Below are 57,671 nucleotides of genomic sequence, written 5' to 3'. Positions count from 1 at the left end.
TCTGGAGCGGATAACCCGCTTTATCAGTGAGCCCGATAAAGGCATAGCCGATGGCTTTAACAAAGGTATTGCTATGGCTACCGGCGACTGGATAGGGATGATCAATGCTGATGACTGGTATGCTTTAGATGCGGTAGAGATAATGATGAACAATGGTTCAGCCATAGATGATGTGCGCTGCGGCAACATTATGCTGATAGGGAAAAACGGGTTTGAGCGTGAAAAAAAGAGTAAAGTTGGTTGGTTAAACTTTGGCATGTACATTATGCATCCCACTTGCTTTATCCGCAAAGAGGTTTACCAAAAAACGGGTAAATACGATATCAGCCTTAAAATAGCGATGGATTTTGATATGTTCCTGCGGATAAAATATAACGGTTTTGAAATCGCTTACATCGACGCAACAGTGGCTTATATGCGTATGGATGGTGTAAGCAATGATACTGTGAAAATGCACCATGAAGAACTCGCCGTAATGCGCAGGCACTTAAAGGGTCTCAATTATTTTAACTCCTGGCTGTTTAATTATTTAAACCGCCTGCGCTGGAAATATTTTTATAAAGATCCGCTTAGAACGCAGTTAAATTGAGATAAGCTAAAAACCTAATACCCCTGTCATGAAAAAAAAGATACTCATATCGGCTTATGCAATATCCCCTTTTAGGGGGTCTGAGTATGGTGCTGCCTGGAATACGGTAACTCACCTGGCCAGTCAGCATGAGGTATGGGTACTTTATGGCATGTCTGATAATTTCATGGGCGATACCCAAACCATGAGAAAATATGTACAGGATAATCCTTTAGCCCCTGTTCATTTTATTGAAGTACAGCCCGGGCGGTTGGCAAAAGCGATCACGTTATTAGATAAAGCGGGCCTGGGTTGGTTTTTCTATTTTGCCTATTATTTATGGCAAAAAAAGGCCTTGAGAGTTGCCCGTGAAGTTTTAAGAACCGTTGATATTGATGTAGTGCACCAGTTAGGGCCTATCGGTTACCGGGAGCCGGGCTTTTTGTGGAAATTGAATAAACCTACCGTTTGGGGCCCAATAGGTGGTATGAATATCATCAACCCGGAGTTATTGAAAGGGAAGCCTTTTTCAACTAAGCTGAAATTCAGAGTGAAAAATGCGATCAACCATATCCAGCTAAATTATTCAAAACGTATCAGGGAAGCGTTTTTGCAGGCCGATGTGCTGGTGGCGGCTACATCTGCAGGGCAGCAAACCATTCGCGAAAAGTTTGGTGTGGATAGTTATTATCTGTCTGAACAAGGCATTGTTAGTCAAGCTTTTTTGGACGAATCAAAATTTGATCACATCAACCAACAAGTTCAGCTGGTATGGTCGGGTTCACTTATTGAGCGTAAAAACTTCAGTATGTGCCTTGATGTGCTGGCAAAGGTTAAACAAAATAACTGGAAGCTGCATGTATTGGGTAATGGTCCGCTGAAAGAAAAATTACAGCAAAAAGCTGCTGAGTTAAACCTAACCGATCACCTGGTATGGCATGGGCATATACCCCGACCAGATGCTATCCGTGTAATGTCAGGCGCGCATCTGCACATCATCACCAGTATAGCTGAGGATAATCCGGCGGTGATATTTGAAGCCTTAACTTATGGTGTACCTACTTTAACCATAGATCATTGTGGTATGGGTAATGTGATCAGTAACCAATGCGGCATCAAAATAAAACTAGGCACCTATGCCAGCATTGTATATGATATGAGCGCTGTGCTGCAAGATGTACTCACCAATCCACATAAATTGGTTGATCTGGCCCAAACTACCATAGTCTGTGCTGCTGATCATGGCTGGGATAAGCGACTTGTTCAGTTAAACAATGTGTATGACGAGGCTATCCAATTGCGCGAAAGACGTTATAATTCATCACCCAAATTAACCACATTAACTGCCTGATATGCTTGCTGACGGTCAACATAAAACAATCAAATTAGGTATTGATGCCAAGTGGTTTTTCAAAGGACCGCCGAGTGGCAACATGGTAGTAAAAAACCTGGTAAACGAGATGGTGAATAATCCCAACGATCAGTTTCAGCTTTACCTGCTCATCACCCGCGATTGTAAGAAACAAGCACTAGCGTACTTTCCATCATCGGTAAAACTTATCTTTTTACCGGTTATTCCCAATATGTTATCCAATATGCTGTTGGTGCCCCTAATAGCCCGGATATATGGTTTGCAGGCGGTGCTTTTTCAAAACTTTAGCAGTTTGTGGCCCAATAAATTGCGCAAGATAGTTTATATACATGATGTCTTGTTTTTGGATTATCCACAATATTACACAGCATCTGAACTGGCATATTTTACTAAAATGAAGCGTTTGGCAACTAAGGCGGATATGATCATTACTATATCCCATTCAGAGAAAGATCGATTGATCAAAAATAATGTGGCTAGTGAAGATAGAATAGCGGTAGTTTATCATGGGATCAATAACGCGTTCAAGACCTTGGCAAATTATACCGACGATAATGTAAGCGGTTTTATGCAAAGGTATAACCTGCCTGCCAGGTATCTGCTGTACGTAGGGCGTGTTAATATCCGCAAAAATATATTTCATTTGGTTAGCTCATTAAACCAGTTGGATGACAAAGCCATTAAATTGGTTGTTGCTGGTGAGTTAGGCAGTGACATTAATTTACTGAAAGATCATATCCGGGCCGAAGGTGTTTCGCACCGGGTGATATTTACCGGGCATGTACCCGAGGAAGATCTGTACCTGATTTATGCCAATGCTACAGTTTTTTGCTTCCCGTCATACGCTGAAGGTTTTGGCTTGCCACCATTGGAGGCCATGCAGTGCGGAGTGCCGGTTGTCGTATCGCAGCGCACAGCAATGCCCGAGGTTTGCGGCGACGCGGCGATGTATATTAATCCTGACCATCCTGAAGATATTGCCGAAAAGATCAATTTTTTACTGAATGATACCGTATTGTATCAGAAAAAGGTGTCGGAAGGGATTGATCATGCCCGGAAATTTTCATGGCAGGTATCGGCAAATGGAATATTAAAATTAATAGGTGATGCATACATTAATTGAAAGGGTAATACGCAGGCTTAAAAATAACCCCGACTATAAATTTGAGAACGATTATAGTTTGCGGGAGTTGTCGGTTATTTTGTGGGGCAGGTGCCGGCAATTATCCCGTGGTGTATGGAAACGGATGTTTTTTAAAAGGTCAGAAGGTTTGGTGTTTATAGGCTCGCACGTCAATATCAAGCATTCTTACCTGTTTTCGGCGGGTAAAAACCTTATTATTGAAGATCATGTTTACATCAATGCTTTATCATCTGATGGTATCCGGATTAAAAATAATGTTTCCATTGCCCGTAATTGCACCCTGATCTGTACAGGTGTTATCGCGCAAAAAGGTAAAGGGATCATTGTGGGTAATTGCAGTGGTATTAACGCGGGTACTTATCTGGGGGGGCAGGGTGGTATTGAAATTGGCGATAATGTGATCATTGGCCCAGGGGTTAAAATATTCTCAGAGAACCACAACTTTGCCGACTTTAACATCAATATTAAAGATCAGGGCGTAACCCGTAACGGCGTATTTATTCATGATAACTGCTGGATAGGTGCCGGGGTAACCATATTGGCTGGCGTAACTATAGGCGAGGGGTGTGTAATTGCCGCCGGCAGCATTGTTACTAAAACTGTTGCACCGCATTCGGTAGTAGCCGGAGTACCCGCTAAAATTTTAAAGAAACGGGGCGAATTGCTTAGTCAGGAAGTACCGGTATAAGATCAATAAATTCTAAATCAAAATTATGCCCGCAAATAATATGGCAAAACTCAAAGGTTCGGTACTTTACATGATATGTAGTATCATAGGCTGGCTGCCATTTCATACTTTACGTATTTTTTTACTGCGGATGTTAAAAGCAAAAATAAACTGGCGTGTGGGGTTGTACAGGGGATTTGAAGTAAGGAGTCCGTGGAAATTAAGTATTGGCCACGGTACCATTGTTGGGCACAACGCCCTGCTGGATGCACGCATGGGATTAAGTATTGGTAATAATGTGAACATCAGTAACGAGGTCATGATCTGGACTTTGCATCATGATTATAACAGTCCCGATTTTGCGCAGACAGGCCAGCCAGTAATTATTGAAGATTACGTTTGGTTATGCTCCCGTACCGTTATTTTGCCAGGCGTAACCATTGGGAAAGGAGCGGTTGTTGCTGCCGGCGCGGTAGTTACCCGCAATGTGCAGCCCTACACCGTAGTTGGTGGAGTACCCGCCAAACCTATAGCCAAGCGCAATGAAAACCTTAATTATGATTTGAGCGATGCGGTTTTACCCATTATTTAATACCACCATTTAATTCCTGTTTTTAATACCCGCATAGGATTACCTCCAAAAATAGAGTTTTCACCATCCAGCTTTTTAGTTACCATGGAGTTGGCAGCTACCACACTACCAGATGGTATAATGGCCCCTTTGAGTATGGTGCATTTGCAGCCTACCCAAACATTATCGCCAATGATGATCTCTTTCGGATGGTTAAAAACTTCGCCGGTAGTTTGGTCGGCTATATGATGAAAATCGGTATCCATTACTAATGATTCCCATGATATGCCGCTGTGATCACCAATTACTATCTTTTTAGCAGCAACAATGGCGCATTCGGTGCTCATATTGAAATCATCGCCAAAAATAAGTTCGGCGTTTTTAAAAACGTTGATCTTGCAGCCGTGCATAATAAATGCCCTGCCGTTAAACACAACATCCCCATCCACTTCCCACACAGCCCTTGATCTTTTAAAATCGGTAATTCCAATAGCACCATAACCAATTTGTATTAAGGCTGTTCTGATAGGCGCATTGATAATTACCCTGCCTTTTGTTTTGTGCAGAAACACATTACTTGATATTAGAACCGGGAACTTAATAGCTGTTTTAAAAGGGAAATATCTGAAATTAAAAATGATGCTCTTTAAATTGATCCTGCTCAGGAATTTGAAAACTTTGATCATTGTTAAATTATTATTTTGGGGACGTAATACATATAAGTATAATAATTTTCAATGGAAAAATACAATGTTTTTCCATAATCACCTTTACTTTCTTGTTTATTTTGTTCACTCATGATTTTTACGGTCTGTTTGTTCACATAGTCTTTAAACGAAGCTTTTACCTGTGTTTCTACGTATAATTATACATGGTTCGATCAGAGGATATAACTGATGACCAGAGCCCTAAAATATTGATCAATTATTGATTAAAATATTAAATATATATTATTATGCGTATAGCTATCATTGGAACCAGGGGTATTCCGAACCATTACGGAGGTTTTGAACAGTGCGCTGAGTACCTGGCCGCAGGCTTAGTCAAAAAAGGTTATGAGGTAGTTGTTTATAACTCTCATAACCACCCATACCAGGAAAAAACCTGGAACTCTGTTGAGATATGCCATTGCTATGACCCTGAGTTCAAACTGGGAACGGCAGGACAATTCTTATACGACTATAATTGCATAAAAGATTTAAAGAAAAAGAAATTCGATATCATTCTTCAACTGGGATATACCAGCAGTTCTGTTTGGGGTTGGCTTTTACCCAGGAATACCATAGTAACTACCAATATGGACGGATTGGAATGGAAAAGATCTAAATATTCCAAACCTGTTCAGTCATTTTTGAAATTTGCCGAAAAGCTGGCTGTACGCTATAGTGATCATTTAATAGCCGACTCGGTAGAGATACAAAGGTATCTGGAGCACAAGTACAACAAGAAATCAACCTATATAGCTTACGGCGCCGATATTTTTGACCAGCCCGATCCGGCGTTGCTTAGTGAATTTAAGCTGGAGCCATATCAGTATGATATGCTGATTGCCCGCATGGAGCCGGAAAATAGTGTCGAAACTATTTTAGATGGTGTGGTTAAAGCAGATACTAACCGCGAGTTTTTAGTAGTAGGTAGTACAGATAACGATTTTGGTACTTATTTAAGTGCAAAATTTGCTTATTATCCTAATATTAAGTTCTGTGGTGGCATATATAATATGAATAAACTCAATAATTTGAGATATTACTCCAATTTATACTTTCATGGCCATACCGTAGGTGGTACCAATCCTTCATTGTTGGAAGCCATGGCATCCAACAGCCTTATTTGCTCAAATGATAATAAATTTAACAGGGCTATCCTGGAAAACGACGCTTTGTATTTTAGTGATGCTGATGATGTTGTTTTTCACCTGCTTACGGGTAATAAAAACGAGAGCCGATATACCCAACTAATGGAGAATAACAAACAAAAAATAATGGAGCTTTACACTTGCGACAGGATCATAGATCAATATGCCGAACATTTTGAATCTATTCTGGCCGAACGCGGAAAAGCTTATCAACCCAAAACAGTTAATCCTGAAGTATCATTCCTTTTAGAAAATTTATAGATCAATGCGAATTAATAGATTAATAAGTTATTTACCGTTACTTTTTACGGTAAGCGCCCTTGCTATGCTTTTAGGTTCATGTTCATATAAGCAAAACCAGGCCTATTTTGAACAAAACTCCAAGTCTCAGGCCGCTCCGGTGAAAATGGACGATTATAAGATATCGGACTATAAGATTAAGGCCGGTGATATTTTACGGATAAGGAATTTGCAAAGCATTAAGTTGATCACGGATGAGGCCAGCACAACCAATACTACCGATCAGGCATCAGCAGGTGGCGGTTCACAGGCATTGGATTACCAGGTTGAAAGTGACGGCACTATTGCTTTACCCGTAATTGGAAGGGTAGAGGTAGTTGGTTTATCGAGATTGGAAACTTCAAAAAAACTGGATGACCTGTACAAGAAAAATGTACTTAAAAACCCCATTATGGAGGTGAAAGTGATCAATTTAAAGGCTACATTGGTAGGAGAGGTAAAAAGGCCGGGTAATTATCCATTACTTAAAGACGAAACCACGCTCATGGAAATATTGGGCGAAGCCGGTGGACTGACCGAAAAAGGCAATGAAAAAAAGGTAAGAATAGTGAGGGGCGGAGGACTGCAAACCAAGCAGATTATTGACGTTGATCTGGATGATGTAGCATCTTTAACAAATCCCGAAACGATTATTCAGAACCAGGATATCATTTATGTGGAACAAAACAGACGCGCAATACGTAATGAGAAGTTACAAAACATTACAACCATTGCCCAACCGGCTTTGCTGTTGTTGAATACGGCTCTGATCATCCTTACATTAAGGAAATAGTTTAGCCCTACATCTTAAACCTGATTACTGTTTGCAGTACTTACAAAACATGATCCCCGGGTATATACCCGGGGATCTGTTGTTTTAAAATCTACTTAAATTAATTTTAAGCTTTAAGCGCAACTTTTTTCTTTCTCGTTTCCAGGTTAGGTAAAAATGCCGTAAGTATACCGATTAGTGGCAGATAAGCGCATACATGGAAAACATAGCTTATGCTAGTACTATCGGCCAGTTTACCCAATATGGCTGACCCCAACCCTCCCATACCAAATGCGAAGCCAAAAAATAAACCGGCTATCATCCCCACTTTACCTGGCATCAGTTCCTGGGCATAAACCAAAATGGCCGAGAATGCTGATGATATGATCACACCGATAATTACGGATAGGATGCTTGTCCAGAATAAATTGGCGTAAGGTAGCATCAGGGTAAACGGTGCTACTCCCAGTATCGAGATCCAGATGATGTATTTACGGCCGAAACGATCACCCAGTGGGCCACCTAAAAGGGTACCTGCTGCCACCGCTGCCAGGAATATAAACAAATAAAGCTGAGAGCTTTGCACGCCCAGATGGAATTTATCGATCAGGAAGAATGTATAATAGCTGGTGATGCTGGCCAGATAAAAGTATTTGGAAAAAATAAGTACAATAAGAATAGCCAGCGAAAAGCCAATACGCCTGGATGATAGCTTATGGTGTGCCACAGCTGTATGAGCTGATTTAGTTTTGGGTAAGGCAAATGCTTTATACCAGTTACCAATGTAAATTAAAATGATAATGGCTAATAAAGCGACCAGCGAAAACCACATTACGCTGCTTTGGCCAAACGGTACCACAATTAAGGCTGCCAGTAATGGCCCAAGCGCGCTGCCTGCATTACCGCCTAATTGAAAAATAGATTGTGCCAGCCCGCGTTTACCACCCGATGCCATGTGTGCAACCCTTGATGATTCCGGGTGAAATATGGAGGAGCCAACACCTATTAGTGCCACTGCCAGCAGTATAAAATAAAAACCCGGTGCAAATGCAAGGCATGCCAAACCGGTTAAAGTGAACGCCATACCCACAGGTAGCGAATAAGGTTTGGGTCTTTTATCGGTATACATCCCCACAAAAGGCTGGAGTAGCGAGGCCGATAGCTGGTAAGTTAGCGTCACCAGACCAATGTCACTAAAACTCAGATGATAGCTGGTTTTGACGAGTGGGTAAATAGATGGAATAACCGACTGCAGCATATCGTTGAGCAAATGCGACAGGCTTATGGTAAAAAGAATGGAGTAAACCGTTTTTTCGGCTATGGTTTTGGTTTGGTCCAAAGGTTCTGCTAAAGATTCATTCGTCATATCATCTGATGTTATATAGTAAAAAAATTATCTCATGATTATTTGGGTGATACAATTCCACGCTTTTTTCTCATCGCGGTTTTTGATGCTTTCATAAAGTTCTTCGTGAAGCGTATCCTGGAATATGGTAGTATCGGGATATAGTTTCAAAAACCAGCCTTTGAGCTGGATGCAAAATGATTGGTACAGATCGGCCAGGATGGGGTTACGCGCCGCTTCCGCAATACTCATGTGGAACTCGATATCGGCATTGATACATTCCTCCATGGTTCCGCCGTAAGCCATAGCCGTACGTTTATCCAATTTTGCCTTGATGTTTTCCAAGTCTTTTTCGGTGCGGTTGGCGGCGGCTTTTTCGGCTATCTTCATTTCAAGCAACTGCCGCACCTCGTCAAGGTCATGTGCATCGGCACGTTTTAAACGCTGATGAAAGGGCTCGTTGATGCCGGCCGGAGCTTCTATAAAAGTGCCCACGCCCTGCTGTACCCGCAGTAAACCTGAATTGGCCAGAATACGGATAGCCTCGCGTACGGATGACCGCCCGACGCCAAACTGCTTCATCAGTTCGGGTTCGATAGGCAGCTGTTCACCTGTTTTGTACTTTCCTTCGGCAATAGCTTTTCGCAATTGATCAGCAACTTCCTCGGCAAGTGATCTTTTATGTATAACGGTCATCATCATATCATCTGATGATAAAGGTAGAGTATATATTTTAAATAAGGAAATTTTGTTAAAAAAAAGAGTGAGCTGCGTCAGAATAAATGGATTAGAGATAGGTATAAATCACCTTATTTGGGTATAGTTTAGCTTTAAGTTTATGCGGCTTTTATACTAACTTTACGGCCGGCATTTTTACCCTATTGATAATTTAACGTTTTACCCGATATTTAAACACTTAAAACACTATATCAACCCACACCAACAAAAATGAAAAAAGTAATACTTGTAACCGGAGCATCATCTGGTTTAGGCTTAGCTACGGCCAACGCACTATCAGCTCAGGGACATACAGTATATGGCACCAGCCGCGATATAAACCGTATTAAAGATGTACCGTTTACTCCGCTGCAGCTTGATGTTACCGATGATGCATCTGTTAGCGCAGGGATTGAAAAAATTATCAAAGCCGAAGGGCGTATTGATGTGGTAGTGAATAACGCTGGTAATGGAATAGCTGCACCCCTATATACCGTGCGGGTTGAAGATGCCAAAAAGCAATTTGAGGTAAACTTTTTTGGGGTGGTGCGGGTAAACAGCGCTGTGCTGCCCGGTATGATCGAAAAGAAACAAGGTTTGGTTATCAACATCAGCTCATTGGCTGGCTTGTTTGGATTGCCTTACCAGGGACTGTACGCTGCTTCAAAATTTGCTATTGAAGGATACTCGCAAAGCTTGCGTATGGAACTGCAAAATACAGGCGTTAAAGTTGCAGTAGTAAATCCAGGCGATTTTAAAACCGATTTTACCGGCAGTCGTGAAAAGGTGCCTTTTACATTAGCTAACGAGCAACTGAAAAAAGAGTTTGAAGCAGCGGTAGCCAGTATGGAAAAAGACGAAAGCATTGGCGGCGAAGCCAGCAAAGTGGCTGACCAGGTTTGTAAAATTGTAGCCAAATCAAAACCGGCGCATAACTACCTGGTAGGGGCATTGGGGCAAACCATTGTACCTACGCTTAAAGCCATATTGCCGGGCTCGTTATTTGTAAAATTGATGAATGATCATTACGGAATAAAGTAAAGTTGATTGGTTGATTGAGTTGATTAAGTGAATGGTTAGTTACCGGCATCCAATTAACTCAATCAACCAATCACATAATCAACCAATCAACTTCATTGTGGAAGCAGTAAAAAACAATAAAAAAACCATCTGGGCCTGGGCCATGTTTGATTGGGCCAACCAGGCTTATAACATGGTGATCCTGTCAACTATATTCCCGGCATATTACGTGGCTATTACGCAGGATAACAATCCGGGTGGCATGGTTACCTTTTTTGGCCACAGGTATATTAATACGGTGCTATCAACTTATGTGCTGGGTTTGTCATATCTCATTATCGTATTCCTGTTGCCGATACTTACCTCCATTGCCGATTATAAGGGGCATAAAAAGCTATACATGCAGTTGTTTACCTGGATGGGGAGCCTGGCCTGTGCGGGTATGTTCTTTTTTACCATGCATACTTTTACGTTTAGCATGGTTTGTTATGGTTTGGCATCTATAGGTTATTGTGGTGGATTTGTGTTTTATAATTCGTACCTGCCGCAAATAGCCACGCTCGATCAGCAGGACGCCGTGAGTGCAAAAGGTTTTATTTATGGCTTCGCCGGTAGCATTGTAGTACAGGTGCTTTGCTTCGTGTTTGTATTATCGCCCAAAACGTTTGGCATTACCGATGATGTGGCGGCACGTTTGTCGTTCCTGATTGTAGGTATCTGGTGGATAGGTTTTTCGTTCATTGCCTTTTATATGCTGCCTAAAGGACAGCCGAATTCAGGTTCGCATGAATATAATGTATTAACCGGCGGCTTTAAAGAGCTGGGCAAAGTTTGGCGAAAAGTAAAACAGCTGCCTTTATTAAAACGGTTTCTGCCTGCCTTTTTCTTTTATTCGGTAGGAGTGCAAACCATTTTACTGGTGGCGGCCAATTTCGGGGCCAAAGAACTCAAGATGCCTGAAGAAGACCTGATCGTTATTATTTTGTTGATACAAATAGTAGCGATCATCGGCGCTGCTATAACCGCGAAATTATCTGCTAAATACGGCAACACCAAGGTGCTGGCAGGCATAGTAGGTATCTGGTGCCTGATATGTGGTAGTGTTTATTTTGTGGCCAACGCGCACCAGTTTTATGCTGCCGCGGTAGTGGTGGGACTGGTTATGGGGGGCGTACAATCATTATCACGATCAACTTTTTCTAAATATATTCCAGCAAACATCCCTGATACGGCGTCTTATTTTAGCTTTTATGATGTTACCGAAAAGCTGTCTATCGTAGTAGGCCTGTTCGCATTCGGTTTTGTAGAATCTGTGACCCATGAAATGCGCGACTCGGCACTGATGCTCGACGGCTTTTTTGCCATGGGGTTGATCCTGCTGGTATCGCTGATCGTACTGGAGGGGAGGGTAAGATCGACGGAGTCTGTAGCGGTGTAGATGTTCTGAATCAGAATTTACAGAATTAAAGAATTTCCAGAATTAAATTTCCTTTAATTCTGTTAATTAAAAAATTCTGTAAATTCTGATTCAGACAAAATTACACATTCAAAAGACACATCATCGCCCAAAACTAAGTACATTTGCGGCTTGTTAATTGACTACCATGGCTAAAGTTTCTATCAACCTGGCAACGGGTTCCATACAAAAAGAAGATATTATTGTGGGTATCGATCTGGGTACCACCAATTCCTTAGTGGCGTTCATCAACCCCGATAAAAATCCGTTGGTTATCAATGATACTGGTAAAGGTGTGTTGGTGCCATCTGTAGTGCATTTTGGGCCAAGCGGCGATGTTTTGGTGGGTAATGAAGCCAAAGAGTTTCTGATCACCGATCCGCAGAATACCGTTTTCTCGGTAAAACGCCTGCTCGGCCGCAGTTATCATGATATTGAAAATTATAAGGATTTTTTCTCGTACAAGGTTATCGATGACGATACCGAAAGCCTGGTAAAAATTAAGGTTGGCGATAAATTTTATACACCGATAGAATTATCGGCCCTGATATTAAAAGAATTAAAAGCCCGCGCCGAACATGCGCTAAAGACACCGGTAAACCGTGCGGTGATCACCGTGCCGGCCTATTTTAACGATTCGCAGCGCCAGGCTACCCGTGATGCCGGTAAACTGGCCGGATTGGATGTATTGCGCATCGTGAACGAGCCAACAGCCGCGAGTCTGGCCTATGGTATCGGCTTAAATCCGGAGGAAACCAAAACCATTGCTGTATATGATTTAGGTGGTGGTACTTTTGATGTATCCATACTGCAAATACAGAATGGCATTTTTGAAGTGCTGGCTACCAATGGCGATACTTTTTTAGGAGGTGACGATTTTGACCGCCTGATTGTTGATTACTGGATAGAAAAGAACCAGCTGAACAAAGCCGATGTTGTTGCCAATAACGAGCTGGCGCAGCAGTTACGTTTAAAAGCCGAGGAAGCTAAAAAATCCTTTGCGCACCAAAGCCTGTTTAATGATAAAATAGGGGAGATTTGGTGCACGCTTGATCGTACTATGTTTGAGGAACTGATTGCGCCTAAAGTGCAGCAAACTATTACCGCCTGCCAGAATGCATTGAAAGATGCTAAACTAACCATCAAAGAGATAGATGAAGTGGTGATGGTTGGTGGATCTACCCGTACCGCGCTGGTTAAAAAAATGGTGGCCGAATTTTTTGGCCGCGAGGTGCATGCCGAATTGAATCCGGACGAAGTAGTAGCGCTTGGCGCCGCTATACAGGCCGATATTTTGGCCGGTAACCGTAAAGATATTTTATTGCTGGATGTTACCCCGCTGTCTTTAGGTATCGAAACCATGGGCGGCCTGATGGATGTGATCATCCCCCGTAACTCTAAAGTACCAACTAAAGGTGGTCGTCAATATACTACATCCATCGACGGGCAGGTGAATATGAAGATAGCCGTTTACCAGGGAGAGCGAGACCTGATCAAAGAGAACCGGAAACTGGCTGAGTTTAATCTCAAAGGTATCCCATCTATGCCAGCAGGCTTCCCGAAGGTAGATATCAACTTTTTACTGAATGCCGATGGCATACTCACCATACAGGCTATTGAACTGCGTTCGGGCGTAAAACAGGAGATCGAAGTAAAACCTACTTACGGCATTACCGATGAGCAGGTGGAGCAAATGTTGATGGACAGTATAACCCACGCTAAAGACGATGTGAGCCAGCGTATGTTGATAGAAGCCCGTACCGAGGGCGAGCAGATGCTATACACTGTGGAACGCTTTTTGCAAAAGAACGGCGATTACGTTACGGTTACAGAATCTGCCGAAACACACAAACACCTGGTGGCCCTGAGAGAATCGCTGACGTCTGGTGATAAGGACCTGATCCTGAAACGTATTGACGAGATCAATGAATTTACCCGGCCATTTGCCGAGCGCCTGATGGATCAGGCCATCAGCACCGCCATGAAGGGTAAGAGTATTGAATAATAGACATTTTATTAGAAGCAGGAATCAAGAAAGAAGCACGAAAAGTTGTTGCTTAATATCATGTCAGCATGTTTTCATGGGTTTCTTAATTCTTGGCTCTACATATACATCATAAATAAATTATATCAGTTTGAAGATAATTACCAGGGTATTCGTATTGTTAGCCATCGCGGCTGTTTGTTTAGCAGGCTCATTTGATAAAGCTCACGCGATAAATTCGTTGCGTTTATATAAAGACACCACGTTAAAAAGCGCCACCACGCTGGATACCCTGCAATATGATTCGCTGATGAAGCGGCTGGCCAACGGCGACCAAACCGGCAGATGGCCTGTGAAAAAAGCACCATATCCATTGCCTGGTGCTATTTTGCCTTTCAGCCGCATTGTGGCATACTATGGTAACATGTACTCCAAAAATATGGGTGTATTGGGCGAATACGCGCCAAAAGACATGCTGGCCAAGCTTAAAGGCGAGGTGAAAGTATGGGAAAAAGCCGATACCCTTACACCAGTGGTACCTGCGCTGCACTACATTTGTGTTACTGCTCAGGCCGATGCCGGCAGAAATGGTTTGCATAATTTACGGATGCCTTTCAGAGAGATTGATAAAGTGCTGGATATGGCCAAACAGATCAACGCTATCGTGTTCCTGGATATTCAGGTAGGCTTCAGTACGGTACAAACCGAATTGCCTTTGTTGGAGAAATATATGAAAATGCCAAACGTTCACCTGGGCATCGATCCGGAATTTTCCATGAAAGAGGGGAGTGTACCGGGCAAACGCATAGGTACTTTTGATGCTGATGATATTAACTATGTAACAGGCTATTTAAGTGGATTGGTGAAAAAGAACAATCTGCCACCCAAAATATTTGTGATACACCGCTTTACCAAACGCATGGTAACCAATTATAAGGATATAAAACTACGCAACGAAGTGCAGGTAGTTATGGACATGGATGGTTGGGGCGGACCTGATCTCAAGAAAGGTACCTACAAATATTTCATTTCACAGGAGCCCGTGCAGTTTACAGGTTTTAAGTTATTCTATAAAAACGATATCAAGAACGCACCTCACCGCATGCTTACCCCCAAAGAGGTTTTGAGTTTGAAACCTGCGCCTATTTATATACAATACCAGTAGGGAATTATACCGAAAATGTCATCTCGAACGATAGTGAGAGATCTTTTGCGCGCGATGAAGTCGCTTGTAAAGATCTCTCCTCGTACCCCGTTCGAGATGACATTTTGTATGTCCTGATTCTTGACTCTTACTTCTTGTTTCTTCTCTTCTAAAACAGCATTTCCTGTGGTGGCGTTACGCCTTTTAAGCGCAGGTAAACAGTGGCTTGCCCGCGGTGATGGGTCTGATGTTCAAAGCCTTTATTTAGAACAATAAATTTGGAAAATTCCTTTCCACTCACCTTCATCGTTTCCTGTAGTTGTGCCGGTGTCATACCCTGTATAGTACCGATTGCGAAATCATAACTATCCATTACTGCTTTAATAGTTGCCGCTTTGGTGGGGCCAACTGTTTTTTCGAGGGATGTTTTTCCGAGTGGATTGGTTTTGCCGCTTACCCAGCAAGTGAAAAAATAGTTGTCATCAGCCAGGTGCAGCATTTGCCCGGCAAACGACCGCATTTCGGGGGTTGGTTTTAAGCCGTAACCATCATCGGGCATCGCATCCAGATAGGCTTTAGTGTAGTTTTTGGCGCGCTGCCATTCGGCAACTATTTGGTCGTTTGTAGCCTGCGCGTATACCGTTGTGCAGGCGAAAACCATTACCATAAAGGTAAACAGAAAGGTTAGCTTTTTCATCATTGAATAGTTTTAAGATTGGTTTATAATTGGTTTTACTAAGTTATTAAATTCCATTGTTATGTAGAATGTAGGGGGTATCTATTTTGTAATAGATACTGCTTGTCGGAGACCTGTGGGCAGAGTCCTCCTATACACTACGGTTCGACGATGATTATCCATAACACTCGTTGTTAAACCATACGAGATCAACCCGTGGCAGCAATAACAGTTATTATTTAGCGGTTGATATCAGATTTCAGCTTAACAAGCTCACCAAGTAACTTTGTACGTTCAACCAAATGCGCTTTGCCAAACTTTTCAGCAATTTTTACGATCGCGAAATTCAATGTTTCTATTTCTGTTGGTCGTTTGCGGTTAATATCCTGCAGGGTAGATATCAGCTGACCGTCCGAAGCTTTGCTAATAGCCAGTAAGTTGGTCATCACTTCATTGGGTTCCAGCAGTACACCGGTCTCTCGGGCTATCTGTACACATTCCATAACTACCTCACGGGCTATCGCCTGCGCCTGCTCATTCCGGTGATATATGCCATTATCAATATTTAACAATGGGCATACCGAATTGTAAACACTGTTGATGATTGCTTTTTTCCAGATCAGCTGTTGAATATTTTCTTCGGCACGAAACAAGAACTGTGGGGTGCTTAGTTCAGCAACAATATCATGAAGAGGAGTAGTATCGCCACTGATGCCACCGATAGGACACTCGAATGCAGGTTTAAAGCTCACCCGGCCATCCGTACCCACCTGACTGGTTACAAAAAGCACACACCGATAAACCCCGGGAAACTCGTGATCGGTAAATACCTGCTCCACGCCCAATCCGTTTTGCAGGATAACCAAAGGTGATGTGTTGATTTTAGATTTCAGTGCCGGGGCCAGATCGCCATTACCAAAAGATTTATTGGTTAAAACCACGATGCCATCCAGTTTATCATAATGGCTTAAAGTGGTTATTTCGATATCCGCTTCCAATGTACTTTGATCGGCAAGCACTACAGCTATTTTTTCAATAACGCTGCTGCCATCATCCACGCTTCCGCGGAGTATCACCACGTTTTTGCCTTGCAGTTTCAGAAAAACAGCTAAAGCTTTTCCGATAGCTCCGTTACCAACAATAAATATCGACTGATTCATAAGATAGAAATTTTCGCCAAAGTTAATCGGCTGACTTTATCTTTTGTCATAGATGGGTAAAAGAGGCCGATCGGAGCTGTATGCAACAAAATTTGCTTATATACGATTAAAAATGCAGCTTTAGGCCTTCTAAACTTTATCACATGAAACCACTGTATACTCGTTTTGCCCTTGTCATACTAATCCTGTTCGCCCAGAAGGCATCCGCACAAAATATGAATGCGAGAATGAATGCCGTTAATAATATGTGGAACAAGCAGTTTACTCAATCACAAATGCAGATGCAAATGCAAAACAGGATGAACATGGGTTTTTTGAGCGAGAAGGGAGGGGGTAGAAGTTACAATTTTGATTATGTTTATGTGATAACAATGGCTGATAGCTCAAAAAGGCAGGTATATTCTAAAATATATTTAGATACTACAAAGCATAAAACCTATGTTTTATTTTTAGACAGGAACCTCCCCAAAAATGATCCCAATAAAATCAAAAAAATATACTCTGATGAAACCCTGAGCCTCGAACGTAATCTTGCCGAAGGTGAGGTTGAAGATAAATGGTATAAAGGAATGGCAAAAGATAGCTGTTGGATGTTCAAAGTAATTTCTGGGCCTATTAATGCTTATTCGCTTTTAAGTGAAGAGGATAACACTAAATTTATGCCCGAAACATTGGTCGGTATACAAAAAGGAGATGGACCTATATTGAAGGTATCTGCTGAAAATTTAATGCCCATGGTTGAGCAAAACGCTGATGCTTTTGAATACGCTAAAACAAAAAACTATTACGAAGCCATTAAAAAATACAACCAGGATATTAAAGAGAATAGAAAAAAGTAGCCATATCGCCGATCTGCGCCTCCATTGGCCATAGGCAGAAAAGGAAAAAAAAAATCCCCGTTTCCGGGGATTCAAGTTTTATAATTTGTTGATGGCGTCTTGTTCTTTCAGCGCCTGAATGTTGTTGTTATCGCTAAAATTACTGGTTTGCTGGGCAAAGTCTTCCAGGATACTGGTGATATTATCCAGGTTGTCGGCTACGCGCTGATGCATATCCGGAAGGTCCTTTTCCAGTCTTTTGTCGCCAAGCTCTATATTGTCTACTTCAATTTTGGCCAGCTTGGTAATAATGGCCTGCTGACTATTCTTCAAGTCTTCCAATTCATGGACAATTTTCTCCATCAGTTCAAACTTCTTTAACTTATCCATACTGTTGTGTTTTTTAATTTAAAGTATATCTCATTAACCCCGGGAAATAAAAATTGTTTGGAATTTGGATTATTGATATATAACTAATAGTTTAGTTTAACTAAATAATTAGTTATATGAAAAACCTTATATTATTCTTTCTCCTTGTTTTTTGTTGTTCGGCAGGTGTAGAGGCCCAGCAGCAACCGGCTGTAAACGATTCCCTATTACTTGATTATTATCAGAACCAGCGCTTTGCCGAAGCTGCGGATTATCTTAAAAAAACATATCCAGAACCAGTGAGCAATATCCGGGTATTGGGCAAACTGGCTTATACATCGCAAATGGCCGGTCGGCTGCCCGATGCGGAGGGGTATTATCAACGTATTTACGATGCTGACTCAACCAATACCATGGCCTTATTTAGCCTGGGCACTGTTAACCTGCGCCGGGGTAATAATTTGAAAGCCGAAACTTATTATAAATTGATAGCCCGAAAGGACAGTAGCAACTTTATAGTGTACAAACAATTGGGTAAAATAGCGGGTGATAAATCTGATTTTGGTAGCATGATCTATTACTTACAAAAAGCTAATAAATTGAATCCTGCCGAGCCAGATGTAGCATCCGATTTGAGCGATCTTTATGTAAACCTGAAACAGTACCCTGTGGCCGAAAAAGTATTGAATGGAGCCATTGCTAAGGATCCTGACAATATGATTTTGTTGCAAAGTCTGCTCAAACTGGTTTCATCGCAGGACAAATTCGAGGAAACTAAAACCACTTGTTTAAAACTGATAGATCTAGGTAACCGTTCCGGGTATGTATTAACCAAGCTTGGAGTGGCTTACTACAATCTCAAAAACTATACTTGCAGTGTGGAAACCTTTGCCGACCTCAATATGATGGAACAAACAGAAACCAGCTTTTACGTAGCCGCCCTGGCCTACAAAGCGCTTAAAGATCAACCCAAAGCCATTCAAAATCTGGATAATGCCATTAAAGAGGGCATCTCATCCAACATTGGCGATTATTATGCTGAAATGGCCGACAGTTACGAGGTGCGCAAAAAATACCAAAAGGCGGTTTGGGCGTATCAAAAAGCTATGCAATTTTCAGAGAAACCGATCCTCTATTACCTGTTGGCATCAGTTTATGATACCGGGCTGAGAAACAAACAAATGGCTTCAAAATATTATAAGAAATACACCAACAGCAAGCCACCCGAAAAACAGCAGAAATATGTAGCTTATTCCAAATCGCGGCTGGACGAACTGGCGCGTTAGCGCTGCATGAGCCTGGCTACATACTTGCCAATGATATCAAACTCCAGGTTAACTACTGATCCTTCGCGTACATTGTGCAGGTTGGTATGCTCAAAAGTATAGGGGATAATAGCCACTGAAAAACTATTGACTTTGGAGTTAACTACGGTTAAACTGATGCCGTTGACACATACAGATCCTTTTTCGACGGTGACATTACCGGTAGAGGAATCGTACTCAAAAGTGTACTCCCAGCTTCCATCGAGCTCCTTGAAGGCGGTGCAAACAGCAGTCTGATCAACATGACCCTGAACAATGTGTCCATCAAGCCGAGCATTCATTTGCATACAGCGTTCCAGGTTTACAGGTTCGCCAACTTTCAGATGACCCAGGCTGCTTTTGTTCAGCGTTTCTTCAATGGCGGTAACCACGTGCAAGCCATCGGCCAGCGCTACTACTGTTAAACAAACCCCGTTATGCGCCACCGATTGGTCGATCTTTAATTCGTGCGAAATAGCTGATTCAATAGTGATATGTAAGTTGCCCTGATCTTGCTGCAGATCGGTCACTTTACCCAAAGTTTCTATAATTCCTGTAAACATATGCCCCCCATCCCCCTAAAGGGGGAGTTTTTGATTGGTGTCAAAGCTAAAAAATATTATAGATGTTTTTTGTCAGCGGAAAATGAAAAAACGATAAGCATCTTAGTTTGTCATCCTGATAAACGAAGGATCTATTAATGAATTATGCGTATTGAGTAATAGATGCTTCACTCTGTTCAGCATGACAAAATCAAATAATCCTCTCAATCCTCTAATCTGGTTAATCAAGGTTCAGACAAATTATTTAAAACTGGTAAACAAATCTACTCTTTTATTTCGCAGATCCTTACCACCTTCGATCACCGATTTTAGATTGGTGAGATAAAAAGTCCACCCAAGCTGACATTGTACATACAGATTTTTTGCCGGGTCATCTTCCAGGGGGATATTTTCCTGGGTAAGTTCGATGAGGGTAAGGCCGTATTTGTTCTGGATATCAATGGTTACTACGCTGCCACCGGTAAAGGTGAATTTGAGCAGATCGGCGCCATTGTTTTCCAGTACCTGGCCGTTCTCTACGGTATCGTCGTCAAAACCATGCCAGTACCAGGAATAGGTATCTTCTTTGCTGATGAATTCGTTTTTTTCGCGCTGGCGACCAACTATGGTATAAAAATCAGCCTGGCGTAAAAACCAGCTTTCGAGTCCGGCAGGAGTGGCCCAGGCCTCATAAATATGACGGACGTTGGTGTTAAAATCGGCAGTTAGTTTAAAGCTTGTCCAGGGGTTATCGGTCATATACGGTAGCATTGTTTGTTATAAAAATAATCATAATACCTTACCCTTTTATTAACTTGCTTTTAAATATTAACCATGGGTAAACAAAGCGCAGGAATACTACTACCGGAAAACCGAAGGTAATTTGGAGGCTTTTTTGGTGCATCCGGGCGGGCCGTTCTTTAAAAATAAGGACAACGGCAGTTGGTCGGTACCCAAGGGGGAGTTTTTGGATGACGAAGACCCCTTGGAGGCTGCCAAACGGGAGTTTGAGGAAGAAACGGGGCAGGCGATTATCGGTGAATTCATCAGTCTTAGCCCAATTACACAAAAAGGTGGCAAAAAAGTATATGTGTGGGCCGTAGAAGGCGACATAGATCATTTGGCCATCAGAAGCAATCACTTTGAAATAGAGTGGCCACCGCGCTCTGGCAAGCAACAATCGTTCCCCGAGGTGGACAGAGCCGCATGGTTTGATATCGATACAGCCAAGGTGAAGATAAATCCGGCGCAGACAGCACTAATAGATGAGTTGAGCAAGGCACAATAGCAGGCATCACCAAATGTGGGGATATTGGTCAAACTAATTTCACCTTTTGCCGTTCTGCTGTTACTTTTATAGGCAATTACATAACTTAGTAAAATGAAGTTTTTTAAATATCTACCCATAGCATTTTTATTGATCGCGATTGTATCGTGCAAACCCAAACCCAAGTCGACGGCTGTCCCTGTAGTGGGTTTTGTGGATGCCTTTGAAGATGCCACTATAGCACAGGCTCGCACCGGTTTTACAGATGCCTTAAAGAAAGAAGGTTTTAGCGAGGCTAAAAAAACAGTACAGATAGAATACAGCAATGCGCAAGGCAATATCCCTACGCTAACCCAGATCGTAAACCATTTTGTTTCTGAAAATGTTGATCTGCTGGCTACCTGTACCACTTTATCGACAGTTACCGCGATTCAAAAAACCAAAGCCATACCCATTTTTGCTATGGTATCGCCGGTGCCCGAACGTATGAAAGTACTTGATGGCAGTGGCAAAGCCCCAGCCAATCTTTTTGGTGCGGTAGAGGACCTGAATTATATAGATACCTCATTCGCCATCATCCCTAAATTACTAAAACCCAAAGGAGCAAAGCTGGTGATCGGGATGATCTATAATCAATCGGAACCACAATCTACCGATGCGCTGAACCGTATCAAATCACTGGCCGAAAAGCAAAATGTAACCATTGTTGCCTTACCCTTAAATTCTTCTGCAGATGCTCAATTAGTTACACAATCACTGTTGAATAAGAATATTGATGCCTTTTTTGCCAACCCAGACAATACTGTTTTCGCTGCTTTTGAGACCATTTTGAAAAGCTGCAACCAAAAAAATGTGCCCATATTTACCAGCGAGGCCGGTTTAGTACAACGCGGTGCGGTAGCTGCTTTTGGTGCCGATATTTATCAATGGGGTTACCAGGCGGGCGAACAGGCTGCTTACTTCCTGAAAAATCATAAAACTGATGGCCTGGCGCCGCAGATGGTGAAGATCAGGAAACGGGTGTATAATCCTGCCGCTGCCAAAAAATATAACATTACTGTACCCTCAGATTTTGAGGCTGTTAAATAAATGGATTTTTATCTCACCACGGTAACACTGGGATTTTGCTACGCGGCTTTGGCGCTGGGTATTTTTATCTCTATGAAGATATTTAATATCCCGGACATTACTACCGATGGCAGTTATACGCTGGGTGGCGCTGTTACGGCTGTGATGCTTACACACCACCAGTCGCCATATATTATTTTGCCGGCGGTGATCATTGCCGGCGGGATAGCTGGTGCATTAACAGGCCTGATCCATACCAAGCTTAAAATAAACGCTTTGCTGGCCGGTATTTTGGTTATGACTGCCCTGTATTCGGTAAATCTCACTATTATGGGTCGCTCCAATATACCTTTGAGTAACCTGGTTTCGCTGTTTTCGTCGATACAGATAGTGACGGATGCTAACCAGAATACCTTTTGGATATTATTGGTATTTGTTATTCTGATCACTTTTTTGATCGGTTACTTGCTCAAAACAGATTTTGGCATAGCCATGCGGGCAACAGGCAACAGCGAGTCTATGATCAGGGCACTGGGGGTTAATACCGACCGGATGAAGATCACCGGTTTGGCCTTAGCCAACGCTCTAACAGCCCTGAGCGGCTACTTTTTTGTACAATCGCAGGACTTTGCCGATATCAATATGGGTATAGGTATTGTGATCGTTGGCCTGGGCTCGGTTATTATTGCCGAGTCAATCATTAATTGGTTACGGATTACCAGTGTTTGGCTCAGTTTAATTTTGGTGTTGGCCGGGGCCGTGGTATTTCAACTGGTGCTGGCGGTTACCCTGGCCATCGGCGTCGATCCGAATATGCTCAAAATAGTTACCGCTGTTTTCGTATTGTTGATAGTTAGTTTACCCCGTTTATCATCACTCCGATCATCATGATAACGATAAACGATATACATAAGACTTTTAATAAAGGTAAGGCCAACCAGGTTAACGCTGTTAATGGAATCACACTAACCATTGCAGAAGGAGAATTCCTGGTGATCGTAGGCTCTAACGGGTCTGGTAAAACCACTTTGCTTAACCTCGTAGCCGGGAGCGTATTCCCGGATGCAGGTAGCATCAGCATTGATGAAAACAATGTAAGTAAACTACCTGATTACCGCCGTAGCCAATGGATCGCGCGTGTTTTCCAGAACCCGGTGAGTGGTACGGCATCTGATCTGAGTATTCTGGATAATTTTAGGCTGGCTGCTATACGCACAAAAGCCAAAGGTTTATCTGTCGGTATCAACAATAAGTTCAAGCAGGAGGTTAAAGAAAAAATAGCCTCGCTGGGCATGGGCCTGGAAAATAAAGTAGAGCAATCCATGGGGACACTATCGGGAGGCCAGCGCCAGGCTTTAACCTTGCTGATGAGTGTGATGGATAGCTGCAAGGTACTGTTACTGGACGAGCCTACTGCTGCGCTTGATCCTCGATCGGCAGAGGTTGTGATGCGTACGGCTGATAAACTGATCGCAGATTTTAAACTGACTGCCATACTGATCACCCATAATCTTAAAGACGCCTACAATTATGGCACACGGATCATACAAATGAGCGAAGGGCTGGTATTGCGCGATCTGAACAACAAACAAAAGTCAGATTTAAAGCAAAATGACCTTTTCGACTGGTTCGGCTAAAAAAATGGCAAAGTAATTGTATAGTGTTGTGCACTATGAAGACTAATAACTTTGAACCCATACTCGACGCTTACCAGTTAGTGAGCGGCGCCAAGATAAAAGGAAAAAAACAAGACGAAATATTTGAACTGGGCGTATACGATGCTTTAAAAAGAGGATACACCTTGTATCCTTTGGAGCATGGCGTAAAATATGATGATTTCAGCGTGATCATTTCCGAAAAGGAATTAAAGAACAATTTTTTGATCGAAGGTGTTAAAGCTGCTATAGCTGCTTAAGCTCTTTAAATTTGGAGACGCAAATATGCGTCTCCACGTTTTCTTTTTTATGTAGAGACGCATATTTGCGTCTCCCTTACGGTATTCACCCTCCATTTTGCAATTCCAATCAATAAGCGTAAATTTGTAAAAAAATAAATGATGCTGTTTAATAATTCGTTCTGCTTTAAAAATATGATGTGGCCTATGGTGGCCCGGCAGAAGGGTTGTGCATCAATGATACTCTTCTCCAGTCCGTTTTAGAAAAATATCATCACCACGGACAGAATTTATTACATCATTATTTATTCAATTATGCTTGCCAAAAGTGAGCTTTTGCAATTTTAAAATTTATGAACACTTACTATACTATCGAGGAGAAGTATCTGCAGGCCATCGATAAAATATCATATGGGAAAACGCCCAAAGCCCTTAAATTACTGAACGAGATAATCAGCAACGACCCATTATATGCACGTGCCCATCACCAGTTGGGGATGATATATTATTACGAGATTAAGGATTACCAAACAGCAGGTTACCATTTTAAAACCTGCATGGAGCTGGAACCAGCCTTCCCGGATAACTATATCCATTATCTTGATCTGTTGGTTTTTCTGAACATGGAAAAACAGGTGAGCGTTATCTCAACCAAAGCCCTAAATACACAGGGGGCCGACACGGCAGGCATCTATGATTTGCTGGGTTTATTCTATGAAAAGAATAAGCAATGGGCAAAGGCACTGGACGCTTATCAGAAAGCTTTCATGGAAGTAACCGAAAATAAGGAAAAGTCGGATATTGAACTGAGTATAAAACGCGTACAGTCAAAAATGAAACAAACGTTGGCTTATACTTATCAGATAACGGAGTAAAGAGCCTCACCTATCCTCTCCAAAGGAGAGCACTTTAAGAAAGCTAAAACAACAAAAGCCAAGGCATGCCCTCGCTTTTGTTGTTTTAGCCTTTAGCCTTTAGCCTTTAGCCTTTAGTCTTTAGCCTTTAGCTCTTTTTGTTAGTCGCCCGTACGGTTTTTACCTGGGCGGCGGTAATAGCTGGGGCTTTGTTGCCGAAGCTGTTACGTACAAAAGTGAGTACATCGGCAATTTCCTGGTCTTTCAGGAAATCGTGCGAAGCCATACTGTTGGAGTAGGTTTCGCCATTGATCTCTACATCTTCGTTAAAGCCATTCAGCACAATTTTGATGAGCCTGGTTTTATCGCCCAAAACATAAGTTGTTTTTACCAGCGGCGGGTTCATGTGCGGCACACCCAGGGCATCAGCCTGGTGGCATGATACACAATACTGGGTAAATACTTTTTGACCTGCATCTATGGAGGCTTTTAAGCCGCCTGTAGTACGTTTTACGGGCGGCTTGGCCTTATGTTTGGTTTGAGCCTGCAAACCTGTTACGGCGAATAATAGGGATGCGAATAGGATTAGCGGGGCTTTTTTAAAGTCCATTATTTTTTATAAGTTATTTTGTAAATAGTTCCCTGGTTATCATCAGTTACATAAAGCGAGCCATCGGGGCCTTGGGCTAACCCGCATGGGCGGTGTTCTGCACGACCAGATGCTGTTTGTGCGGCGGTACCTGCAAAGCCATCGGCAAATACTTCCCACTCGCCGCTTGGCTTGCCATCTTTAAACGGCTGAAATACGACAAAGTAGCCTGCCTGTGGTTCGGGGGCCCGGTTCCAGGAACCATGAAAAGCGATGAAAGCGCCATTCTTATATTTCTCCGGAAATTGGTTGCCGGTATAAAATAATAAGCCGTTAGGCGCAAGGTGACCCGGGAAAGCTGCAACCGGATCAATAGCATCCTGGCCGCCTTCTTTTTTGCCATCACCGCCATACTCGGGCATTAATATCTTTTTATGCTGTTCCTGATCATAATACATATAAGGCCAGCCGGCGTTATCTCCTTTTTTAAGGGCATACATACATTCGGCAGGTAATACGGCCGATTGCTGGGTAGTAAACATATCCGGGAAAAGATCATGCAACTGATCGCGGCCATGCTGCATTACATATAATTGGTTGTTTTGCTGGTTCCAGTCGAAACCTACCACATTACGAAGGCCTGTAGCGTAACGTACGCCGTCGCCATAATGCTGGTTAAGCTTGTCGGCTTTAAACTGCCATATACCGCCTGCAGAATCTAAAATAGGGCATCCTTTTTGGCCGGCTGACCCTTTTTTGCGGTCATCTACCTGGCAGGCGTTGGAGTACGCGCCGATGTTTACGTACAGATTGCCATCATTATCAAGGGTAATGGCTTTGGCTTCATGCTCACGGCGGTTCAGCAAGCCGGTCACAATTTTCTCGGGTTGGTCAGAGTTGATCACTTCGTTTTGAGCGTTCAGTTTATAACGGAAGACTTCTTCATCAGATGATGCGTACAAATATCCGTTTTTAACATAAACACCGGTACCTCCAAAGGTTCCAAAACCGGTTTTTACGGTAGCTTTATCGCCTTCCTGGTGTAAAAACAAAATGCCTTTACCGTTTTTTGCGCGATTAAGTTTTACATAAATATCGCCCTGTGGGGTTACCGCAATTTCACGGGTGCCCCCCAATTTATCGGCAACAATAGCCGCGTTAAAACCTTCTGGTAATTTCAATCCGGCTCCTCCATCAGTAATTGGGGTGGTAGTCGTGACGGAATCTTTGCTGTTATTGGCGGGTTCGCCGCTTTTACAGGCATTAAATAATATGAACCCCACTATTGCCGCAACAGGCAGCAATACGGAAAGTGATTTTCTGTTCTTCATGGCTTTGATTAATGGTTATCAAATTAAATAAATATACGGGGAATATAGAAATCTGTTTTGTTTAATATCATGACAAAATCAGCCGATTTTGGAGTAAGGAACAAAGAGCAAGGACTTCCGATCCTTACTTCTTGTTCCAAAAATAGTTGCTCTGTTAAACCATTTCCATTAGCTATCGTCCTAACTGTATAAAATTTAACAATTATGAAGAAGCTTATCATATTATCAGCAATAGCAGCAAGCGGATTATTTTATACTAAAGCCGCCGATGCGCAAGTATCCATCCATCTGGGTATTAATATCCCGGTGCGCCACGTTTATGTACCCGCTCCTCAACCTGTTGTTGTGCAAGATGAGCCTGTTTATGACGACGATAACATACCTGCAAGTTATGATGATGACTACTATTATCTGCCCGAGGTTGAAGCCTATTATTCCGTACCAAGGCATTGTTATTACTATAACGATGGCAGTTCATGGGTAACCGCAGCTTATTTGCCAGGTGCTTACCGTAACTATAACTGGCGCACTGCTGTAAGATATGAGGTACGTGCTCCAAGACCATACATGCATCATGATTTTTACAGGTCAAGGTGGGGTGGTTATGCCGGTGGTCGTGCCAATTGGGGCCGTCGTTTTGATAATCGCTACAACGGTGGTTATGCATACTCAAGCCGCGATAACCGCGGATGGGGCCGTGGGGATTATGGTCGGGGTAATTGGGGTGGTAATTATAACCGGGGATGGAACAGAGGTAACCAGGACCGTGGCAACTGGGGCAACAGGGATAACAACAATGATAACCGTAACCGTGGTAATTGGGGTGGTCAACGTTCTGAAAACCGAGGCGACGGAGGTAACCGTGGAGGGAACTGGGGGCAACGCTTTGCCGAAAACAGAGGTTATGGACGTCACTAAAATAGCCAGTTTATAGATTTAATATCCCGATATATATATTAATAAAAGGATCACCTGTTACAGGTGATCCTTTTTGTTTGGGGGGTAGCAAGATAAAAGAACTACCAGAAATAACTCGATTTAGCATTTATTTGTGCCTATAGCTAACTTATCAGGCCAAAGGCTCTTTTGTGTTATTATTTATGTTATATATTTGGATAAACAACACTAAAAAATTTGAAGAAGAAATTATCTATCGTTGATATTGCCAACAGCCTGAACATATCTAAAACCACTGTATCCTTTATTTTAAATGGCAGGGCACGCGAAAAACGGATAAGCGAAGAACTGGTTGAACGTGTTTTAAAATATGTAAAGGAAGTTGGCTATAAACCAAACTCACTGGCCAAAAGCCTGCGCACCGGCAAATCAAATATTATAGGTTTATTGGTGCAGGATATATCCAATAACTTTTTTGCTACTATAGCCCGCCAAATTGAGGATAGGGCATACAAAAACGGGTATAAAATTATTTACAGCAGTACCGATAACGATACCCAAAAAACCCAGGAACTGATAGCTATGTTTCGCGACAGGCATGTTGATGGATATATCATTGTTCCGCCTGAGGGTATTGAGGAGGATATTAGCAGTCTGATTAAGGATGGACTACCTGTGGTGTTGTTTGACAGGTACCTGCCTGGGGTAGAAACTGATTATGTAGTAGTTGATAATTTGTTCAGTACCTACAATGCAACAAGGTACCTTATTGATAAGGGGTATAAAAATATTGCTTTTATCAGTTTTAATAATCAGCAAACGCAGATGGCCGACAGGTTGAATGGCTATAAAAAAGCCATTACCCAAAGTAACCTTAAAACCAATATCAAAGAAGTTGATTTTTACCAGGATGAAAAACTGATGACCGAGCCGATACAGGCTTTTCTGAATGAACATCACGAAATCGACGCGATATTATTTGGTAATAATCATTTGGGAACCTGCGGACTTAAAGTGCTGCGGAATTTGGATAAAAAGATACCGGAAGACGTTGCCCTGATATGTTTTGATGATTATGAAGTTTTTGAACTTTGTAACCCTCCTGTAACGGCGATAGCGCAACCTATTGATGCCATTGCCGATAAGGTGATCACATTGTTGCTCAACAGGCTCAATACTTCGGTAGAGAACGGTGTAAAGCAACAAGTGATACTAACAACCGATCTGAGAGTCAGAAAATCTACTAAATAATGCACATCCTCAATCAGATCAAAGCTGCTATTTAATTATTGATGATGAAGAAGATATCGCTGCTTTTATTACTCCTTGGTGCTGGCTTAGGTATCTATGCGCAGGGGGTTACCTTGCAGGTTGGCAACCCGGTATCAGAAAAGTTTTCTGTTGAAAGGTTACAGCGTATTGATCATCTGATAGAAAGTAATATCGACTCTGGGTACATTAACGGAGCGGTTGCCCTTATTGCCCGCAATGGTAAAATTGTATACAATAAGTCATTCGGTATTGCCGATGTGGAGCAAAAAAAACTGATGGAAAATGATAATATATTCCGTATAGCTTCGCAAACCAAGGCCATTACCAGTGTCGCGGTCATGATGTTGTTTGAGGAAGGGAAGTTTTTACTGGATGAACCTATCTCTAAGTATATTCCTGCTTTCGCGCACCCTAAAGTGATTGATTTGTATAACGAAAAGGATACTACTTACACCACCGTTCCAGCCAAACGGGAAATAACCATCCGCGATCTGCTTACACATACCTCGGGTATCGAATACGCGCAGATCGGTTCTCCAAGAATGAATGCCATTTATGCCAAATCAAAAATACCCGGAGGATTTGTGGCCGATAAAATACGTTTGGCCGACGCCATGGACAGATTAGGCAAATTGCCATTAACCCATCAGCCTGGTGAAAAGTGGACCTACGGATTAAATATAGATGTACTGGGGTACCTGGTTGAAAAAGTTTCGGGCAAAACCCTGGATCAGTTTTTTAAGGAACGCATATTTGATCCGCTGGGCATGAAAGATACTTATTTTTATATACCAGCTGCTAAGCAAAACAGGTTAGTAGCCGTTTATACACCCGATAAACAAGGACATCTTGTAAAGTGGAGCGCTTCCACACTTCCAGGGATAGATTTTGATTATCCAAAGACAGCAGGTACATATTTTTCTGGCGGTGCCGGTTTAAGCTCGACTATTAAGGATTATGCTATTTTTTTACAAATGATGCTGAATGGAGGCGTCTACAACGGTCAGCGTTTACTTGCCCGGCATACGGTTGAAATGATGACCGAAAACCAGATAGGCGATCTGTATATCAACCCGGATAAAGACAAATTTGGTTTAGGCTTTGGTATTACTACCCCAACAAGTTCGGCCAAATTAGGTGTAAGTCCGGGCTCATTTGCATGGGGCGGATTTTACGGTACTTTGTATTGGGTAGATCCGAAAGAACATTTGGTTTGTCTGCTCTTTATACAGAACTGGCCATTGCCGCATAATGCTATACAGGATAAATTTCGCGCACTGGTTTACCAGGCTTTAGTCGATTGATTTTTTACAAAATACCTTTTAAAACTTCCCAAACATTATTGGCGGCTATTTTTGCCCCCTGTGGGGTAGGGTGGATACCATCCGCCTGGTTTAACGTCGGTATACCAGCTACGCCTTGTAAAAAGAAGGGCACCAGTTGGGTATGATTTTTAGTTGCCAGATCGGGGAAAACAGCTTTAAATTTGCTGGCATAATCGGCACCCATATTAGGCGGAACCTGCATGCCTAACAATACGATCTTTACCTCCGGATACTTAGCTTTTACCTTGTCAATAATGCTCTGTAGATTTTTATGGGTTTCATTTACAGGGATACCGCGCAGGCCATCATTTGCACCAAGTTCCAGTATAAAAACATCCACCTTTTGTTTCAGCAGCCAGTCTAAACGCGCGTTGCCGCCTGCCGTAGTCTCGCCGCTTAAACCCGCGTTAACTACTTTATAGGGTAGTTTCAGCGAATCGATCTTATCCTTGATCACCCCCGGGAAAGCCTCAGATGGATCGTCCAATCCATAACCGGCGGTCAAGCTGTCGCCAAAAAACAAAACGGTTTTTGATGCAGCCGCGGCATCAGGCTGTGCTGCTGTACTGCTTTTTGTACTTTCGTCGGCAGTAGGTTTTTTATTTTGATCACACGCAGCAAAAATCAGCGCGGTAAGTAACAGGAACGTTAATTTGAATTTGTACATGGTACTAAGCGTTATTGCGTAATATTTCGAGCGGCGGTTTATTTAAAACGCCCCTGCTATTTAACAAACCAATAATAACGGTTAGTATGGATATAATGAAAAATAATATCAACGCCGGCAGAAAGTTAACCGTGTAGGGAATCTCAAAACTGTATTTAGCCAGTAACCAGGTACCACCAAAAGCGATCACGATACCGGTAAGGGCCGATAATGAACCCAGGAACCAGTACTCCAGCGCGGTAATGGCAAAAATTTGCTTACGGCTTGCACCTAATGTACGTAACAATACGCTCTCCTGTATGCGTTGATATTTGCTGATACGCACCGAAGCTACCAATACCACCACGCCGGTTATAATACTGAATGCACTCATAAAACGAATTACATAGCTTATTTTATTCAGCAGCTCATCCAATACGCTTAAAACCAAACCGAGGTCAATAATAGAAACATTGGGAAAGCTGCTTACAATGGCCCGTTGAAATAAAGCAGACACCTTATTGGAGGGCACATGCGTCAGCAATACCTGAAACTGCGGGGCATCTTCCAAAATACCCGTTGGGAAAACTACCTGGAAGTTGGTTTGTACTTTACCCCAGTTTACTTTACGGATGCTGGCTACATAAGCAGGCATTTCTACCCCCTGAACGTTAAAAACTATTTTGTCGCCAATTTTAAGGTTTGCCCGGTGCGACAGATTTTCTTCTACAGAAACTGGAATGTCTTTTCCGGGTGTTGCTTTGCCTATCCACGTACCATCGGTCAGCTTTTCAGAGTCGGAAAGGGAATCGCGAAAAGTAACGCGATATTCATAGGCAAATACCCCATGCGGAATTTTTATGGTCGAATCTTTTTGCAGGTCAGCGGCTGTTTTGCCATTGATCTGTTCTATCCGCAAAGTCACAATAGGCACCTGCTGTAATACCGGCAATCCCTGCTGGCGGGTTAAACGGGCCACGGAATCTTTCTGACTGTTCTGTATATCAAACAGGATCATGTTGGATTGATTGCCGCTACTCGACAAGGTAACCTGGCCAATGAGTAAATTCTGTACAAGAAACAATATACAAATGAACATGGTACTTAAACCTATGGACACCATGAGGATAAGCGTTTGGTTGTTGGGCCGGTATAAATTGGCAAAACCTTGCCGCCATAAATAACTCCATGACCCATTGATCAGCAATTTTGTGAAGCGCATCAATAGCCACGCTACCCCTGATAATATGATAAAAGCACCCAATATGCCCAGCGTAAAGAACAGGCTCCCCAACCAGCTATCCAATTGTAAATAAGTAAAAGTGACAATGAACAGCAGGATCAGCAGGTATACCAGCCAACGCAAAGGATCACGGGACAATACCGCGTCATCAAACGATAATCGTAAAGTATTTAAAGGAGATACATTACGAACGGATATCAACGGCAACAAAGCAAAAAGCAGGGAAATGATCACCCCCAACAAAATACCCTGACCAATAGCCATCCACGAAATTTGAACGGATATGGTAAAGGGGATGAAATCTTTAAATACTACAGGCAGCAAATGCTGTATCGCCGTACCCAAAGCAGCCCCAATAACAGAGCCGATGAGACCAATGCCTACAATCTGGATGAGATAGATCAGAAATGCCTCCGATGCTTTTACACCCAGACAGCGCATGATGGCAATAGACGCGATCTTCTCACGTACATAAATATGAACGGCACTGGCCACACCCACACAACCCAATAATAAGGCAACAAAGCCCACCAGGGATAAAAAACGACTTAGATCGCCAAAATTACGGCCGGTGTTTTCCTTCCTTCCTTCAATAGTTTCATACCGCATGCCAGCTTTATCCAGCATGGGATCGAGCTTTTTGGTGAGTTTATCTAGGTTTACCGGTTTAGTGAATTTATAGTAAAAGCTATAGTTTACCCGGCTGCCAATTTTAACCAGGCCGGTTTGCTCCAGATATTGCATGGGGATATAAACCACCGGCGCTATTCCCGCTAATGCACCCGCCTGTCCGGGAGCCCGGTTTAAAATGCCTGTTATTAAAAAGAGGCTGTTACCGATCTTGATCGAATCGCCCACATGCGCGTTGAATTGCAGCATCAGTGTTTTATCAACCACCGCCATCTGGCCTTTTCTGAAAGTTGTGCCCGCTTGTTCGGGTGTGGTTTCAATGGCCCCGTAATAGGGGAAGTTGCCCTGTAGTGCTCGCACTTGTACCAGTCTTGTGCCTTTACTTTTTGGGAAATAGGCCATGGAGGCAAAGCTGCGTTCCTGTGAGCGTTCATCACCTAACGAATCCAATAATTTTTTCAGATGCACATCTGCAGGTTTATTACCTGATACGGAAAGATCGGCACCGATCAATGTTGCCGCCTGTCCGTTGATGTCGTTTTGAACATTGTACTTGAACGCGTAAATAGCTACTAATGCAGCTATCCCGAATACGATGGCGGATATGAATAGGAATAACCTTGAGCGGTTTTTACGGCTATCGCGCCAGGCCATATTAAACAGCCAGGGGATATTCATTTTTCGGTGGTAATTAACGGGATTGGTTTCCATAAAGCCTAACCGTTAATTGTTTTTTCATCAGCTATCAGCTGGCCACCTTTTATCCGGATGATGCGCTGTGTTTTCGCGGCTAAATCAAGGTCGTGGGTTACCAATACCAGTGTGGTTCCGGCTTCTTTATTCAGGTCAAAAAGAAGTTTTACCACCTTTTCGCTGGTTTCAGCATCCAGGTTGCCTGTGGGCTCATCGGCAAAGAGTATTTTGGGCGAGTTGGAAAAGGCGCGTGCCAGCGAAACACGCTGCTGCTCACCACCCGATAATTGATTAGGGTAGTGATGCCCGCGATCAGCCAGGCCTACTTTATCCAGCAGATCCAATGCTCTTGCCCGTATATTTTTTTCATTACGAAGCTCTAAAGGAACCATTACATTCTCCAGGGCAGTTAGCGTAGGCAATAGTTGAAAATTCTGGAATATAAATCCCACATACTGGTTGCGTACCTGCGCGCGTTGGTCTTCTGTTAAATTTCCGAGGTTAATGCCGTTGAGTTCTACCGCGCCTGCACTGGAACGATCAAGGCCGGCACATAAGCCCAGCAAAGTAGTTTTACCACTGCCCGAAGGTCCTACAATAGCATTGGTGGAGCCGGCGGCAATGCTGAAATTAATATTATGAAGCACGGTAAGCGTACGCCCTGCGCTTTGGTAGGTTTTGCCCAGATCTGCAATATTGAGTATAGTTTCCAAACGGTGTGTTTTTTATGATATAGATGCAGCGGGCTATCAATTGTTACCCCGCCGGTTTGCATAAATATCCATGAATCATGCCGTTTGCAATATAAAAGCGGATGTGGTTTTATTAAATGACTTTAAAAATACAATTATAACTTAGCTTTCAGCATTTCTTTCACGCTATCAAACCATTCGTGTTGTAAAATGCTTAACAGAATAGAATGGCGCCGGGTACCGTCGGGAAGTGGCATGTGGCTACGGATAATGCCTTCTACCGTACAACCTATACTTTTCATAGCCGCGATGCTGCGCTCATTCCGGGCATCGGCACGAAAACCTACCCGTTTCATATTTAGTTGTTCAAAGGCCAGTTGCAGCAATAGAAACTTACAGTGTTTGTTAAGGCCTGTACCCCTGAATTTTTCGCCATACCAGGTATAGCCTATTTCAAGTGCCTGATTGCCGGTTTGTATATCATAAAAACGGCTACTGCCCGCATATTCGCCTGTCTTTTTATCGTATATAATAAAAGGATATTCTTTTCCCTCAAGCCTGGCTTTAAGTGCCTGGTCGATATAATTACGCATACCGTCGGCGCCTTTTGCACTTACTTGCGAATAGCTCCAGATGTTAGGCTCATACAAGGCAAATGGCAATAAATTCTGATAATCGTCGGCGTTTAATGGTTTGATCAGCAACCAGTCGTCTTCTAAAATATAATCAGCCTCTGGCGAAAATTTTGAACTCATAACGGTAAAGCATTTAACCTAACACATCAAATATAGAAGTGTTTTGTAAATCCAGGGCTTTATTGCTCCATAACCCGCGCGTACATCTGCGGAAATGGTTTGTTTTTTAATTCAACGGCTAATGCCGAGTTGTGTTGCGCGCAATGTTCAAGCATCTCATTACAATCAATTAAAACGTCATCGCTCATACCTTTAAACATCATCGCTGTGGCTGTGGCTGATATTTTATAATACTCGCTAAGTGTAATTATGCCTTTTTCGGTTATCTTGATCAGTTTGGCGCGCTTATCGTCGGGCGAAGTGCGTTCTGTTATCTTTTTCTCCCGGATGAGTTTATTAATGATCTCCATGCCGGTGGTTGTTTCGGCAAACATATCGTTAATCAAATCACTTTTTTTTACTTCACCCAATTGATTCAGACTGTGTAGGTAATAAAAGTTTTCGGGAGTAGGCATCTCCGCATGGCTAACTGCCGAACGGAAATATAGGGAGTAGGATTTCAAAATGCGCCCAATGGTTTTAAGCAAATTCACCCCATTCATGATATGCTTATCCGAATGTTTGGATTTAGGCTGCTGTTTTTGAAGATAATACCGGCAAAACGCTTCTACCGAATGCTCCTCGCTGGTTTCCTCAAAAGCGCTCCATTCTTCTATTAGCTGTACAACTGGTTTCATATTAGTGCTGTTTAGATGTAAAATTAAAAAACTATTTCCAAAACGTTTTAATTATTCCATAATAGGAATATATTTGCATTGATATTCCTGTATCGTAATATTATAAAGGGCCGGAAATATTTATACCGCGACAAAATGTTTTACTTTAACAATCGTCATCAGTATAAAGGCGTACTTTTATTAAGCCTTAAACTTTAAAACATCTTTTAGTAGATGAATTTCTGAAAATATGAAAACTGATACTCAAAAACCTGATAAAAAACCACCTGGCGTTTTTAGCTTACTAAAGCCTTACATGGGATTGGTTTCGCTGCTTTTGTTATTTGCTTTGCTTAGTAACGGTGTAAATCTTTGGTTGCCCAAGATCATAGCCAACGGGATAGATGATTATACTAAACAGCACTTTGTGTTTGGTGATATTATTAAGAAATTCTCCCTGGCCGTTCTGATTATTTTTATTTTTGGCTATCTGCAAACTATTATTCAAACCTATGCATCGGAGCGCGTAGCCCGCGATCTGCGGCAAAAGCTGGCCGATAAGATATCAAGACAAAGCCACGCTTTTATTGAAAAGGCAAACCCGGCCAAGCTGCTCACCAATTTAACCGCCGATGTAGATTCTATTAAATTGTTTGTATCGCAGGCATTGGTATCCATCGTGTCGTCATTGTTCATCATCATTGGTGCAAGCATATTGCTGTTTACTATTAACTGGAAACTGGCCCTGGCCGTGGTCATGATTATCCCGATCATAGGTGGTACATTTTTTTATGTATTGAAGAATGTGCGGGCGCTGTTTATAAAAAGCAGGGGAGTGATTGACCAGCTGAACAAAGTAATTAATGAAAGTATTCTGGGTGCCGCGCTTGTTCGTGTGATCAACTCCCAGCAGTTGGAGTATCATAAGTTTTTAGAGGCCAACACCGAGGCAAAGCGATACGGCCTGAAGATACTGAGCTTTTTTGCCGGACTGATCCCTATTGTAACCTTCACGGCCAATATGGCGGCATTAACCATTTTAATGATGGGTGGTCATTTTGTGATCAATGGCAGTATGAGCTTGGGTAGTTTTGCGGCCTTTAACAGTTATCTATCGTTACTTATATTTCCCATTTTTGTACTGGGTTTTATGAGTAACCTTATTGCGCAGGCTTCGGCCTCATTTACCCGTATCAGTGTGGTATTGGATGCTCCGGATATTGTTGATGGCGGAACTTTAAAGGAAACATTGCGTGGTGATGTGGAACTTGGTGATGTATCACTGATTTATGGTCAAAAGCCGGCGCTCAAAAATGTATCGCTTTCGGTAGCAGCTGGTTCAAAAATAGCCATCATCGGCCCTACAGCCGCGGGTAAAACGCAGCTGCTCTATTTGCTTACCAACCTCATCAAGCCAACATCCGGATATGTGCATTATGACGGGCGCAGCATAGATAGTTATGACAGCGAATCGTTCCATAGCCAGGTAGGTTTTGTTTTTCAGGATAGCATCATTTTTAACATGAGTATACGCGAAAACATTGCTTTTAGTGATACGGTTACTGATGAATCGTTGGAAAAAGCCATTGAAACGGCCGAATTGCGGGACTTTATCGATGGCCTGCCCGATAAGCTGAATACCGTCGTTTCCGAACGAGGATCGAGCCTTTCTGGCGGGCAAAAACAACGTATCATGCTGGCCCGGGCCCTGGCGGTTAACCCCAAAGTTTTATTATTGGACGATTTTACTGCCCGGGTTGATACCAATACCGAGAAAAAGATATTGACCAATATTCAGAAAAATTATCCCGGATTAACGCTGATATCTGTTACCCAGAAAATAGCATCGGTGGAGCATTACGACCAGATACTGCTACTTACCCAGGGCGAAATTGTTGCCCGTGGCGTGCATGAGGAATTAATGCGATCCAGCCCCGATTATGTACAAATATTTAACTCGCAGCAAAGCACCAGTAATTACGAACACGGTGTTGCTCACTAAAAATAGATGTGCAGATGTATAAATTTCAAATGTGCGGATGTGTGAATATGCAGATGTGCAAATGAAGTTTATTGGACACTCACGAAAAGATGAAATCACTAATTCAATAAATCACTAATTCAATAATTATTCATGAATTACGATCTGAATAAACTTAGCCAAACGCAGCAGAAAACTTCAACCCTTGCCGGGCTTAGAAAACTGTTGCAGTTAATTGCGCACGAAAAGAAGGTGCTTTTACTGGCTCTTTTGGCTATATTAACCAATTCCTCGCTCAACTTATTGGGGCCTCTTGTTATTGGACATACAATTGATAAGTATGTGCAGCATAAGGATTATAGTGGGGTTATACATAACGCTGTTATATTGTTATGCATGTATTTGCTGGCCTTGTTTACAAGTTATAATCAAACCAAGTTAATGGGAGGTGTAAGTCAACGTATGTTGTTTACCCTTCGTAACTCTATATTCAACAAATTGCAGCAACTGCCGGTAAGCTTTTTTAATCAAAATAAAGCCGGTGACCTGATATCGAGGGTAAACAATGATACTGACAAGTTGAACCAGTTTTTTTCCCAATCGCTGATGCAGTTTATCGGCAATATCTCTATCATGGTTGGCGCGGGTGTGTTTTTATTATTGATCAAGTTTGAATTGGGCGCGGCTACGCTTGCTCCGGCTGTACTTATATTGATACTGACGCTGGCTTTGTCGCCATGGATAAAACGCAAAAACGCCCGGAACCTGAAAAGTGTAGGGGGGATGAGTTCGGAGATACAGGAAAGCTTGCATAATTTTAAAGTGATCATCGCCTTTAATCGCCGCGATTATTTCCGCAAACGCTTTGATACGGCCAATCGCGATAATTACAAAACCGCCATCGGGTCGGGTTTGGCCAATAGTGTATTTGTACCTGTTTATGGCTTGTTTGCCAGCATAGCACAATTGATTGTATTAGCCTTCGGTATTTATTTGATCACTATCGGGCAGTTTAGTATTGGGTTGCTGGTGAGTTATTTATCATACTCTACCAACTTTTACAACCCGCTAAGGCAATTGGCTGCATTATGGACAAACTTTCAGCTGGCTATGGCGGGTTGGGACAGGATATCGCAAATATTATCACTGGAGACAGATCTGCCCGTTATTGAAAATGGCATAGCCGAATCCAATGTAGCTCTGCTGGAATTCAGAAACGTGTATTTTGGTTATAACGAAGATCAGGAAATACTGCACAATGTTTGCCTTAAGCTGGAACAGGGCAAAACCTACGCGTTGGTTGGGCCAACCGGCGGAGGCAAAACCACAACGGCATCACTGATTGCCCGGTTATATGATCCCTCAAAAGGGTTGGTGATGCTGGATGGCCGCGACATCAGAACTTACAGCGCGGAAGAGCGTACGCAAAAAATAGGGTTTATTTTGCAGGAACCGTTTTTATTTACCGGTACAGTTAAAGACAATATTTTGTACGGTAATGATTTGTATAAGGATCATACCAATGAACAACTGGAAAAAGTGATCGTTGATGCCAACCTGGGTAGCCTGCTGGCTATTTTTGAGAGTGGGTTAGATACGCAGGTGCTTTCTTCCGGTGATAGTATCAGTCTTGGTCAAAAACAACTGATCGCTTTTATGCGGGCAGTATTGCGTAACCCGCAGATACTGATATTGGATGAGGCTACAGCAAATATTGATACGATAACCGAACAGCTATTGAGTGATATATTGAACAAATTACCGGATACCACCACCAGGGTAATTATAGCCCATCGACTGAATACTATTGAAAATGCCGATGAGATATTCTTTGTTAACTCAGGCGAAGTATCACGTGCAGGCTCGTTGAATGATGCCATGGATATGTTGCTGCAGGGGAAAAGGGTTAGCTAAGAAATTTGCGGCAAAATATTTCGGCAAAACATCGTTTTGACATAAAACTTCCACAGTATAGAATAGAGTTAATATGCTGATTTTGTCATCCTGAACGGTGTGAAGGATCTGTTAACAGGCTTTGTGTACTGGTAAATAGATTCTTCGTTCCTCAGAATGACAATTTTTATTGAGACCTAAGTTGAAAAATAAAAAATGCCGTCCCGAATAAAATAGTTGTAGTATCGACACTAAATATTTGCATAATTATTTTTACACTTGTAAATAAACTTTAACCAAATTATGCATAAGTATACCGGCGAGACACGCATTTTAGCTGCGACAGATTGTATCATTTTTGGATTCGACGGATTTAATATCAAATTATTGCTTGTACAGCGTGGTCTTGAACCCGAGAAAAATAAATGGAGCCTGATGGGCGGCTTTATACAGCCTTCGGAGTCGCCTGATGATGCTGCCAATCGCATATTAGAATTACGCACCGGGCTTAAAAACGTGTACATGGAGCAATTTCATGTATTTGGAGCGCCTGATCGCGACCCGGTGGAAAGAACCTTGTCTATAGCTTATTTCGCACTTATAGATATTCATCAGTATGAAAAACAGCTGAGTGAAGAGTACCATCCCGAGTGGTTTTTACTGAATGAGATGCCCGAGCTTATATTTGACCACACAGAAATGGTAAGGCTTGCCTTGCGCCAGCTGCGCTATAAGGCCGCGCTGCACCCAATCCTGTTTCAGCTGTTGCCCGAAAAATTCACCATTCCGCAATTGCAGGCGCTTTATGAAGGTGTTTATGAAACCAAGTTTGACGATCGTAACTTTAGCCGTAAGCTATTATCAACCGGCTTGCTTGTAAAACTGCCCGAAAAGGATAAACTGTCGTCAAAGAAAGGCGCTTTTTATTACAGGCTTGATCAATCACATTACGAACAGAATTTTGAATCGTTCCTTAACCTGGTACCTAATCCCGAGAAGTTCTTTTAGTTAAGACGGAAGGTTGGGTTAGTCCATTGGGGATTCTTTATGCTGAAAAAGTGGGTTTACATGTAAATCCACTTTTTCAGCATAAATTTAATTTATATCATTGATTTTCAATTATATATATTGATGTAAACCCTGAAAAGTGTAAACCATGTAAACCCACTTTTTTAACCAAATCTGCCGCCTTTTAGGGTTTACTAAGCTAAGCTTTTAGGGATCGATACCTTAAACGTAGCACCTTTATCGGGCGAGGATATTACTTCGATACTGCCGCGGTGTTTCTCGATGATACCAAATACGATGGAAAGCCCCAGACCTGTACCTTCACCAATACCTTTAGTGGTAAAAAAAGGTTCGAAAATGCGTTGTTTGGTTTCTTCGCTCATGCCTATGCCGGTATCGGTTACTTCAATAGAAATATGGTCTGGATGATCCCTGGTGATGATCATGATACACTCATCACTATGATGATGCTTACTTTTTATGGCATATATGCTATTGTTGACCAGATTAATAATGAGCTGGTTAATTTTACCAGGATAACAGTTTAAAGGCTCCAGCTTGTCAAAAACAGGTCTGATCTCGATGTAATACGGAATGGTGCTTCTTAAGATCAGCAGGTTATTCAGGATCGATTTATTGATATCTGCCGTTTTTAATACCTGCTCATCGGTGCTGCTAAAAGTGCGCAAACTGTTTACTATTTCTGCTGTCCTGTTAGCGCCATCCTCTATTCCATTCAATAAGATAGTTATTTCATCCTTTATGAAATTAAGATCGATCTTTTGTTTATAATCATCAAGCGCCTTTAAAAAAGGAACTTGGTCCGGGTTGTTCAAAGCATCTTCATATTTGTCCAATAAAATCAAAAGCTCATCAAAATCAAGTCGTAAGGGGGCTATATTGGAGCTTACAAAATTAATGGGGTTATTAATTTCATGTGCTACGCCGGCTGTAAGCTGTCCCAGCGAAGCCATTTTTTCATTATCGATGAGCTGCTTTTGTGTGGCTGTAAGATTATCTATGGATAAGGAAAGACTTTTATTGATCTTAATTAATTCCTCGGTACGTTCTTTTACCTTGCTTTCCAGCAGGATGTTTTGCTGTGTTATTAGTCGTTCATTTTCCCGGGCAATGGTAAGGGCAAAGCTTTGCGATTCGTTTTTTTGATACCGGTAAAAGTTAATCTTCTCGGCCAAAGCTGCCGAAAACAGGATCAGTTCTAACACAGAACTATAAATAACAATGTTAGCTGTGATATTACTGTATGGAATAAGTCCTTTATTGCGTGCAACAGATATTAATAGGCTTATTAAGAACAGCCCCCAACCCAGTAAAAAGAATTTGGCCGGCTTGAAATTACTTTTATGGTAAACGTAGGCACCTATAATAAGTAAACTAATGGCGGTGATAGTAGTGCTAATGGTAATTAAATTATAGGCAATAGCAGTCATACCAGTCGCAATCACAATAAGAATTACGAAGAACAATAAATAGAGCAGCAGGTAATACTTATACCATTGTTTTAAGTGTTGCTTGAGCTGTAAAAACGTGCTCATAAAAAGCAAAATAGAAAACCCAAGCAGTACCCTAACCACGGGGATTACATAGTTATTTAAGGTGATTATGTCTGTTGTAAATAAATCGGTTCCATAGCCACGTTTAAGTAATTGCGATAAGCCCAAAAAGATGATATAATTTACATAGTACAGGTAACTATTGTCGGCAACTATAAAAAACAACAATAAGTTATATAGTGTCATTACGATAAAAATACCCGCTATAACCCCATTGGTTATATTTTCAAGATTACGACTTTCTAAAAAAGTGGATGTGCTGTAAATTTTTACCGGAATAATAGCAGCAGCATTACTTCTTATTCGTAAGTACACGGTGCCTGTGGCTCCAGGTAATAGTGGATAATCTATAAAAGCGAGATTTTGAGTGTGGTCAGGACTTAAGTGTTGTGGTGCCGTGTTTGTATTTTCGGTATAATAAAGATCAAATTCATCAATAACGCTGGCATTTATGCCAATGGTCACCATCGGTTCCTTACTGTTATTTTTTAAAATAAATTTTATCCATGTGATAGATTTAGAGAATTTTAAAGCCGGAAGTGTTTGCTTAATGCGATGGAACTTAGAACTGTTTAAAACCTGGGCAATGGTTAAATTATTATCAGGAGCGTCAAGTTCATAGAAGTATCTGTTGGTTAACAAGATTGATTGATCATTATTAATAACCAAAGTATCAGTTGAGTAGGCAAAAGCTGCAAGCCCAACTAGCATGAGATACCCGATTAGTAATATTTTTTTCATGATATAATTGTTACATATATACAGAACAATAATTATAATAAAAATGTGCAATAAGTTAAACTTTGCATAAATTTACTTTTGTAAGCCTATTTGAAGATATTACCCGTTCACTAAAGTGTTTTGCTATGGCCGTAGGAGTGTTGTATGTTGATGATGAAATTAATAACCTGAATAGTTTTAAAGCGGCCTTCAGGCGTGATTTTAATATATATACGGCCAGTTCTGCTGCCGAAGGTCGGAGGATACTGGATGGAAATGAGGTGGGGGTGATTATAACAGATCAGCGCATGCCCGTTACTACAGGTATTGAATTTCTGGAATCGGTTTTGCAAACCAACCCCGATACGATCAGGATATTATTAACCGGTTTTTCAGACATCAATGCTGTTATTGATGCCATTAATCGCGGGCAGGTTTACAAATACCTGGTAAAGCCATGGCAAAATGATGAACTCAGGATCCATATCCAAAATGCCATCGAAATTTATAACCTGCGAAAAGAAAATAAAGACCTCACCTACAAATTGCAGATAGCAAACATGGAACTGGAAACCCTGTCGAAAGCTTTTCGGTAATCCACCGGTTCCACGGCTCTATACAATATTATTTATAAAGGTTATCTTAGTTTATAGCGCACATTTAGGGCTGTTTGACCTTGAAATAAGGCTAAATTGTGCCGGCTATAAACGTTTAATTGATGAAAAGGTCCTTATTCATAGCCTTTATTTTTGTTCTTTTTATTCAGTGTGTTGTGGCGCAGCAACGGCCACAATATACCCAATACATTTTTAACAGTTACCTCTTAAATCCTGCTTTATCAGGTATCGAGAATTATACGGATGTAAAAACAGGTTACCGCAGCCAATGGACAGGCCTGGATGGTGCGCCCGTAACGGCTTACCTGTCAGTAAATATGCCCATTGGCCAAAAATTTATACAAGGCGATGCCAATGCTTTCCCGGCCAGCGGGGGCCTTAATCCGGCTAGTAGGTTGTATACACAGCAATACCAGGCTGCAGAGCCACATCACGGCGTTGGGTTAACGGTGGTATCAGATAAAGCAGGTCCTTTTACGCAAACCAATATCGATGCTAGTTATGCCTATCACCTTGGATTATCCAGCAAGCTAAATCTGGCAGTTGGGGTATCAGCTGGCTTTAGTCATAATGTGCTAAACCTGTCGGCGCTGAGCACCTCGGATCCCTCGGATCCTATATTAAGCAGTTTGAATAATAATCAATGGAAACCTGATTTGGGGATAGGTGTCTGGGCCTATGCTTCTGATTATTTTATAGGTGTTTCGGCTCAGCAGATATTGCCGCAGAATTTGTATGTAATTAGCAAAGCAAACCAATATCAGAACAAAACTGTACCTAATTATTTTTTAACGGGCGGGGTTAAATTGTTTCTGTCGGATGAGGTTACGCTTATTCCATCGGTTATGCTGAAGTATATAAGACCGTTACCAACAAGTTATGATTTTAATATGAAATTATCCTTTGCAGATAAGCTTTGGATAGGTGGTTCATACCGTCATAGCGATTCTTATGCAGGACTGGTTGGGCTTAATCTGAGCTCGTTTGTAAATATTGGTTATTCCTATGATGTCACCACATCAGCCCTGAATACGGTAAGTAATGGTACACATGAAATTGTGATAGGCATATTACTTAATAACCGTTACAAAGTAAGTAGCGCACAGCATACGTTTTAGGCCCCCTAGCCCCCTAAAGGGGGAACTTTGATTTGCAAGCGGTATAAAAAGTAAAGCCCGGTTTTATTTAAACCGGGCTTTACTTTTTAGTGTTCCTGTATTTTGCTCCCCCTTTAGGGGGCTGGGGGGGCTTATAGCTCCCTTCTGAGCCTTGCAACCGGGATATTCATTTGTTCGCGGTATTTGGCCACTGTTCGGCGGGCGATGTTATAGCCGGCGTCTTTCAGGATATCGGTTAATTTTTCATCGGCCAGAGGATGGCGCTTGTCTTCTTTGCCTATATGCTCTTCCAGGATCTTTTTTACTTCTTTGTTAGATACTTCTTCGCCGCTTTCGGTCTGGATAGCTTCGGAGAAGAACGATTTGAGCAGAAAAGTGCCAAATTCGGTTTGTACGTATTTGGAGTTAGCCACACGTGACACAGTGGAGATATCCATATTTATCCTGTCGGCAATATCTTTCAGGATCATCGGTTTCAGATTTTTATCATCTCCTGTCAGGAAAAACTCATATTGATACTGCATAATGGCGTTCATGGTTTTTAGCAAAGTTTGCTGACGCTGTTTGATAGCATCAATGAACCATTTGGCCGAATCGAGCTTCTGTTTTACAAATTGTACTGCTTCTTTGAGTTTTTTATCTTTTTGCGCTGCTTTATCGTAATGCTGAAACATTTCCTGATAGGAGCGGCTTACCCTTAGTTCCGGAGCATTCTTAGAGTTTAGGGTTAATATCAGCGTACCATCATTATTGGTGATATGAAAATCGGGTATCACCTGCATTTGCTTGGTATTGATCTCGTTGGAATCGCCTGGTTTGGGATTAAGCTTGAGTATTTCGTTCACTACACCACGTAATTCGTCGGAGTTCATGTTTAATGATTTCTCCAGTTTATCGTAATGTTTACGGGTAAACTCGTCAAGGTATTGTTCAACCACAATAATGGCTTTCGCGATGATGGGATCGTTAGGGTCTTTTTTACGCAATTGTATTAAAAGACATTCCTGTAAGCTCCGGGCACCAACACCAGCCGGGTCAAATCCTTGTATCACCCGCAGCATATCTTCTACCTCTTCATCTTCGGCCATTACATTTTGTGAAAATGCCAGGTCGTCGGTAAGTGACATGATGGGGCGGCGTAAATAGCCGTCATCATCCAGGCTGCCGATAATTTGTTGACCGATCTTGAAATCTTTATCACTTAGCGGTAGCAGATCGAGCTGTAATTGCAGGCTTTCAAAAAAAGAATTTTGTACCGCTATTGGGATCTCCTTGCGTTCATCTTCATCATCACCGTTTTGATCATAACGTGAACCGTAATCGTTTACGCTATCATCCTGCAGGTAATCATCAATATTAAACTCATCCATTTCGCCCTTTTCTTCGTCACTATTAAAAGTGTCTTCGTCTGGATCCCGATCTGGATATTGCTCTTCGGGTTCGTTTAAATTTGTTAAGCTCAGATCTTCAAGCGCTGGATTTTCTTCCAGTTCCTCTTTAATACGAGTATCCAGAGAAACTGTAGGAACCTGCAGCAATTTTATAAATTGTATTTGCTGCGGTGAAAGCTTTTGTAAGAGTTTTTGTTGAAGATTCTGTTTAAGCATAATTAAGATGAGCCCAAAAATACATCAATTACCATTAACTTTAAAATATCTTATGGCATATGGACGCTGGTATTAAATACCAGAAAATATAATTTGTTTGAACGGCATTAAAATTTATTCGTTACATTAGTTAAAACTAAAACCTATTTATACCGTTACCTGAACTAATTATTAACTAAAATCTATCAATATGGCAATAATCAAAGAGTTTAAAGAGTTCGCCATGCGCGGCAACGTTGTTGACCTGGCAGTGGGTGTTATCATTGGTGCAGCTTTTGGTAAGATCGTTACCTCCCTGGTAAATGATGTTATCATGCCACCAATTGGCTATTTAACCGGTGGCATTGATTTTAAAAATTTGAAAGTGCTTTTAAAACCAGCTGACCCGGCAAATAAAGTGGCGGAGGTTGCTATCAATTATGGTAATTTCATCAATACCGTGATCGAGTTTCTGATTGTTGCCTTTTGTATTTTTATGGTTGTAAAGGCTATCAACTCGCTTAAAAAACCTGTAGAGGAAGCTCCTGCTGCAGAACCGGCACCAACAAAAGAAGAAACTTTACTTACCGAGATACGTGACCTGTTAGCTAAAAAAGCTTAACTGGATCAAAGACAAGAAAATATATCAAAGGATCATGGATGGAGATGCTTTTTGTCTTTAATCCTTGATCCTTTTGTCCTTAATCTTCTTTATTCTTTACTTAATTTTGTATCTGTTAGAATAACGTAATCTGCCAGGGATTTAAATTTTGTCCAATCGGGATTGTCAAAATTTTCTCCGCTGTAAGAGGCTATGGTTAGTATCCTTGCTTTTGGAGCATATTTCTTGAGTTGAGCTACTGCGCCCAACCTTTCTTCACTGTGAAAACCGCCATTAAGCTGTAATATTTTAAATCCGCTATGGGTTTTAAAAAATTGCGCTATCGACCAGGCCATGGTAGCATCCCACAAATTTTGTGATTGATAGATCTGTATGCCGGCCATGGCTTCGTGCCCACCCATGATCTTTATAAATTTATCATAATATGCACCGGTAGCGGTATCAATAGGAAGGGGCGCCAGGTAGCCTTTGGCTTGTTTGCTGAGTTGTTCCAGGCTGCCGAGACCATTACGTGTTACCATATTGGTATAACGCGATGGCGCATTGGCGGCCACCACTGGTAAATGATTGACTTTGGCTAATTCAACCAGCGGGCGGTAATCTTTATAGTTTGGCCAGGCACGGGCATCGGTTAGCAGGTTCTTTTCGCGGATGAAGTCATTAAGATATTCATTTAACATCAATTGACAATCGGTTTGAAACATCTCCATGGATAGAGCCGTGCGCCCAGGATATTTTTCTGTTAAGCCTTTAAATATGGCATATTCCAGTGAATGAGCTGTTGAGTCATTGTGTTCTTCGCCAAAAAATAGTACGTCAATTTTGTCGGTTTGCTGAATAATATCAGTAATTGTTACCAGTTTTTGTTCGGTCGTGCTATATATTTTGTAATGAGAAGGCGATGCACCCTGCCCTAAAACAATTGATGGTAAAGCTATTAAGAGCAGGATAAGCAGTGATTTCATATTACGGTTTTAAAACGCTTAATTTACAGTAAGAAACATAGAGCAACAAATAAGAAAAATAGTATTTGAAATGTTTTGAAAAATTACTACATTTGCGCTCTTGTTTTTAAAAAGATCGAAATAGAATAAAAATATACAGTCATGAAAAGAACTTTCCAGCCTTCTCAAAGAAAAAGAAGAAACAAACACGGTTTCCGTGAGCGCATGTCAACTGCTAACGGTAGAAGAATATTAGCAGCCAGAAGAGCTAAAGGCAGAAAAAGATTAACAGTTTCTGACGAAGGTCGTCATAAAGCATAAACCTGGTTGCTTGGTCCTTTCATAAGGGACATGGACCGTTTATATGCTCAAACTCCGGTTCAATTATGGCAACTATGTATACTTTTAAAAAAGAAGAACGATTATGTAACAAAAGGCTTATTGATAAGCTTTTTCATAACGGTTCTTCTTTTTTGTGTTATCCCTTCAAAGCTTCGTGGTTATTTCATTCCGAACCACAACTATTCCCCGCCCAGATTTTATTTTCGGTTTCAAAAAAGCGTTATAAGCACGCTGTCGACCGTAATTTAATAAAAAGATGCATGCGCGAGTCGTACAGGCTGCACAAGCAGGAATCTTTGTATAATTTACTAGTGGCGGCCGATAAAACTATTGTGCTGTCGGTGGGGTATATCGGAAAGGAAATCGTGCCCTATAGTGTTATTGAAAAAAAGATGCTGAAGATGCTAAACCAGCTTGGAGAGCAATTAACGACTGCAAATAACATCCCGGTGAAATGATATGAAGGGGCTGATCAGGATATTGAAGGCAATTGTTGGTGGTATTTTTATACTGTTGATCAAAATATATCAATATTTTATTTCCCCGCTTACAGGTGCTTCATGCCGGTATACACCAACCTGTTCGCAATACGGCGTAGAAGCTATCAAAAAACACGGCGCTTTTAAGGGCGGATGGTTAACTTTGAAACGCATTGCCAGCTGTCATCCGTGGGGAGGGCACGGCCATGATCCGGTACCGTGATTGGTATTTGTTCATTAGTTCAATGGTTCATTAGTATTTGTAGTGTGATATACTGTACTAACGGATATAACTGACATTGCAACCAATAAACAAATGAACCATTGAACTAATGAACTGAAAAAAATGAGCGTTATTTTACAAATAGAAACCGCAACCACTTCCTGTTCAGTAGCCCTGGCTGTTGATGGCAAAGTTGTTGCCTTTAAACAGATCAACGAACGTAACATACATGCAGAGGTGATTACGCTTTTTATTGATGAGTTGGTGACTTCTGCAAATTTAACTTATGCCGAGCTTGATGCTATTGCTGTAAGCAGTGGTCCTGGTTCCTATACTGGTTTAAGGATTGGGGTTTCGACGGCTAAGGGGCTTTGTTTTGCCCTGGATAAACCACTCATCGCTATCGAAACACTGGAAGCTATGGCTTATGGTATTATTCATAAAGATGACTTTATAGTTGATCAGAATGCACTTTTATGTCCCATGATAGATGCACGGCGCATGGAGGTATATTGTGCCTTGTTTGATGCTGCTGGCCAAAAAGTACGCCCAACCTCGGCAGATATTATAGATGAGCAAAGTTTTGCCGACGAACTCAATAAACAGCAGATCCTGTTTTTTGGTGATGGGGCCGATAAGTGCGAGGCTATATTAGGTAACAACCCTAACGCTAAATTTTTGTCAGGCTTTGTTAATTCGGCAACTTTTCTTACCCAAAAAGCCGCTGACAAATTCGGGAAGAAGGAATTTGAAGATGTAGCTTATTTTGAACCTTACTATCTCAAAGATTTTATAGCCGGAAAGAAAGCGTTATAAATAGCTTAATATTTAGATCCCTTTATTGGTGCTGGTTTTGAATAATCGCCCAAACAGGCGACCAAAAAAGCCCTTTTCGCCCATCGGAATGATGCTGGCGTTCATGGGGTGTTCAATTACGCGGCCGAATTTCAGGGTAAATCCTAAATAAAAATCACCTCCCGAATAATTACCCACATGATTTATTTGTGAGTTATTGTTTACAGCCGCTAATGCCAACTTGCCGGTATTGGTCAATCTTTCGGTACCTATATAAAATTCGGTATTAGGAGATTTGATCATGAGTTGTGTACCAATATTAAAAAAATGCATGTCGCTATAGCTTGTACTGAGCGTTGCAGTAAAAATACCCCGATAATTAAAATGGTTAACCAATGCTCCTGTAAAATCCGGATAGAATAAAGATTTTGAGGCTATAAGTGTTGGCGAGTATTTCCATAAATTGCCGTAGCCTATCCAATAGCTTTTGGTAGCACTCAATTCAGCAAGACCGTTTATGGGGGTAGTAAGTGGTTTAACTGTTTTATGATTATCGTCCTGCATTATTTTATGCACCCGGTCATAAAGCGTATCTGCAAAGTGCTGGGATCCTAAATTGTTGATCACACCACTATTATTAAAGTCATAAGTGGCCGACCGGTTACTCCAGTGAATAAAACCAAGATCTTTAATATTGCCCTGTATGGTTATGCGGTCATCTGTGGTGTAAGAGGCGCCCAAACTAATAGCGGCACCCGGATTGCGTAGATTGGGCAAGTAATCACGTGCATCGCGTTGGCCGGGAATATAGTTGGCATAATACCTGCCGGTTAAGCCGAGCAAGGCACTTGGGTTGTTTGGGTTTGTTCGATCAAAATCGATTTCCGAATGAGTAATGTTAAATTGCTGATACTGTATACCCAATAATGCGCTTACTTTAAAACCAAGGGCTATTTTTTTATTGATACGCTCGCGATATGAAAAACCTATCTGGTGATAAGCCTGGTACCGGTAATTGTCATTAAATATATTAGTATAATTATCGTTAGGAAAGTTCCTTGTTCCATTTAACAGGGCAAATGATTCGTCTGAAAAAAGTCCCCGGGCTTCTGCTTTAACCTGTGCCGAAAAGCCTATCTCTACATCGCCATTAAAACTTGTAAATAGCTTAAACATAATAGCATAAGCATTAATATTGGCGTTGAAATGATTGTATTTACCCTGGCCTATTTGTAAATTATCGGTAAAGTATTGTGAATTATTGCCGAATATTTTGCTTTTAAGAGTACGTTGCGCATTTCCGGTTAAATAGGTATTCACATTAAAACTCGGGATAAAAAAGTTAAAGGCGTATTGCCGGCTGGAATCCGGGATGAATGATCGTTGTGAGGGATTTTCGAAAGAATCATACAACGTGCCCGTATTGTATTGCGAAAATTGTTGTGCAGAAACTGATAAAGAGAAAAATAGTAGCCCAAAAAGAATTAATAGCTTATTTTTATTCATACGACAATTTGCCAAGTTTCTGTTTATTAATGGTTTATTTTAAACCAGTAGTAAATATTTCCCTAAACTCTAAGGAAATATTCAGACACAATAGCCCCTTTTAACGGGAATTGATAGCGTATGGTTGTATGTTTTTTTTATTTAATTTGAGTAGCAGTGCTGTCTGTATTATTCAGGCGCATGCATAGGTTGGTGTAGAAGTTTTTGTCAGAGGCACTAAACTGATAAGCAGCGGCATAAAAGCTTTTCCAACTGAGATCGGAGTTTTCAAAAGCGTCATAAAAAACATCTTTCAGATCACGTTTGAGTATTGATTGTGAGTTTTTAAAGTTGATGAAAAAAGCGATGTTACTTCTTTCGGCCAGCAGGTTATCAAACTGGTTATATTGATCAGTTTTACTGATAAACTTACGGTTAAAATAGGTATCTGAGTAACTGGTAAGTTCAGAGGCAGTTGCCGCCAGTACCAGATAGTTGTCAATGATCATAAAATAGGGTTTCCTGAAAATGCTGAAAGCATCACCTAATAGATAAAAGGGAATTTTATCGTAATTAAACTGCCCGATGTTATCATTGGTCATGGTACTCACATTCATCATAATAGGGCGTAATTTTGATCCGTCTTTAACAGAAACGATAGCGTATTTTTCCTGGTAACGGGTAGTTACTACTGCAAACTCGTTACCCAACAGGTGCTCAAATTCTGGTTTTAAAAGTACACCGGTTTCTGTCTTGATCTTGCTAAAAAGATCAACCTTGTCTTTATTGATACCTGCCTGGATATGCCATTGCGAAAGCTCAGCAGAAAATTTTGTAGGATCAGAGACAGCGAAGTTGATAGTATAGGCTGTAGTGGACGGAAAAATATCTTTTAAATGGTTCACCACTGGCTGCTGATCGGCGAATAGATTTAAATAGCTCGCTGTATGGTTATGCTGTATGGTAGTAAAACCACTAAACATCAACGCGTCGTTCTTAAAATTTAAAGTCAGGGCAGCTAAAGCAGGTAATAGCTTAAAGCTTTTAAAAATATCGGTATTCTTGTTTTTAAATACCTGGTCAAAGAGGGGGATAAGCTGGCTGTAATTAATATAAAGGTTAGCCAGGGAGTTGGAATTTTGCTGTTCGGGCAGCGGAACAAAGACGTTTTTGCTTTTATCATCCCGGTATAGTATACTTTGATCTATCAGCTCTTTTGAAAAGCTACCAGCAAAAATATTGTTTTCCTTTTGGGTGATGTAAAAATGTTTGTTAATGGCCTTGACCAATACATCATAGGTTACCCCAACAGCATTACGTATGGAGGCTACAGACAGGCCACTGGCAGGCTGGGTATTTAAGGCAGTGAGGGCATCGGTTTTAAAATCATTCGTAGTGGGCACGGTAATAAGCAGATTTATATCGTTGCTATTTGACGGATGTACCGAAATAAATACGTTTTGCCCATCGAAAAAATGTTCCAGTTGTGGTGAGGTGATCAATAATTTGCGGAGTGTATCCAGATCGGCCAGTTTATCTTTACCAATAATGGCGCCTAATAGCTGGTTGCCTTTAAAAATGTCGTAGAATCCTTTTTCGCTGTTAAATTCAAATACTGCGGTAGCATTATCAGGTATAGTATGCATCACCTGCCCGGTGCGTACCCCTGGCGGACTTAAATTTTTAAAGTAAACAACTGTTATAGCTATAGCAGCAGCAAGTAAAATTAAGGTGATAACTATCAGACGTTTCATAGCGGATTGCTTTACAAAGATAGAATTTTACGCTGCGGCATTAAAGTAATACTTTCAATTGGTTAACTTAGCTTTTTATATCTGCATGAACAAACAAATAATTATCACGGCTTCGTTTTTTGGTATGCTAGCCGTTATTACCGGAGCGTTTGGTGCTCACGGTTTAAAAGGGCGCTTATCTGCCGCTGATCTTGAAGTTTGGCACACTGCGGTACAGTACAATTTTTATCATGTATTCGCTTTGCTTTTCTTATCAACCTTTGCGCGCTTTAAAAACAACCAGATAACTCTGGCTTATTACTTTTTTACTTTTGGTATTCTTTTCTTTTCGGGATCATTATACTTGTTATCCTGCCGGAGTATTCTTGGCTGGGATTGGTTGATTGCCCTTGGCCCAATTACACCATTGGGTGGCTTGCTGTTTATTTTAGGTTGGCTGATGCTGGCTGTAGCTGCTTTTAGGAATAAATGATTTTTGGAGCAAGGCTTTTGGGGTAAAAGATCAAGGACTGGAATTGGAGTTGAGTATTTAGTTTTTAGAATTTCCCCTTTAGGGTTTAGAATTTAGTCTTTAGAGTTTAGGATTTACATGATATTGGAATTTGCTGAAATTGATCATACCGACCGTAAAACGCTTTTTGCCGAAGTGATTTTACCACTGGCAATTTCAAAAAATTATACCTATCGGGTGCCGTATGAACTGAATGATGCCATCGCCATAGGTAAAAGAGTAGTGGTGCAATTTGGTAAAAGTAAGTTGTACACTGCTATTGTTAAGGAAATCAGCACGCTTGCTCCCGAAAAATATGAAGCTAAATACATTATTGATATTCTGGACGATCAGCCGGTTGTAACGCCTCATCAGTTACATTTTTGGCAATGGCTGGCCGATTATTATATGTGCAATATTGGCGAGGTAATGAACGCCGCATTACCCGCTGCCCTAAAACTGGCCAGTGAAACCCGCATTGTGCTCAATAAAGAGTATGATATTGACCGCTCAACGCTACATGATAAGGAATTCTTGATTGTAGAAGCCCTGGATATCCAGCCGGAGCTTACCGTAAGTGATATTGCCAAATTATTGGGTCAGAAAACGGTAATGCCTATCCTGAAACTGATGTTCGAGAAAAACATCATCCATATATCCGAGGAAGTAAGCGAACGTTACAAACCCCGCAAGCGTACTTTTATTACATTGAACCCGGTTTATAACAATCCGGATAATTTACGTGAGCTTTTCCCGATACTGGAGAAGCGCGCTCCAAAGCAAGCTGATGCGCTGCTGGCTTATATAAAACTGGCACGTCATCAGAAAGCCATCACCAAAAATGAGCTGATAGAAGAAAGCGGAGCAGGTGAATCGAGCATTAAATCGCTTATAGAAAAAGAGATTCTTATCGCAGAGGAAAAAAATGTGAGCCGTTTGCATTTTGAAGAGGAAGAAGAACTGAACAGCAACTTTGAGTTAAGCGAACAGCAAACCGAAGTGCTGCAAAGTGTGCGTACGCAATTCCAGGAGAAAGATGTGGTACTGCTGCATGGAGTTACCTCATCGGGCAAAACACAGATCTACATCAGGTTGATAGAAGAAATGATGCGCAGCGACCGGCAGGTACTTTACCTGTTGCCCGAAATTGCCCTCACCACACATATCATTGAACGGCTACGCCTATATTTTGGTGCCGACATCGGTGTTTATCACTCCCGGTTTAATGATAACGAAAGGGTAGAGGTTTGGCAAAAGGTGCTGAACAATGATTATAAAGTAATACTGGGTGCGCGCTCATCGGTTTTTTTGCCATTTAATGATCTCGGCCTGATTGTGGTGGATGAGGAGCACGAAACCTCTTATAAACAATTTGATCCGGCTCCGCGATATAATGCCCGTGATGCAGCCATTTTTCTGGCCAATACGCATCAAGGTAAAGTGCTTTTAGGTTCGGCTACACCGTCGTTTGAAAGCTATTATAATGCCCGTACCCATAAGTATGGCTTTGCTGAACTTACTGAACGTTATGGCGGTGTACAACTGCCCGATGTACAGGTAGTAAGCATCAGTCATGAAACTAAGCAAAAAACTATACAATCGCATTTTACCAGTGTGCTGATGGAGGGTATTAATCAGACCCTGACCCATCAGGAGCAGGTGATCCTGTTTCAAAACCGGCGTGGATATGCCCCGGTGTTGATGTGTAAAATATGCGCATATACGCCAAAATGTATCAATTGCGATGTAAGTTTGACCTATCATAAGAGTAGCGGCAAACTGCATTGTCATTATTGTGGTTACCGGGAAGATTCACCGTCTATTTGTCCGGCATGCGGTTCAACGCACCTGGAATACAAAGGTTTTGGTACCGAAAAGATAGAGGACGAATTAAGTCTGTTACTACCCGAAGCTCGTATTGCCCGCATGGATCTGGATACCACCCGCGCCCGTAACTCCCTGCAAACCATATTAAACAATCTGGAAGAGAAAAAGATAGACATACTGGTAGGTACTCAAATGGTGGCCAAAGGGCTTGATTTTGCCGATGTTACCCTCATAGGAATCATCAATGCCGATAGCATGCTTAAATTTCCAGATTATCGGGCCAATGAGCGTAGTTTCCAGATGCTGGCACAGGTAAGCGGTCGTGCCGGACGACGGGGTAAACAGGGTAAAGTGGTGATCCAAACCTATGATCCTAATCACCGGGTTATCAAACAGGTGATCGCCAATGATTATAACGATCTGTATTTTACGGAAATGGAAGAGCGTAAAAGCTTTAAATATCCGCCGTTTTACCGCATCATCAATCTGGATATTAAACATAAAGACCCGGAAGTGTTATACAATCAGGCCAATTACCTGGGTAATGAACTGCGCAAACATTTTGGCGAGCGGGTAATAGGTCCTGAATCACCGCTCATCAGTCGCATCCGTAATTATTATATCAAATCTATCATGCTCAAATTTGAGCGGGATGGTATATCCATTGTTAAAGCTAAGGCTATACTGCGCGATGTGACCACCCAATTTCAAACAACTAAATTAAGCAAAGGCAGTATTATTCAGCCCGATGTTGATCCGTATTAAAGGGATGTTCTCCGATGCGTCATTGCGAGGAGGAACGACGTGGCAATCCCCGAATACCCGAGCCTTTCTGCACAGTTAAGGATTGCCACGCTATCGCTCGCAAATGAATCACGTTTTTGTTTATTGTTAATTATCTTAATTTTTTTACCGGCTAACACATAATGAATTACCCATCTCTACGTTACCCGCATCCCCTAAATGCTGAATTTCCTGTTACCTTTGCCTTATAAATGGCTTATAAGTATATTGATAATTATCGCGAAAAAGGCGCCCGTAAACGATTGGTTGACATCCTGCGAAAAAAAGGTATCCAGGATGAAGAAGTATTGCTGGCCATAAGCAAAGTACCGCGCCACTATTTTTTTGATGAAACTTTCTGGAACCAGGCCTACAGCGATATTGCCTTTCCGATAGGCGAGGGGCAAACCATATCGCAACCCTATACTGTTGCTTATCAAACAGAATTGCTCCATATACGCAAAGGCGATAAGGTACTGGAGATAGGCACAGGCTCAGGTTACCAAACCTGTATATTACTGGAACTCGGCGCTAAAGTTTATACGATTGAGCGCCAGGAAAAATTGTATGAGCGCACCCGGTTTATCCTGCCCGAAAAGATGGGTTATAAACCCAACTTTTTTTGTGGTGATGGTTCTATTGGTATAGCCAAACACGCGCCTTATGATAAGATCATCGTAACGGCCGGTGCACCTACAGTGCCTGATGTGCTTTTGAAACAACTCAAAATAGGTGGTATCCTGGTAATTCCGGTTGGTGACGAAGAAACTCAAAAAATGGTAACTATACTCAAGGTTGCCGAAAATGACTACGAAAAGATTGTGCTGGATACTTTCAGATTTGTGCCTTTGGTGGGAGATAAGGCATGGTGAGCCCCCAACCCCCTAAAGGGGGAGCTTTTGATTAGCAAATTCACTTAACAAAACAGCCTGCTTTAAATATTTAAAGCAGGCTGTTTTGTTAAGTGCACGCCCCCTTTAGGAGGTTTGGGGGGCTTACCTTTTCATTGCCCGGTCCATTTCAACTTTAGTGTCGCGCTCTTTCATTGTTTCGCGTTTGTCAAATGTCTTTTTACCTTGTGCAAGTCCAATTTCCAGTTTAGCAAAACCACGTTCGCTGATGAACAGGGCTAATGGCACAATGGTCAGGCCCTTTTCTTCGCCACGGGTTACCAGCTTTTTAAGCTCTTTTTTGGTAAGTAATAGCACACGGTCGCGTTTGGCCTCGTGGTTATAGAATGATCCGTATGAATATTCTGATATATGCAAATTGCGTACAAACAGTTGATTATTGATAAAGGTGCAAAAGGCATCGTTGATATTGGCCTTGCCCTCACGTATCGATTTTATTTCAGTGCCCAGCAATTGAATACCGGCTACATACTTATCCAGTATGTGGTATTCAAAATAAGCCTTCTTGTTTTTTATATATATTTTATCCTGAGTAGTCATGTTTTTCCTTTCGGTGAGGTGCAAATTTACGCAAAATAACCAAAACAGGTCTTGCTATATTATTACCTGCTTGGTTTTACCACCAATACCGGCACATTCACCATATGCCTAACCGAGTTTACAGTGGTACCAAAAATAAGATCTTTCAGGGCCTTGTGACCATGCGAACCCATCACAATAAAATCGACATTTTCTTCATTTACAATCTTAGCGATAGCGCTTGCCGGGTTACCATAACCAATTTGCGCCTGTGCTTTATAGCCCAGGTTTTCCAGGGCAGTAACATACTTATTCAGGTTGTCTACATCGCTTTGGGTTTCGTTATCCATAACCTGTTTACCATAGTAACGCGCGCCGGCAGTTTCCACCACATGGATCAGAGTATAAGTAGCCCGTTTGCCGCC

Annotated in this window: 57 protein-coding genes (2 of these 57 running past the window's edge); 35 read left to right on the top strand and 22 right to left on the bottom strand. The window is 41.7% G+C overall.

Annotated features, from left to right (window positions below):
• The 5 genes in view from ACTJKG_RS08740 to ACTJKG_RS08720 are tightly spaced (at most 28 nt apart) and all read left to right on the top strand, a layout consistent with a single transcriptional unit that may run on beyond the window.
• A protein-coding gene (locus ACTJKG_RS08740) for a glycosyltransferase family 2 protein (protein WP_440738962.1) crosses the window boundary here: on the top strand, positions 1-589 show its 3' portion. The gene continues 173 nt to the left of window position 1, outside the view; only the last 589 of its 762 coding nucleotides appear in the window; its start codon lies off the left edge, out of view; the stop codon is at positions 587-589.
• A gap of 28 nt (positions 590-617) precedes the next feature.
• On the top strand, positions 618-1,919 hold the full coding sequence (locus ACTJKG_RS08735) for a glycosyltransferase (RefSeq protein ID WP_172335057.1): 1,302 nt from the start codon (positions 618-620) through the stop codon (positions 1,917-1,919).
• Between the two features lies 1 nt (position 1,920).
• A complete protein-coding gene (locus ACTJKG_RS08730; RefSeq protein WP_172335056.1) occupies positions 1,921-3,063 on the top strand; it encodes a glycosyltransferase family 4 protein in 1,143 nt (380 codons plus the stop codon).
• Positions 3,047-3,772 carry an acyltransferase gene (locus tag ACTJKG_RS08725; protein WP_440738961.1) on the top strand — a complete coding sequence of 242 codons (726 nt, stop codon included), beginning with the start codon at positions 3,047-3,049 and terminating at the stop codon, positions 3,770-3,772. Before ACTJKG_RS08730 ends, ACTJKG_RS08725 begins: the two co-directional genes overlap by 17 nt.
• A gap of 25 nt (positions 3,773-3,797) precedes the next feature.
• Positions 3,798-4,343: an acyltransferase gene (locus tag ACTJKG_RS08720; RefSeq protein WP_216650539.1), complete on the top strand. Its 546-nt coding sequence runs from the start codon at positions 3,798-3,800 to the stop codon at positions 4,341-4,343.
• On the opposite strand, the gene ACTJKG_RS08715 is transcribed toward ACTJKG_RS08720, so the two are convergent.
• Positions 4,340-5,008 carry an acyltransferase gene (locus ACTJKG_RS08715; RefSeq protein WP_172335055.1) on the bottom strand — a complete coding sequence of 223 codons (669 nt, stop codon included), beginning with the start codon at positions 5,006-5,008 and terminating at the stop codon, positions 4,340-4,342. The two genes, ACTJKG_RS08720 and ACTJKG_RS08715, sit on opposite strands and share 4 nt — an antisense overlap.
• 269 nt (positions 5,009-5,277) lie before the next feature.
• On the opposite strand from ACTJKG_RS08715, the gene ACTJKG_RS08710 reads away from it, so the two are divergent.
• A complete protein-coding gene (locus ACTJKG_RS08710) occupies positions 5,278-6,438 on the top strand; it encodes a DUF1972 domain-containing protein (protein WP_440738960.1) in 1,161 nt (386 codons plus the stop codon).
• Between the two features lie 64 nt (positions 6,439-6,502).
• The gene (locus ACTJKG_RS08705; protein WP_440738959.1) at positions 6,503-7,249 is read left to right on the top strand and encodes a polysaccharide biosynthesis/export family protein; all 747 of its coding nucleotides are present in this window, start codon (positions 6,503-6,505) and stop codon (positions 7,247-7,249) included.
• 106 nt (positions 7,250-7,355) lie between these two features.
• On the opposite strand, the gene ACTJKG_RS08700 is transcribed toward ACTJKG_RS08705, so the two are convergent.
• Positions 7,356-8,594 carry an MFS transporter gene (locus ACTJKG_RS08700; RefSeq protein WP_440738958.1) on the bottom strand — a complete coding sequence of 413 codons (1,239 nt, stop codon included), beginning with the start codon at positions 8,592-8,594 and terminating at the stop codon, positions 7,356-7,358.
• Between the two features lie 27 nt (positions 8,595-8,621).
• The gene (locus tag ACTJKG_RS08695; RefSeq protein ID WP_172335051.1) at positions 8,622-9,275 is read right to left on the bottom strand and encodes a FadR/GntR family transcriptional regulator; all 654 of its coding nucleotides are present in this window, start codon (positions 9,273-9,275) and stop codon (positions 8,622-8,624) included.
• A 246-nt stretch (positions 9,276-9,521) separates the two neighbouring features.
• On the opposite strand from ACTJKG_RS08695, the gene ACTJKG_RS08690 reads away from it, so the two are divergent.
• The 4 genes from ACTJKG_RS08690 (at position 9,522) to ACTJKG_RS08675 (ending at position 14,915) form a co-directional block, all read left to right on the top strand.
• Positions 9,522-10,331: an SDR family oxidoreductase gene (locus tag ACTJKG_RS08690; protein WP_172335050.1), complete on the top strand. Its 810-nt coding sequence runs from the start codon at positions 9,522-9,524 to the stop codon at positions 10,329-10,331.
• A gap of 97 nt (positions 10,332-10,428) precedes the next feature.
• Entirely contained in the window at positions 10,429-11,748 is a 1,320-nt protein-coding gene (locus tag ACTJKG_RS08685) for an MFS transporter (RefSeq protein ID WP_440738957.1), read from the top strand.
• 166 nt (positions 11,749-11,914) lie between these two features.
• On the top strand, positions 11,915-13,771 hold the full coding sequence (gene hscA, locus ACTJKG_RS08680; protein ID WP_172335048.1) for a Fe-S protein assembly chaperone HscA: 1,857 nt from the start codon (positions 11,915-11,917) through the stop codon (positions 13,769-13,771).
• A gap of 130 nt (positions 13,772-13,901) precedes the next feature.
• Positions 13,902-14,915 carry a hypothetical protein gene (locus tag ACTJKG_RS08675; protein ID WP_216650538.1) on the top strand — a complete coding sequence of 338 codons (1,014 nt, stop codon included), beginning with the start codon at positions 13,902-13,904 and terminating at the stop codon, positions 14,913-14,915.
• 148 nt (positions 14,916-15,063) lie between these two features.
• Here ACTJKG_RS08675 and ACTJKG_RS08670 read toward each other — a convergent pair whose 3' ends face one another.
• Positions 15,064-15,594: a DinB family protein gene (locus tag ACTJKG_RS08670; RefSeq protein ID WP_440738956.1), complete on the bottom strand. Its 531-nt coding sequence runs from the start codon at positions 15,592-15,594 to the stop codon at positions 15,064-15,066.
• A gap of 215 nt (positions 15,595-15,809) precedes the next feature.
• The gene (locus ACTJKG_RS08665; protein WP_172335047.1) at positions 15,810-16,730 is read right to left on the bottom strand and encodes a ketopantoate reductase family protein; all 921 of its coding nucleotides are present in this window, start codon (positions 16,728-16,730) and stop codon (positions 15,810-15,812) included.
• 143 nt (positions 16,731-16,873) lie between these two features.
• On the opposite strand from ACTJKG_RS08665, the gene ACTJKG_RS08660 reads away from it, so the two are divergent.
• On the top strand, positions 16,874-17,569 hold the full coding sequence (locus tag ACTJKG_RS08660; RefSeq protein WP_440738955.1) for a hypothetical protein: 696 nt from the start codon (positions 16,874-16,876) through the stop codon (positions 17,567-17,569).
• A 78-nt stretch (positions 17,570-17,647) separates the two neighbouring features.
• Here ACTJKG_RS08660 and ACTJKG_RS08655 read toward each other — a convergent pair whose 3' ends face one another.
• A complete protein-coding gene (locus tag ACTJKG_RS08655; RefSeq protein WP_172335045.1) occupies positions 17,648-17,938 on the bottom strand; it encodes a hypothetical protein in 291 nt (96 codons plus the stop codon).
• A gap of 116 nt (positions 17,939-18,054) precedes the next feature.
• On the opposite strand from ACTJKG_RS08655, the gene ACTJKG_RS08650 reads away from it, so the two are divergent.
• Positions 18,055-19,203, top strand: coding sequence for a tetratricopeptide repeat protein (locus tag ACTJKG_RS08650; RefSeq protein ID WP_172335044.1), 1,149 nt, complete (start codon positions 18,055-18,057; stop codon positions 19,201-19,203).
• Here ACTJKG_RS08650 and ACTJKG_RS08645 read toward each other — a convergent pair.
• Together ACTJKG_RS08645 and ACTJKG_RS08640 are read right to left on the bottom strand one after the other, a co-directional pair.
• Entirely contained in the window at positions 19,200-19,784 is a 585-nt protein-coding gene (locus ACTJKG_RS08645) for a riboflavin synthase (RefSeq protein WP_172335043.1), read from the bottom strand. The two genes, ACTJKG_RS08650 and ACTJKG_RS08645, sit on opposite strands and share 4 nt — an antisense overlap.
• A 240-nt stretch (positions 19,785-20,024) precedes the next feature.
• A complete protein-coding gene (locus ACTJKG_RS08640) occupies positions 20,025-20,522 on the bottom strand; it encodes an SRPBCC family protein (RefSeq protein WP_172335042.1) in 498 nt (165 codons plus the stop codon).
• 139 nt (positions 20,523-20,661) lie between these two features.
• Here ACTJKG_RS08640 and ACTJKG_RS08635 point away from each other — a divergent pair, with 139 nt between their 5' ends.
• From ACTJKG_RS08635 to ACTJKG_RS08610, 6 genes are all read left to right on the top strand, one after another.
• Complete coding sequence (locus ACTJKG_RS08635; protein WP_440739106.1) at positions 20,662-21,051, top strand: NUDIX hydrolase; 390 nt, start codon at positions 20,662-20,664, stop codon at positions 21,049-21,051.
• Positions 21,052-21,144: 93 nt separating this feature from the next.
• The gene (locus ACTJKG_RS08630) at positions 21,145-22,119 is read left to right on the top strand and encodes an ABC transporter substrate-binding protein (protein WP_172335040.1); all 975 of its coding nucleotides are present in this window, start codon (positions 21,145-21,147) and stop codon (positions 22,117-22,119) included.
• Positions 22,120-22,989, top strand: a complete 870-nt coding sequence (locus ACTJKG_RS08625) for an ABC transporter permease (RefSeq protein WP_172335039.1) — start codon at positions 22,120-22,122, stop codon at positions 22,987-22,989.
• Complete coding sequence (locus tag ACTJKG_RS08620; protein WP_172335038.1) at positions 22,986-23,735, top strand: ABC transporter ATP-binding protein; 750 nt, start codon at positions 22,986-22,988, stop codon at positions 23,733-23,735. The genes ACTJKG_RS08625 and ACTJKG_RS08620 overlap by 4 nt, the downstream gene beginning before the upstream one ends.
• 35 nt (positions 23,736-23,770) lie before the next feature.
• On the top strand, positions 23,771-24,013 hold the full coding sequence (locus ACTJKG_RS08615; RefSeq protein ID WP_172335037.1) for a hypothetical protein: 243 nt from the start codon (positions 23,771-23,773) through the stop codon (positions 24,011-24,013).
• A gap of 332 nt (positions 24,014-24,345) precedes the next feature.
• Positions 24,346-24,867: a tetratricopeptide repeat protein gene (locus ACTJKG_RS08610; protein ID WP_172335036.1), complete on the top strand. Its 522-nt coding sequence runs from the start codon at positions 24,346-24,348 to the stop codon at positions 24,865-24,867.
• 127 nt (positions 24,868-24,994) lie between these two features.
• Here ACTJKG_RS08610 and ACTJKG_RS08605 read toward each other — a convergent pair whose 3' ends face one another.
• Together ACTJKG_RS08605 and ACTJKG_RS08600 are read right to left on the bottom strand one after the other, a co-directional pair.
• Positions 24,995-25,456: a c-type cytochrome gene (locus ACTJKG_RS08605; protein ID WP_172335035.1), complete on the bottom strand. Its 462-nt coding sequence runs from the start codon at positions 25,454-25,456 to the stop codon at positions 24,995-24,997.
• Entirely contained in the window at positions 25,456-26,766 is a 1,311-nt protein-coding gene (locus tag ACTJKG_RS08600) for a PQQ-dependent sugar dehydrogenase (RefSeq protein WP_440738954.1), read from the bottom strand. The genes ACTJKG_RS08605 and ACTJKG_RS08600 overlap by 1 nt, the downstream gene beginning before the upstream one ends.
• Positions 26,767-26,970: 204 nt before the next feature.
• On the opposite strand from ACTJKG_RS08600, the gene ACTJKG_RS08595 reads away from it, so the two are divergent.
• From ACTJKG_RS08595 to ACTJKG_RS08585, 3 genes are all read left to right on the top strand, one after another.
• Positions 26,971-27,684 carry a hypothetical protein gene (locus tag ACTJKG_RS08595; protein ID WP_440738953.1) on the top strand — a complete coding sequence of 238 codons (714 nt, stop codon included), beginning with the start codon at positions 26,971-26,973 and terminating at the stop codon, positions 27,682-27,684.
• Between the two features lie 216 nt (positions 27,685-27,900).
• Positions 27,901-28,914, top strand: a complete 1,014-nt coding sequence (locus ACTJKG_RS08590; RefSeq protein WP_440738952.1) for a LacI family DNA-binding transcriptional regulator — start codon at positions 27,901-27,903, stop codon at positions 28,912-28,914.
• A 41-nt stretch (positions 28,915-28,955) separates the two neighbouring features.
• The gene (locus ACTJKG_RS08585) at positions 28,956-30,239 is read left to right on the top strand and encodes a serine hydrolase domain-containing protein (protein WP_440738951.1); all 1,284 of its coding nucleotides are present in this window, start codon (positions 28,956-28,958) and stop codon (positions 30,237-30,239) included.
• A gap of 4 nt (positions 30,240-30,243) precedes the next feature.
• Here ACTJKG_RS08585 and ACTJKG_RS08580 read toward each other — a convergent pair whose 3' ends face one another.
• From ACTJKG_RS08580 to ACTJKG_RS08560, 5 genes are all read right to left on the bottom strand, one after another.
• Positions 30,244-30,927: an arylesterase gene (locus tag ACTJKG_RS08580; RefSeq protein WP_172335031.1), complete on the bottom strand. Its 684-nt coding sequence runs from the start codon at positions 30,925-30,927 to the stop codon at positions 30,244-30,246.
• Positions 30,928-30,931: 4 nt separating this feature from the next.
• A complete protein-coding gene (locus ACTJKG_RS08575) occupies positions 30,932-33,490 on the bottom strand; it encodes an ABC transporter permease (protein ID WP_216650536.1) in 2,559 nt (852 codons plus the stop codon).
• Between the two features lie 5 nt (positions 33,491-33,495).
• Positions 33,496-34,185 carry an ABC transporter ATP-binding protein gene (locus ACTJKG_RS08570; RefSeq protein ID WP_172335030.1) on the bottom strand — a complete coding sequence of 230 codons (690 nt, stop codon included), beginning with the start codon at positions 34,183-34,185 and terminating at the stop codon, positions 33,496-33,498.
• Positions 34,186-34,319: 134 nt separating this feature from the next.
• Complete coding sequence (locus ACTJKG_RS08565; protein ID WP_172335029.1) at positions 34,320-34,919, bottom strand: GNAT family N-acetyltransferase; 600 nt, start codon at positions 34,917-34,919, stop codon at positions 34,320-34,322.
• Between the two features lie 59 nt (positions 34,920-34,978).
• The gene (locus ACTJKG_RS08560; protein WP_172335028.1) at positions 34,979-35,596 is read right to left on the bottom strand and encodes a MarR family winged helix-turn-helix transcriptional regulator; all 618 of its coding nucleotides are present in this window, start codon (positions 35,594-35,596) and stop codon (positions 34,979-34,981) included.
• 229 nt (positions 35,597-35,825) lie between these two features.
• Here ACTJKG_RS08560 and ACTJKG_RS08555 point away from each other — a divergent pair, with 229 nt between their 5' ends.
• From ACTJKG_RS08555 to ACTJKG_RS08545, 3 genes are all read left to right on the top strand, one after another.
• The gene (locus tag ACTJKG_RS08555) at positions 35,826-37,577 is read left to right on the top strand and encodes an ABC transporter ATP-binding protein (RefSeq protein WP_172335027.1); all 1,752 of its coding nucleotides are present in this window, start codon (positions 35,826-35,828) and stop codon (positions 37,575-37,577) included.
• A gap of 132 nt (positions 37,578-37,709) precedes the next feature.
• Positions 37,710-39,470 carry an ABC transporter ATP-binding protein gene (locus tag ACTJKG_RS08550; RefSeq protein WP_172335026.1) on the top strand — a complete coding sequence of 587 codons (1,761 nt, stop codon included), beginning with the start codon at positions 37,710-37,712 and terminating at the stop codon, positions 39,468-39,470.
• A 282-nt stretch (positions 39,471-39,752) separates the two neighbouring features.
• Complete coding sequence (locus tag ACTJKG_RS08545; protein WP_172335025.1) at positions 39,753-40,457, top strand: NUDIX hydrolase; 705 nt, start codon at positions 39,753-39,755, stop codon at positions 40,455-40,457.
• Positions 40,458-40,651: 194 nt separating this feature from the next.
• On the opposite strand, the gene ACTJKG_RS08540 is transcribed toward ACTJKG_RS08545, so the two are convergent.
• On the bottom strand, positions 40,652-42,772 hold the full coding sequence (locus ACTJKG_RS08540; protein WP_172335024.1) for a sensor histidine kinase: 2,121 nt from the start codon (positions 42,770-42,772) through the stop codon (positions 40,652-40,654).
• Positions 42,773-42,897: 125 nt separating this feature from the next.
• Between ACTJKG_RS08540 and ACTJKG_RS08535 the strand changes: the two genes are divergently transcribed.
• A complete protein-coding gene (locus ACTJKG_RS08535) occupies positions 42,898-43,347 on the top strand; it encodes a response regulator (protein WP_172335023.1) in 450 nt (149 codons plus the stop codon).
• Positions 43,348-43,469: 122 nt separating this feature from the next.
• On the top strand, positions 43,470-44,486 hold the full coding sequence (locus ACTJKG_RS08530) for a PorP/SprF family type IX secretion system membrane protein (protein ID WP_440738950.1): 1,017 nt from the start codon (positions 43,470-43,472) through the stop codon (positions 44,484-44,486).
• 131 nt (positions 44,487-44,617) lie between these two features.
• Here ACTJKG_RS08530 and rpoN read toward each other — a convergent pair whose 3' ends face one another.
• Positions 44,618-46,093, bottom strand: a complete 1,476-nt coding sequence (rpoN, locus tag ACTJKG_RS08525; RefSeq protein WP_440738949.1) for an RNA polymerase factor sigma-54 — start codon at positions 46,091-46,093, stop codon at positions 44,618-44,620.
• A gap of 190 nt (positions 46,094-46,283) precedes the next feature.
• Between rpoN and mscL the strand changes: the two genes are divergently transcribed.
• On the top strand, positions 46,284-46,694 hold the full coding sequence (gene mscL / locus ACTJKG_RS08520) for a large-conductance mechanosensitive channel protein MscL (RefSeq protein WP_216650535.1): 411 nt from the start codon (positions 46,284-46,286) through the stop codon (positions 46,692-46,694).
• A gap of 89 nt (positions 46,695-46,783) precedes the next feature.
• Here mscL and ACTJKG_RS08515 read toward each other — a convergent pair whose 3' ends face one another.
• Positions 46,784-47,659 (bottom strand): ChaN family lipoprotein, encoded by an 876-nt coding sequence (locus tag ACTJKG_RS08515; protein ID WP_440738948.1) that lies wholly within the window; start codon positions 47,657-47,659, stop codon positions 46,784-46,786.
• 141 nt (positions 47,660-47,800) lie between these two features.
• On the opposite strand from ACTJKG_RS08515, the gene rpmH reads away from it, so the two are divergent.
• The 4 genes from rpmH (at position 47,801) to tsaB (ending at position 49,498) form a co-directional block, all read left to right on the top strand.
• Entirely contained in the window at positions 47,801-47,959 is a 159-nt protein-coding gene (gene rpmH, locus ACTJKG_RS08510) for a 50S ribosomal protein L34 (RefSeq protein ID WP_110583460.1), read from the top strand.
• Between the two features lie 74 nt (positions 47,960-48,033).
• The gene (gene rnpA, locus ACTJKG_RS08505; RefSeq protein ID WP_440738947.1) at positions 48,034-48,438 is read left to right on the top strand and encodes a ribonuclease P protein component; all 405 of its coding nucleotides are present in this window, start codon (positions 48,034-48,036) and stop codon (positions 48,436-48,438) included.
• A 1-nt stretch (position 48,439) separates the two neighbouring features.
• A complete protein-coding gene (yidD, locus tag ACTJKG_RS08500) occupies positions 48,440-48,682 on the top strand; it encodes a membrane protein insertion efficiency factor YidD (protein WP_172335019.1) in 243 nt (80 codons plus the stop codon).
• Between the two features lie 123 nt (positions 48,683-48,805).
• On the top strand, positions 48,806-49,498 hold the full coding sequence (gene tsaB, locus ACTJKG_RS08495; RefSeq protein WP_440738946.1) for a tRNA (adenosine(37)-N6)-threonylcarbamoyltransferase complex dimerization subunit type 1 TsaB: 693 nt from the start codon (positions 48,806-48,808) through the stop codon (positions 49,496-49,498).
• Between the two features lie 12 nt (positions 49,499-49,510).
• Here tsaB and ACTJKG_RS08490 read toward each other — a convergent pair whose 3' ends face one another.
• Together ACTJKG_RS08490 and ACTJKG_RS08485 are read right to left on the bottom strand one after the other, a co-directional pair.
• Entirely contained in the window at positions 49,511-50,983 is a 1,473-nt protein-coding gene (locus ACTJKG_RS08490) for a DUF5723 family protein (RefSeq protein ID WP_440738945.1), read from the bottom strand.
• Positions 50,984-51,120: 137 nt separating this feature from the next.
• A complete protein-coding gene (locus ACTJKG_RS08485) occupies positions 51,121-52,716 on the bottom strand; it encodes a hypothetical protein (RefSeq protein WP_440738944.1) in 1,596 nt (531 codons plus the stop codon).
• A gap of 85 nt (positions 52,717-52,801) precedes the next feature.
• On the opposite strand from ACTJKG_RS08485, the gene ACTJKG_RS08480 reads away from it, so the two are divergent.
• The 3 genes from ACTJKG_RS08480 (at position 52,802) to ACTJKG_RS08470 (ending at position 56,688) form a co-directional block, all read left to right on the top strand.
• A complete protein-coding gene (locus tag ACTJKG_RS08480) occupies positions 52,802-53,188 on the top strand; it encodes a DUF423 domain-containing protein (RefSeq protein WP_172335015.1) in 387 nt (128 codons plus the stop codon).
• Positions 53,189-53,305: 117 nt separating this feature from the next.
• Complete coding sequence (gene priA / locus ACTJKG_RS08475) at positions 53,306-55,798, top strand: replication restart helicase PriA (RefSeq protein WP_440738943.1); 2,493 nt, start codon at positions 53,306-53,308, stop codon at positions 55,796-55,798.
• Positions 55,799-56,028: 230 nt separating this feature from the next.
• Positions 56,029-56,688, top strand: coding sequence for a protein-L-isoaspartate(D-aspartate) O-methyltransferase (locus tag ACTJKG_RS08470; RefSeq protein ID WP_172335013.1), 660 nt, complete (start codon positions 56,029-56,031; stop codon positions 56,686-56,688).
• Between the two features lie 123 nt (positions 56,689-56,811).
• On the opposite strand, the gene smpB is transcribed toward ACTJKG_RS08470, so the two are convergent.
• Positions 56,812-57,267 (bottom strand): SsrA-binding protein SmpB, encoded by a 456-nt coding sequence (smpB, locus tag ACTJKG_RS08465; RefSeq protein WP_172335012.1) that lies wholly within the window; start codon positions 57,265-57,267, stop codon positions 56,812-56,814.
• 62 nt (positions 57,268-57,329) lie between these two features.
• Positions 57,330-57,671, bottom strand: partial view of an Nramp family divalent metal transporter gene (locus tag ACTJKG_RS08460; RefSeq protein ID WP_172335011.1) — the final stretch only. Its footprint extends 1,542 nt past the window's final position; 342 of the gene's 1,884 nt are visible here — the last part of the coding sequence; the start codon falls outside the window, past its right edge; the stop codon is at positions 57,330-57,332.

It is taken from the genome of Mucilaginibacter sp. 22184 (genome assembly GCF_052045695.1).
Lineage (GTDB): Bacteria > Bacteroidota > Bacteroidia > Sphingobacteriales > Sphingobacteriaceae > Mucilaginibacter.
The sequence above is the reverse complement of the archived record's forward strand: the minus strand, read 5'-3'. Positions and strand labels throughout refer to the sequence as shown.

Bases quoted from the DNA above. Each gene is read 5' to 3' on its own strand.
- ACTJKG_RS08660 (WP_440738955.1), top strand. From the start codon at position 16,874: ATGAAACCACTGTATACTCGTTTTGCCCTTGTCATACTAATCCTGTTC.
- ACTJKG_RS08535 (WP_172335023.1), top strand. From the start codon at position 42,898: ATGGCCGTAGGAGTGTTGTATGTTGATGATGAAATTAATAACCTGAAT.
- ACTJKG_RS08555 (WP_172335027.1), top strand. From the start codon at position 35,826: ATGAAAACTGATACTCAAAAACCTGATAAAAAACCACCTGGCGTTTTT.
- ACTJKG_RS08600 (WP_440738954.1), bottom strand. From the start codon at position 26,766: ATGAAGAACAGAAAATCACTTTCCGTATTGCTGCCTGTTGCGGCAATA.
- ACTJKG_RS08690 (WP_172335050.1), top strand. From the start codon at position 9,522: ATGAAAAAAGTAATACTTGTAACCGGAGCATCATCTGGTTTAGGCTTA.
- ACTJKG_RS08610 (WP_172335036.1), top strand. From the start codon at position 24,346: ATGAACACTTACTATACTATCGAGGAGAAGTATCTGCAGGCCATCGAT.
- ACTJKG_RS08485 (WP_440738944.1), bottom strand. From the start codon at position 52,716: ATGAAACGTCTGATAGTTATCACCTTAATTTTACTTGCTGCTGCTATA.
- smpB (WP_172335012.1), bottom strand. From the start codon at position 57,267: ATGACTACTCAGGATAAAATATATATAAAAAACAAGAAGGCTTATTTT.
- ACTJKG_RS08710 (WP_440738960.1), top strand. From the start codon at position 5,278: ATGCGTATAGCTATCATTGGAACCAGGGGTATTCCGAACCATTACGGA.
- ACTJKG_RS08725 (WP_440738961.1), top strand. From the start codon at position 3,047: ATGCATACATTAATTGAAAGGGTAATACGCAGGCTTAAAAATAACCCC.
- rpoN (WP_440738949.1), bottom strand. From the start codon at position 46,093: ATGCTTAAACAGAATCTTCAACAAAAACTCTTACAAAAGCTTTCACCG.
- ACTJKG_RS08650 (WP_172335044.1), top strand. From the start codon at position 18,055: ATGAAAAACCTTATATTATTCTTTCTCCTTGTTTTTTGTTGTTCGGCA.
- rnpA (WP_440738947.1), top strand. From the start codon at position 48,034: ATGTATACTTTTAAAAAAGAAGAACGATTATGTAACAAAAGGCTTATT.
- rpmH (WP_110583460.1), top strand. From the start codon at position 47,801: ATGAAAAGAACTTTCCAGCCTTCTCAAAGAAAAAGAAGAAACAAACAC.
- hscA (WP_172335048.1), top strand. From the start codon at position 11,915: ATGGCTAAAGTTTCTATCAACCTGGCAACGGGTTCCATACAAAAAGAA.
- ACTJKG_RS08665 (WP_172335047.1), bottom strand. From the start codon at position 16,730: ATGAATCAGTCGATATTTATTGTTGGTAACGGAGCTATCGGAAAAGCT.
- ACTJKG_RS08700 (WP_440738958.1), bottom strand. From the start codon at position 8,594: ATGACGAATGAATCTTTAGCAGAACCTTTGGACCAAACCAAAACCATA.
- priA (WP_440738943.1), top strand. From the start codon at position 53,306: ATGATATTGGAATTTGCTGAAATTGATCATACCGACCGTAAAACGCTT.
- ACTJKG_RS08565 (WP_172335029.1), bottom strand. From the start codon at position 34,919: ATGAGTTCAAAATTTTCGCCAGAGGCTGATTATATTTTAGAAGACGAC.
- ACTJKG_RS08515 (WP_440738948.1), bottom strand. From the start codon at position 47,659: ATGAAATCACTGCTTATCCTGCTCTTAATAGCTTTACCATCAATTGTT.
- ACTJKG_RS08540 (WP_172335024.1), bottom strand. From the start codon at position 42,772: ATGAAAAAAATATTACTAATCGGGTATCTCATGCTAGTTGGGCTTGCA.
- ACTJKG_RS08585 (WP_440738951.1), top strand. From the start codon at position 28,956: ATGATGAAGAAGATATCGCTGCTTTTATTACTCCTTGGTGCTGGCTTA.
- ACTJKG_RS08695 (WP_172335051.1), bottom strand. From the start codon at position 9,275: ATGATGATGACCGTTATACATAAAAGATCACTTGCCGAGGAAGTTGCT.
- ACTJKG_RS08615 (WP_172335037.1), top strand. From the start codon at position 23,771: ATGAAGACTAATAACTTTGAACCCATACTCGACGCTTACCAGTTAGTG.
- ACTJKG_RS08550 (WP_172335026.1), top strand. From the start codon at position 37,710: ATGAATTACGATCTGAATAAACTTAGCCAAACGCAGCAGAAAACTTCA.
- ACTJKG_RS08580 (WP_172335031.1), bottom strand. From the start codon at position 30,927: ATGTACAAATTCAAATTAACGTTCCTGTTACTTACCGCGCTGATTTTT.
- ACTJKG_RS08625 (WP_172335039.1), top strand. From the start codon at position 22,120: ATGGATTTTTATCTCACCACGGTAACACTGGGATTTTGCTACGCGGCT.
- ACTJKG_RS08715 (WP_172335055.1), bottom strand. From the start codon at position 5,008: ATGATCAAAGTTTTCAAATTCCTGAGCAGGATCAATTTAAAGAGCATC.
- ACTJKG_RS08605 (WP_172335035.1), bottom strand. From the start codon at position 25,456: ATGGACTTTAAAAAAGCCCCGCTAATCCTATTCGCATCCCTATTATTC.
- ACTJKG_RS08545 (WP_172335025.1), top strand. From the start codon at position 39,753: ATGCATAAGTATACCGGCGAGACACGCATTTTAGCTGCGACAGATTGT.
- yidD (WP_172335019.1), top strand. From the start codon at position 48,440: ATGAAGGGGCTGATCAGGATATTGAAGGCAATTGTTGGTGGTATTTTT.
- ACTJKG_RS08575 (WP_216650536.1), bottom strand. From the start codon at position 33,490: ATGGAAACCAATCCCGTTAATTACCACCGAAAAATGAATATCCCCTGG.
- ACTJKG_RS08620 (WP_172335038.1), top strand. From the start codon at position 22,986: ATGATAACGATAAACGATATACATAAGACTTTTAATAAAGGTAAGGCC.
- ACTJKG_RS08645 (WP_172335043.1), bottom strand. From the start codon at position 19,784: ATGTTTACAGGAATTATAGAAACTTTGGGTAAAGTGACCGATCTGCAG.
- mscL (WP_216650535.1), top strand. From the start codon at position 46,284: ATGGCAATAATCAAAGAGTTTAAAGAGTTCGCCATGCGCGGCAACGTT.
- ACTJKG_RS08720 (WP_216650539.1), top strand. From the start codon at position 3,798: ATGCCCGCAAATAATATGGCAAAACTCAAAGGTTCGGTACTTTACATG.
- ACTJKG_RS08470 (WP_172335013.1), top strand. From the start codon at position 56,029: ATGGCTTATAAGTATATTGATAATTATCGCGAAAAAGGCGCCCGTAAA.
- ACTJKG_RS08480 (WP_172335015.1), top strand. From the start codon at position 52,802: ATGAACAAACAAATAATTATCACGGCTTCGTTTTTTGGTATGCTAGCC.
- tsaB (WP_440738946.1), top strand. From the start codon at position 48,806: ATGAGCGTTATTTTACAAATAGAAACCGCAACCACTTCCTGTTCAGTA.
- ACTJKG_RS08655 (WP_172335045.1), bottom strand. From the start codon at position 17,938: ATGGATAAGTTAAAGAAGTTTGAACTGATGGAGAAAATTGTCCATGAA.
- ACTJKG_RS08705 (WP_440738959.1), top strand. From the start codon at position 6,503: ATGCTTTTAGGTTCATGTTCATATAAGCAAAACCAGGCCTATTTTGAA.
- ACTJKG_RS08560 (WP_172335028.1), bottom strand. From the start codon at position 35,596: ATGAAACCAGTTGTACAGCTAATAGAAGAATGGAGCGCTTTTGAGGAA.
- ACTJKG_RS08530 (WP_440738950.1), top strand. From the start codon at position 43,470: ATGAAAAGGTCCTTATTCATAGCCTTTATTTTTGTTCTTTTTATTCAG.
- ACTJKG_RS08735 (WP_172335057.1), top strand. From the start codon at position 618: ATGAAAAAAAAGATACTCATATCGGCTTATGCAATATCCCCTTTTAGG.
- ACTJKG_RS08640 (WP_172335042.1), bottom strand. From the start codon at position 20,522: ATGACCGATAACCCCTGGACAAGCTTTAAACTAACTGCCGATTTTAAC.
- ACTJKG_RS08670 (WP_440738956.1), bottom strand. From the start codon at position 15,594: ATGATGAAAAAGCTAACCTTTCTGTTTACCTTTATGGTAATGGTTTTC.
- ACTJKG_RS08730 (WP_172335056.1), top strand. From the start codon at position 1,921: ATGCTTGCTGACGGTCAACATAAAACAATCAAATTAGGTATTGATGCC.
- ACTJKG_RS08490 (WP_440738945.1), bottom strand. From the start codon at position 50,983: ATGAATAAAAATAAGCTATTAATTCTTTTTGGGCTACTATTTTTCTCT.
- ACTJKG_RS08595 (WP_440738953.1), top strand. From the start codon at position 26,971: ATGAAGAAGCTTATCATATTATCAGCAATAGCAGCAAGCGGATTATTT.
- ACTJKG_RS08630 (WP_172335040.1), top strand. From the start codon at position 21,145: ATGAAGTTTTTTAAATATCTACCCATAGCATTTTTATTGATCGCGATT.